Consider the following 55,521-nt stretch of genomic DNA (forward strand, 5'->3'; position numbering starts at 1 on the left):
GCTGCACAATCTGCGCCACCCACACCCTACCACGGTGCAGCTTCATCTGTGAGAACACGGCCAAACACATTTTCACGGTGCCATTTCAGATTTCGCGGGTGCGGAGAATTCAATGGGTTTTCTGGTCGAAGCAATTTGCCACCGGGCGCAATCAAACGCCCTACAACATCAGACGGAACCTTGTTGTGAGAAATGAGAATAGTTTCGCAATCATCCGCCACCGAAATGAGACCTCGATCAAACATCCAGTGTAGCGTTCCAGACAAAGCAAGACCATTGCGAACGTCGTCGTTTCCACCACCTTCGACTGAATGGATATGAGCGGCCTGCACCTCGGGGCGCCCCCCACCATTACGCAACATCAAACCCGACATCGCACAGCGGTAACCATAGGCTTCACGTACGCGACGGCGGAACACCACATCCCGATAGGGCCGCTTAGTCAGCCGTTCCATAACTGGCCGCTCAAAAAATACAGCATCGTCGTCCAACTCCGACCGGTTGGGATCATACCTGCGCGCCTCAATATCTTCGAGATTTTGCGGCAGACCAGCCGCAACGATGTTTGCAAATTCGGCCTCGGTCAGTCGTCGGACAGCCCCAACCAGATTGCCACCCCGCCGGATGGTGCCGTTTGCAGCCAGTAGGGCTGCTTCCCACGGTATGCCATTGTTCAGTCGTCCAACGTGACAATCAAATGGCAAGAAACTACCCTTCTCGATGAGAGCAAGATACCGCCCCTCAGAATTTGGCTTAGGTATCACATCACTAATCTTGGCTACGGCGAAATACCCACGCGGCCCCGCCTTCACTGGCTCGAAATAGACAATCCAATCGTCAATTGCCGCCCTCAGGTCGTCAAGATACCTTTGCGGAAAGTCATAAACGACGTCCGGTTCATCATCGTAGATCGAGTCAGCCTTGTGCAGAAGAACCAGTTTAACCATAGCGTTAGGAAAAAATGCCAATGGTTGGAAATGCAACTGGAAAATTTATCTAACCTCGTTTCTGAACTCTCGCTGCTCATCGCCCATATTTCTTAAGCGCTGGGCCAAGCCCCCTGCCCCGTCATTTCGCACTTGACCTTGGCGTGTCGTTTCGTATCGTCGCGGCCATGACACGGGATATGATCATCGCAGACATGCAGGGCGCCTTGGGGGCGTCGGTGCCGTTTGGGCAGATGCTTCCCCGTGGTCTGCTGCTTCTTAGCCGCCTCTGAGCGTGCCCTTGGGCGCGACCGCTCAGAGGTGAACAGCGCCCGGCACGCGAACCACGGCAAGAAGCAAGGAATTTCACGATGACCGCCACGACCAAACAGAACCGCGTTCTGATTTTTGACACGACGCTGCGCGATGGCGAGCAATCGCCCGGGGCGACGATGACGCATGAGGAAAAGCTGGAGATTGCCGGCCTGCTGGATGAAATGGGCGTCGATATCATCGAAGCCGGATTTCCGATTGCCAGCGAGGGCGATTTTCTGGCGGTCAGCGAGATTGCCAAGCGGGCGAAAACCAGCACGATCTGTGGGCTGGCGCGGGCGAATTTCAAGGATATCGACCGCTGCTGGGAGGCTGTGAAACACGCGAAAAGCCCGCGGATTCACACGTTTATCGGCACATCGCCGCTGCACCGCGCCATTCCCAATCTGGATATGGACCAGATGGCCGAGCGGATTCATGAAACCGTGACCCATGCGCGCAACCTGTGTGACAATGTGCAGTGGTCGCCGATGGATGCGACGCGGACCGAGCATGATTACCTGTGCCGGGTGGTTGAGATTGCCATCAAGGCCGGGGCCACCACGATCAACATTCCCGATACGGTGGGCTATACCTATCCGCGCGAAAGTGCCGATCTGATCGCCATGCTGCTGGAGCGGGTGCCGGGCGCGGATGAGATTGTCTTTGCCACCCATTGCCACAACGATCTGGGCATGGCGACGGCCAACTCTCTGGCTGCGGTCGAGGCCGGGGCGCGGCAGATTGAATGCACGATCAACGGTCTGGGGGAACGCGCGGGCAATACCGCGCTGGAGGAAGTGGTGATGGCAATGAAGGTGCGCCATGACATTCTGCCCTATGACACGCGGATCGACACGACCAAGATCATGAACCTGTCGCGCCGGGTGGCCAGTGTTTCGGGGTTCAACGTGCAGTTCAACAAGGCGATCGTGGGCAAGAACGCCTTTCTGCATGAAAGCGGCATCCATCAGGACGGGGTGCTGAAGAATGTCGAGACCTTTGAGATCATGCGGCCCGAGGATATTGGTCTGGTTCAGAAGAACATCGCCATGGGCAAGCATTCGGGCCGGGCGGCGCTGCGGGCCAAGCTGAAGGATCTGGGCTATGATCTGGCCGACAATCAGCTGAACGATGTCTTCGTGCGGTTCAAGGCCCTGGCCGACCGCAAGAAAGAGGTTTACGACGACGATCTCGTGGCGCTGGTGGCGGATCAGGCCACGAATGACGAGCATGATTTCATGCAGGTCAAGAAGCTGCGGGTGATCTGTGGCACCGAAGGCCCGCAAGAGGCCGAGCTGACGCTGACCATTGACGGGGTGGATCACAGCATCGATGCCACGGGCGATGGCCCGGTGGATGCGGCCTTCAACTGCGTCAAGATGCTGTTCCCGCATGAGGCGCGGCTGGAGCTGTATCAGGTGCATGCCGTGACCGAAGGCACCGATGCGCAGGCCACGGTGTCGGTGCGTCTGCAAGAGGACGGGCGGATCGTGACCGGGTCTTCGGCGGATACGGATACGATTGTTGCCAGCACCAAGGCCTATGTGAATGCGCTGAACAAGCTGATCGTGCGGCGGCAGAAATCGGCGCCGGGCGATGATGTGAAGACGGTCAGCTATCACGGCGAATAGGCCGGGCGCTGCGGCGGACGCAAAGGAAAGGGGGCGCTGCCCCCTTTTCGCGTCTTGGCGGGGCCAAGACGCTGACCCCCGGGATATTTAGGAACAGATGAAGGGGAAAGCGGTGAACAGCATGTGGGCGGTGGTGACGACCGGGACCGGCGGCTATGACCGCCTGAGTTGGCGCGAGGTGCCGCGCCCCGTTCCGGGGCCGGGAGAGGTGCTGGTGCAGGTGCTGGCCGCCGGGGTGAACAACACCGATATCAACACGCGGCTGGGCTGGTATGCGCCCGAGGTGACGGACGGCACTGCCGAGACAAGCGACACGGCCGCGGATGCCGCCGGGGGCTGGGATGGGGCCACGCCGTTTCCGCTGATTCAGGGCACTGATTGTTGCGGGCGGGTGGTCGGGGCTGGGGCGGGCGTTGACGCGGGCCTGATCGGGCAGCGGGTGTTGGTGCGGCCCTGTATGGATGACCCGGTGACGGGCGCATCCGGCGGGCGCTGGTTGGGGTCGAACCTGGACGGGGCCTTTGCGCAATTCGTGAAGGTGCCCGCGGGCGAGGTGTTTGCCCTGCGCTCGGGCTGGAGCGATGCCGAGCTTGCCTCGGTTCCTTGTGCTTATGGCACGGCGGAGAACATGCTGCATCGGGCCGGGGTTGCGGCGGGGATGCGGGTTCTGGTGCCCGGCGCCTCGGGCGGGGTTGGGTCTGCCGTGGTGCAACTGGCCAAGCGGCGCGGGGCCGAGGTGGTGGCGGTGACGACGGCGGCCAAGGCCGCGGCGCTGCGCGATCTGGGCGCGGACCGGGTGCTGGAGCGCGCGGACGATCCGGTGCAGGCCCTGGGCGCGCAGAGTGTGGATGTGGTGGTGGACACTGTTGGCGGGCCGGGCTTTGGCGGCCTGCTGACGGTGTTGCGCCGGGGGGGATGCTATGTCACCTCGGGTGCGATTGCCGGGCCGGTGGTGCGGCTGGATCTGCGGGTGATGTATCTGAATGACCTGCGGCTGATCGGCTGCACGGCCTGGGCGCCGCAGGTGTTTGCCGATCTGATCGGCTATGTCGAGCGGCAGGAGATCCGGCCTTTGGTGGCGGCAACCCTGGCCTTGCCGCAGATCGCCGAGGCGCAGCGGTTGTTTCAGGAAAAGCGCCATCTGGGCAAGATCGTGCTGCTGCCCCCGCCCTGAGCGCCGCGCCAGGGGTCAGAGCCGGCCGAACTGGGCGGTGATTGCCGCAGCATGGGGGGCAAGGGCCGGGGTCTTGGCCCATTGCGCCACCAGATCAGACCAGCGCAGGGCGCAGAAGGTGACATCGGCGCCGTGGATGGCCTTGGCAAAGCGGGCCACCTCGGCCCGGTGCAGGGTGATGCGGGCCGGATCGACCGGTTTGCCCGAGGCCCATGTGGCGGGTTCGGCATAAAGATAGACCAGCACCGCCCCGCGCCCGCGTTTGACGGCCTGATGGCGCAGGCCGTAGGCATGTTTCACCAGTTGCGCGGCGTTCAGCGCTTGAAAGCTGGCCTGCCCTGCCACCAATGCGCGGCGCAGGCGGGTAAAGGGCTGCATGCCGGTGCCCCAGTCGCGGCTGTCGAATGCCTCGGAAAAGGTGACGGATTTTTGCGGGCGAAAGGGCTCGTAACGCTTGCTTTCCACCCCGACCAATGTGGTGGGCGTGGTGATCGCGGCATCAAGCCAGGGGTGGCGGCCGCCGCGCCAGGGAAAGTGCATTTCGGCCTCGACCTCGAGCTGTTCGGGCTGGCCCATCGGGACATCCGGCAGGGGGGGCAACTGGCCGGGGCGGTCAAGGAACCAGCCAAAGGCATTGGCGGCCAAGGCGGCCGACGACTCGGGGCTGGCGAACTTGCCGCTGGCCAGTTCATTGCCGGGGCTGCGCCGCAGGGCGGAAAGAACGGCCTGCGCCGGAACACCGGGGAGGAACTGGGGATCGTCGGTCATTCTGGGCCTTTCTGGGCACGGTGCGCCCGGGGCAAAGCAAGGATGGGCGCGCTGCCCCCGCGCGGGTGGCGGGGAAACGGCGTGGCCCGGAATCTGTGGATGCAGAGCACGGGCAGGTCAGGCGCCTTTGTGTTCTTGCAAGGTATTGCCGCCGTCTACCACCAACATCGCGCCGGTAACATAGCTGGCAGCGGGCGAGGCAAGAAACAGGGCGGCGGCGGCCACTTCGTCGGGGGTGCCGGGGCGGCCTGCCGGGGTGGCTTGCCCTGCCCGCAGTTCATCCGCGCTGCTGCTGGCGGTTTCGATCCAGCCGGGCAGCACCGCGTTGCAGGTGATGCCGTGGCGGCCATATTCCAGCGCGACCGAACGGGTCAGGCCGGTGATGGCGGCCTTGGCCGTGGCATAGGCCGAAGAGCCGTCGATGGTGACGACGGGGCCGGTGACGGAAGAGATGTTGACGATGCGGCCATAGCCGCGCGCCATCATGCCCGGCAAGGCGGCGCGGCAGCAGTGGAAGGTGGTGTTGATGTTCAGCGCCATGTGATGCGCCCAATCGGCATCAGACCAGCCGTGCAGCTGCTGGCGGGGAATGTCGGTGCCGGTTTGGACCATGCCGGCATTGTTGATCAGGGTTGTCACCGGGCCAAGCTGGGCGGTGACTTTGGCGAAAAGCGCGGCAGTCTGGTCGGGGTCGGTCAGGTCGGCGATGTGGGACAGGCAGCCCAGTTCGGCCCCACGGTCATGGATGCGCGGCGAGGTGGCGGTCAGGCAGACGCGCGCCCCGGCCTGCACCAGTGCGCGGGCGATGGCAAAGCCGATGCCGCCTGCGCTGCCCGCGCCGGTGACGATGGCCACCTGATCGGTGAAACGGGATGCTGGCATGGTTTTTCCCCTGTTTGGTGATGCGCCTTAACCCGACGATAACCCAGGCGCGCTAGGCCGAAAGCCAGAAACTGGCCGGAGGATCAAATGGCGCTGACGTTTAATGCCCTTTACCTTGGCAATCCGGGTGTGATGATCGACCCGACCGAGAATGACACTGACGGGGCCATCAACCAGACGGCGGAAAATGCCGCCCTTTTGGTCGGGCGCAGTTTTGGCGGGCCAGGTGCCGCGCTGGCCGATGACTGGGTTTCCGTCACATCGCGCGACATGGGGGGCACGGCAGGGGTGTTGGACATGAACAACAGTCTGGCCGACGATCAGATCATCGTGAACAGCGGGCCGCAGGCGGGCACCTATACCTTTGACGGAGTCGCCGTTTATGACGCGACGATCACCTATCTGGATGGCACGGTGGTCACCACGCAGCTGGTGGTGGCGCAGATGACGAATGGGGATTTGTATGTCTTGCCCTCGCCCGTTGCGGGCACGGCGGGCAATGCGGCCCTGGCGGGCGGGCCGATTGCGTCGATCGATCTGACCAGGCTGGTGAACAATGTCTATGCCGGGGCAACGGCGGATCGGTCGGTGATTTCCTTTATCACCTGCTTTGCCCTTGGCGCGCGGATCATGACGCCACGCGGGCCGCGACGGGTGGAAGATCTGGCCGCGGGCGATCTGGTGATCACGGCAGACCATGGGCCGCAGCCGATTTTGCTGATCACCCGGCATCGGGTCAGTGCCGCCGAGATGGACGAGCGCCCCGATGTGCAGCCCTTGCGATTGGCCCCTATGTGTCTGGCGCCTTTGGGGATTCCGGGGCCGACGCGGGCGCTGATCCTGTCGCAGCAGCACCGGGTGGCTGTGCCGGATGCCGGCAGGCCGGGCGCGGCGGGCGAGGTGTTGGTGCCCGCGCGGGCGTTGCGGGCCTTGGCGGGGGTCAGTCTGGTGCGGCCCGTCGGGGGGGTGGCGTATTTTCATCTTTTGCTGCCCCGGCATGAGGTGATTTTTGCCGAGGGCATTGCGGTTGAATCGCTGTTCACCGGCGATCAGGTCTTGCGCTCGATGTCGCCGGGCCTGCGGGCGGGGGTGATGGCACGGCATGGCGTGCAGGTGCTGCATGCCACCCCGGCACGGCCCCTGATGGCGATGAGGCCAGCCCAGCAGATGGTGCAAGAGCGACAGGCGCAGCTGGCCTGCCCCCTGCCCTGACCCATCGGCGCAGAACGGCCCGCCGGTCCGAATGCCCTTTCCCCCTGTGATCAGCGGCCTTATATGAACACGCCGCCTCAGGACGCTGAGTCGCGGGACGCGTGGTGCATCAAAAGGACTTTCCCGCTATGATCTTTTCTGGCCTCTTCTCGTCGGACATGGCGATCGACCTTGGGACTGCGAACACGCTGGTCTATATCCGGGGCAAGGGCATCGTTCTGAACGAGCCTTCGGTCGTGGCCTATCACGTCAAGGACGGCAAGAAACAGGTGCTGGCCGTGGGCGAGGATGCCAAGCTGATGCTGGGCCGCACCCCCGGCACGATCGAGGCGATTCGCCCGATGCGCGACGGCGTGATTGCCGATTTCGACAGCGCCGAAGAGATGATCAAGCATTTCATCCGCAAGGTGCACAAGCGCACGACCTTTTCCAAGCCGAAGATCATCGTTTGCGTGCCGCATGGTGCGACACCGGTGGAAAAGCGGGCGATCCGGCAGTCGGTTCTGTCGGCAGGCGCTCGGCGCGCGGGCCTGATTGCCGAGCCGATTGCCGCGGCTATCGGTGCCGGGATGCCGATCACCGACCCCACGGGGAACATGGTTGTGGATATTGGCGGCGGCACCACCGAGGTGGCGGTGCTGTCGCTTGGCGATATCGTTTACGCCCGCTCGGTTCGGGTGGGGGGCGACCGGATGGATGAGGCGATCATCAGCTATCTGCGCCGCCACCAGAACCTGCTGATCGGGGAATCGACGGCCGAGCGGATCAAAACCAGCATCGGCACGGCGCGGATGCCCGATGACGGGCGCGGCGCCAGCATGACGATCCGGGGGCGCGACCTGCTGAACGGGGTGCCCAAGGAAACCGAGATCAATCAGGCGCAGGTGGCCGAGGCTTTGGCCGAACCGGTGCAGCAGATCTGCGATGCGGTGATGCAGGCGCTGGAGGCCACGCCGCCCGATCTGGCCGCCGACATCGTGGACCGTGGCGTGATGCTGACGGGGGGCGGGGCGCTGCTGGGCGATCTGGATCTGAGCCTGCGCGAACAGACCGGGCTGTCGATCAGCGTGGCCAATGAATCGCTGAATTGTGTGGCGCTGGGCACCGGCAAGGCGCTGGAATATGAAAAGCAGCTGCGGCATGTGATCGACTACGACAGCTGATCCGGCCTTTACGGCCAAGGGCAGCGTCGGGCAGATTTGGACAGCCATGGCAAAGACACGCACTGATCCCGAAGAATTTTCGCGCCCGCTGCGCCGGGTGCTGGTGGGCATTCTGGTGCTGGCCTTGCTGGGGTTGTTCCTGCTGTGGCGCATCGACAGCCCAAGGGTGGAACGGTTTCGCGCGGCGCTGATCGACCGGGTGGTGCCGTCGTTTGACTGGGCGCTGGTGCCGCTGTCAAAGGCCAGCGGGATGCTGGACCAGTTTCAAAGCTATGCCAGCCTGTATGAGCAAAATCAGGATCTGCGGCGCGAATTGCAGCAGATGAAGGCCTGGAAAGAGGCCGCCTTGCAGTTGGAGCAACAAAACGCCCGGCTGCTGGACCTGAACCAAGTGCGCCTTGACCCCAAGTTGACCCATGTGACCGGGCAGGTGCTGGCCGACAGTGGCAGCCCGTTCCGGCAATCGGTGCTGATCAACGTGGGCGAGCGCGACGGGATTCTGGATGGCTGGGCCACGATGGACGGGATCGGCGTGGTGGGGCGGATCTCGGGCGTGGGGCAGCGCACCAGCCGGGTGATCTTGCTGACCGATACCAACAGCCGGGTGCCGGTGACGGTGCAGCCCTCGGGGCAGAAGGCGATTCTGTCGGGTGACAATTCGGCCTTGCCGCCGTTGGATTTTCTGGAAGATGCCGATGAGGTTCGGCCCGGTGATCGGGTGGTCAGTTCCGGCGATGGCGGCATGTTCCCGGCCAATCTGCTGGTGGGTCAGGTGGTCATGGGCACCGACCGGCGCTTGCGCGTGTCGCTGAGTGCCGATTATCAGCGGCTGGAGTTCTTGCGGGTGTTGCGCAGCCATGAGTTGACGCCGATCACCGATGCCGGGGCGCTGATCGCGCCGCCGGTGCTGCCTGCGGGGCCAGACACCAGCGAGGCGCTGAACACCGATGCGATGCCCGCGCGGGGCACCCAGCCCGAGGCGGCCCCGGCGGGCGATGCCACCACCGAGACGGATGGCGGCGATGGTTGAATTGGCGCCATCCGGGGTGTGGCTTTATCGCGGGCTGTTCGTGCTGATCGCCGCTGTGCTGATGTTCACCCGGCTGCTGCCGATGGGATCAGAGGCGGGTGACTGGCCGGGGCCTGATCTATTGCTGTGCGTGATCTTTGCCTGGGCCACGCGGCGGCCGGATTACCTGCCCGTCTGGTTGCTGGGGGCTGTGCTGCTGATGGAAGACATGTTGCTGATGCGGCCCCCCGGTCTGTGGACGGCGCTTGTGATTGTGGCGGTCGAGTTCATCCGCAACCGGGTGACGCTGACGCGCGAGTTGACCTTTATGGTGGAATGGGCGCTGGTGGCCGCGCTGATGGTGGCCTGCCTGCTGGCCTATCGGCTGGTGTTCACGCTATCGTTCCTGCCGCAAGCCGGATTTGGCTTTGCCATGATGCAGACTCTGTGGTCGATCTTGTGCTACCCCTTGGTGGTTGGGGCAAGCCGGATCACCTTTGATCTGCGCAAGCCTGCGACTGGGGAAGTCGACAGCTATGGACGCCGCCTGTGAGACGCAGCCCGAAGGAAACTGATGACGCCGCGCGCGTGACGCATCGCCGGGCCCTGTTGATGGGCGGGGCGATGACGGCGATGTTTGCGGTGCTGGGCGCACGGATGCGCTATCTGTCGGTCGAGCAGGCCGACCAGTTCAAGCTGCTGGCCGAGGAGAACCGGATCTCGATCCGGCTGATCCCGCCGGCGCGGGGGTTGATTCAGGATCGCAACGGCAAGCTGATTGCCGGGAATGAGCAGAATTACCGGGTGGTGATTACCCGTGAGGATGCGGGCGATGTGGATGCGGTGCTGGCCAAGCTGGCGCATGTGATCCCGCTGACGGCGGATGATCTGGACCGCACCTCGAAAGAGATGAAGCGCACCTCGCCTTTCGCGCCGGTGACGGTGGCCGACCGGCTGACCTGGGAAGACATGTCAAAGGTGGCGCTGAATGCGCCGTCTTTGCCGGGGGTGTCGCCCGAGGTGGGGTTAAGCCGCCGCTATCCGCGCGATACCGATTTTGCGCATGTGGTGGGCTATGTCGGGCCGGTGTCAGAACGCGATCTGGAGGCGCTGGAAACGCCAGACCCGCTGCTGACCATTCCGAAATTCCAGATCGGCAAGATCGGGGTCGAGCGCTGGCTGGAAGACTATCTGCGCGGCACGGCTGGCACGCGGCGGATCGAGGTGAATGCCGTGGGCCGCGTGATGCGCGAGTTGGAGCGCAAGGAAGGCGATCCTGGCGCTGACATTCGGCTGACGATTGATGCCGATGTGCAGAATTTCGTGCAGGCGCGGCTGGGCGAGGAATCGGCGGCGGCGGTGGTGATGGATGTGAACAATGGCGATATCATTGCCATTGCCTCCTCGCCGTCTTTCGACCCCAATCTGTTTGTGCGCGGCATCAGCCATACCGATTACAACGGGCTGGTCGAGGATGACCATCGCCCCCTGGCCAACAAGACGGTGCAGGGGGTTTATCCGCCCGGCTCGACCTTCAAGATGGTGACGGCCCTGGCCGCGCTGAAGGCGGGCGTGATCAATGTGGACACCACGGTGCGCTGCCCCGGCCATCTGGAGGTGGGGGGGCGCCGCTTTCACTGCTGGAAGCGGGCAGGCCACGGGGCGGTGAATCTGGAAAAGTCGCTGGAGCAAAGCTGCGACGTCTATTTCTATGACATCGCGCAAAAGGTGGGGATCGACAAGATCGCCGAGATGGGCCGCGAATTGGGTCTGGGGGTGCGCCATGACATTCCGATGTCGGCCATTGCCGAAGGGATCATGCCCAACAAGCAGTGGAAGGCCGAACAGCACAAGCAGGACTGGCGCATTGGCGATACGATCAACGCCAGCATCGGACAGGGCTATGTGCTGACCTCGCCTTTGCAACTGGCGGTGATGACGGCGCGGCTGGCCACCGGGCGGGCGGTGGTGCCACGGCTGGTGCGCGCGATTGACGGGCGCGAGACAGAGGTGCCCCCGGCGGCCGAGCTGGATATTGGCGAAGCGGCGCTGCGCAAGATCAGGTCGGGCATGTTCGCGGTGATCAACAGCGAACGCGGCACGGCGAAATCGTCGCGCATTGTCGATGAGGCGCTGGTCTGGGCGGGCAAGACCGGCACCAGTCAGGTGCGCAACATCACCGCCGCCGAACGTGCGCGGGGGGTGATTTCCAACGATCAATTGCCGTGGAACCGGCGCGATCATGCGCTGTTCGTGGGCTTTGCGCCCTATACCAACCCGCGCTATGCCGTTTCGGTGGTGGTCGAGCATGGGGGCGGCGGATCGACCGCCGCCGCGCCGATTGCGCGGGATGCGATCTTGCGGGCGCTGAGCGATGGCTTGCCGCCGCTGTCGGCCTATCCGGCATCGCAGCGCAACCGGATTGAATCGATGCTGTCCAAGCTGCCTTTGCGCGATGCCTCGGGGCAGGCCCCCGAAGCGTCAAAAGCCTGAAGGGGCGGGCCATGAGTTTTCTGGAATACCGCGTTAAATTCGTGCCCTCGGGGCTGAAGAAGGTTCTGTATCTGAACTGGCCGCTGATCGTGCTGGTCACCGCTGTGTCGGCGGTGGGCTGGCTGGCGCTGTATTCCATCGCCGGCGGGCGGATGGATGTTTGGGCCGGGCGGCAGATGCAGGTCTTTGCGCTGGGTGCGGTGGCGATGTTCTTTATCGCCTTTGTGCCGATCTGGTTCTGGCGCAACATGTCTTTACTGGCCTATCTGGTCAGCATGATGTTGCTGCTGGTGGTCGAGTTTTTCGGCACCGTCGGCATGGGCGCGCAACGCTGGATCGAGATTGGCGGGCTGCGGCTGCAACCGTCGGAATTGATGAAGGTGACGCTGGTGATGATGCTGGCGGCCTATTATGACTGGCTGGATGTCAAAAAGGTTTCGCGCCCGTTCTGGGTGCTGGTGCCCGTGGCGCTGACGGTGCTGCCCACGGTTTTGGTGCTAATGCAGCCCAATCTGGGCACGGCGTTGATCTTGCTGATGATCGGCGGCGCGGTGATGCTGCTGGCCGGGGTCAGCTGGTGGTATTTTGCGGCGGTGATTTCGGGCGTGGTGGCCACGATCTGGGCGGTTTTTGCCAGCCGGGGCACCGATTGGCAGTTGTTGCACGATTATCAGTTCCGCCGGATCGACACCTTTCTTGACCCGACCGCCGACCCGCTGGGCGCAGGCTATAACATCATTCAGGCACAGATCGCTTTGGGATCGGGCGGATGGGGCGGCAAGGGGTTCATGCAGGGCACCCAAAGCCGGCTGAACTTTTTGCCCGAAAAGCATACCGATTTCATCTTTACCACCCTGGGCGAGGAATTCGGCTTTGTCGGGGTGTTCTCGATCCTGATCCTTTATGCGTTGATCTTGGTGTTTTGCTATGTGTCGGCCTTGCAGAACAAGGACAGGTTTTCGACGCTGCTGATCATGGGGATTGCGGTCAACTTTTTCCTGTATCTGGCGATCAATCTGTCGATGGTGATGGGGCTGGCGCCGGTGGTGGGGGTGCCTTTGCCCTTTCTTTCCTATGGCGGTTCGGCCATGCTGGTCTTGCTGGTGGCCTTTGGCCTGATCCAGAGTGCGCATATTCACCGACCCCGCTGACCTGCCCGAGGCCCGATGACAACCATCCTTTTCGCCGCCCCCAAGCTGTGGGACGACTATGCAAAGACGTTGCCCAAGGCGCTAGCCGATCTGGGGGTGACGGGCGAGGTGGTGTTGGAGGCGGCGCCCGAGACGGTGGATTATATCGTCTATGCGCCCTCGGCCCCGTTGCAGGATTTCAGCCCCTTTACCCGCTGCAAGGCGGTGTTGTCGCTGTGGGCCGGGGTCGAGCGGATTGTGGGCAACCCGACGCTGACCCAGCCCCTGTGCCGGATGGTGGACCCGGGCCTGACCGAAGGGATGGTGGAGTGGGTGGTGGGCCATGTGCTGCGCCATCATCTGGGGATGGATCGGCATATCGTGAACCCCGGCCATGTCTGGGATGCGACCTGCCCGCCGCTTGCGCGCGAACGACCGGTGACCATGCTGGGCCTTGGCGCCCTGGGCACGGCCTGTGCGCAGGCGCTGGTGGCGCTGAATTTCCCGGTGACAGGCTGGAGCCGGCGGCCCAAGGATGTGGCCGGGGTGCGCTGCCTGTCGGGGGGCGATGGATTGCGCACGGCCCTGAGCGGGGCGCAGATCGTGGTGACGTTGCTGCCCAAAACGCCCGAGACGGAAAACACGCTGAACGAAGAAACCTTGGCGCTGATGGCGCGGGGGGCGGTCGTGCTGAACCCCGGTCGTGGCCCGCTGATCGACGATGCCGCGCTGCTGGCGGCGCTGGACAGCGGCCAGATCGGCCATGCCACGCTGGATGTCTTTCGCACCGAGCCTTTGCCCCAAAATCACCCATTCTGGGCACATCCGCGGGTGACGGTGACACCGCATATTGCCGCCGATACCCGCGCCAGCTCTGCCGCGCGGGTGATTGCAGAAAACATCCGGCGCGGCCAGGCCAAAGAGCCGCTGCTGCATCTGGTGGATCGCCGCGCCGGCTATTAGGCCCCTGCCCCGTTTGCGACGCAGGCGGTCGCGCGGGGAACAGACGCTGCCCGCCCTGCCGCCTTTGATGCCCCAAACGGGGGGCAATCATGCGATATGGAACGGGCGTCATCCTGGTGATCGGGGCGGGGATCTTGTGGTCGTTGATGGGCCTGATGATCCGCCAGATCGAAGGTGCAGGCACCTGGGCGGTGCTGTTCTGGCGGTCGGTCGGGGTGATTCCGGTTTTGATGGCGGTGATCTGGTGGCGGTCTGGCGGGCAGCTTTGGGCGCGGCTGCGCGGGGTTGGCATTCCGGGGGTGATCGGGGGGCTGGGTCTGGTGCTGGCCTTTGGGGGCGCAATCTTTGCCATTCAGGCCACCACGGTTGCCAATGCCGTGTTCCTGTTCTCGGCCTCGCCCTTTCTGACGGCGGTTCTGGGCTGGTTGATCCTGCGCGAACCGGTGCGGCGGGCCACATGGATGGCGATTGTGATGGCCGCTGTCGGCATGTTCATCATGGTGCGCGAAGGGCTGGCCGCCGGGGCCTTGGCGGGCAATGTGGCGGCGCTGCTGTCGGCGCTTGGGTTTTCTGTGTTCACGCTGGCACTGCGCTGGGGCAAGTTGTCAGACATGATGCCCGCCGTTGTGCTGGGGGCGATCTTTTCAATGCTGGCCGCCGGGGTTGTTTCCACGGCGATCGGCACCGGAATTGTGGTGCCCCTGCGCGATGTGGTGATTGCGATGGCCATGGGGGCCGTGATTCTGGCCATCGGCATGGCACTTTATACCACCGGCAGCCGGGTTATTCCGGCGGCGGAACTGACCTTGCTGTCGATGGTCGAGGTGCTGCTGGCGCCAATCTGGGTGTGGCTGTTTCTGGGGGAAACGGCCAGCGCGGGCACCTTTGTCGGCGGTGCGGTGCTGATGGGGGCGGTGGGGTTCAACGCGCTGTCGGGCGCGCGGCGCAAGCCGCTGGCACCGCCCGTGACGTGACGGGGCTGGCCTAACGATAGCGCCGGAAAAAGCGCGACCTGTCATACAGCGTTTCCAGCCGTTTCATGCGCTGTTCGGTGCTGGACCATGTCAGCGCCTGAACTGACGCCAGCAGGGTTTCGACCAGCACCAGAATAGACACGGTTGAATCCCAGGCGCTGGGGGCCTCGATATGGCACGACAGGGTGTGGCGGGCATGGCTGGCCGCGGGGCTGACCCAGCGGTCGGTGATCAGAATCACCTCGGCCCCCTGTTCGACCGCCAGTTCCACCAGTTGCAGGACCGAGTTTTCATAGCGGCGGATGTCGAAGACCAGCAGGATATCGCCCTTGGCCATATCCAGCAGCGCAGGGGGCCAGGTGTTCGACATATCCGACATCAGCGTGACATCAGGGCGCACGACCTTCATCAGCGTGACGAAATAATCGGCCATTGCATGGGTGATCCGCCCCCCCATCGCAAAGATCTTGCGCCGGTTATCGGCCAAAAGCTGGGCGGCGGCATCGAATTCGGCGTGGTCGATCTGGCCAAGCGTGGCTTGCAGATTGGCAACCACCGCATCGGCAAAGCGGTTCAGCACATGGGCATCCGGCGCCCCGCCGGCCCAACGGTCATGTTTGGCGATGGGCGACACCAGCATCGCTTCGACCTCGCCGCGCAGGGCACCCTGATAATCGGGATAGCCCTTGTAACCCAGTTTCTGACACAGGCGCACTACGGTGGGGGTCGAGACCTCGGCCGATTTGGCCAGCGCCGTGATCGAGCCCAGCGCCGCCACCGGGTAATGCCGCAGGATATGGGTGGCCAGTTGCCGTTCGGCACGGGTCAGATCCGGCAGGGCGGCGCGCATCCGGTCTTCGACAGTCATGGCCATATCCATTTCGTTCCTGCCCTTCTGGCCCCAGATCCCTGTCAGCCATACACCCTGAAACAGAGTTGGTCTGCACAGAAAATTGGCAGCGACTCTGGCAGGGCGAAGGCCCGGTTTAGAAAACTTTGTAACAGAATTTTTCGCAAAGAAAAATTCTTGACAGAATGCGGGCTGGCAAGGGACGCTGTGAAAAAAGAGGGGGATGACTCGCGTGATGTCTGCGCCAGATCAGGGCACGTTGCCTGCCAGAACCATGGCACCCTTTCGTGCGATTTTCGAGAACCGCGACTCGCGCGGGCGTATTCTTTTGGTGTGCGAACACGCCTCGCATCACATCCCGCCCGAATGGGATGGGCTGGGGCTGACGGCGGCCGAGCAACTGGCCCATATCGCCTGGGATCCGGGCGCGCTGGATCTGGCGCGGGGTTTGGCGCGGCGGCTGGATGCCTGCCTTGTGCATGCGCCGGTCAGTCGGTTGGTCTATGATCTGAACCGCGCCCCCGATCAGGCCGGGGCGATGCCCGCGCAATCCGAGGTGTTCACGGTGCCCGGCAATGCCGCGATCAGCGCCGAGGAACGGGCGCGGCGCACGCAGGCGGTTTATGTGCCGTTCCATGACGATCTGCATATCGAAGTGGCGCGGCGCATGGCGCTGGGGCTGGCCCCGGTGATCGTGACCATTCACAGCTTTACGCCAGTGTATTTCGGCGCGCCGCGGGCGGTGGAGTTTGGGATCATCCATGATGCCGATGACCGGATGGCGCGCGCCATTCTGGCCCATGCGCCTGTGGGCCTGAAGGCCGAGTTGAACGCGCCCTATTCGGCCGCCGATGGCGTGACGCATACGCTGCGGTTGCAGGCCAACCCGTATCGGCTGGCCAATGCGATGCTGGAAATTCGCAATGATCTGATCGTCACCCCCGCCGCCGCCGAGGCGATGGCCGACCAGTTGGCCCCCTGCCTGAGCGCCGCCCTGGCCACCATCACCGAGGGGGCCGTTTGATGCCGCGCGCAGCGATTGCCTTTGTCCGCATCGTGGACAAGATGAATTACGGCGTTGGCCGGTTTGCCATGTATCTTTTGTTCGTGCTGATGGCCATTCTGATGTGGTCCACCATCAGCAAGGCCTTCTTCAACCCGTCGCTGTGGACGCTGGAATTGGCCCAGTTCGTGATGGTGGCCTATTACATTCTGGGCGGGCCCTATGCGATGCAGATGGAGGGCCATGTGCGGATGGACCTGTTCTATGCCAAGCAAAGCCCCGTGCGCCGCGCCTGGTGGGATGGGTTCACCGTTTTTGCGCTGATCTTTTATCTGGGCGTCATGCTGTATGGGGCCATCGACAGCACGCTTTACGCCTTTACCTATAACGAGCGCAGCCCAACCGCGTGGCGGCCCTATATGTGGCCGATCAAGGTCACGCTTTGCGTGGGCTTTGCGCTGATGCTGTTGCAGGCCCTGTCGGCGCTGATCAAGGACATCGCCACGATCCGTGGAGAGAAAATCTGATGTCCTATGAGATGATCGCGCTGCTGATGTTTTCGACCATGCTGCTGCTGATGATGACGGGGCAGCGGGTCTTTGCGGTGATCGGCTTTGTCGCCGTCTTTTCGGCCCTGATGCTGTGGGGCACGGGCGGCGAGAGGATGGGCTTTTCGGCCAGCATGAAGCTGATGAAATGGTATCCGCTGCTAAGCCTGCCGATGTTCGTCTTCATGGGCTATGTGATGAGCGAGGCCAAGCTGGCCGATGACCTCTACAAGATGTTTCACATCTGGTTTGGCCGGGTGCGGGGCGGATTGGCGATTGGCACCATTTTGTTGATGGTGCTGATTTCGGCCATGAACGGGCTGTCAGTGGCGGGCATGGCCATCGGGTCAACCATCGCCCTGCCCGAGTTGCTGCGCCGGGGCTATGACAAGCGGATGGTGACGGGGGTTATTCAGGCCGGGTCCAGCCTTGGCATCCTGATCCCGCCGTCGGTTGTGCTGGTCCTGTATGCGATGATCGCGCGGGCGCCGGTGTCGGAATTGTGGTTGGCGGGCATTGTGCCGGGGCTGATGATGGCCGCAATGTTCATTATGCTGATCCTGATCCGCTGCCGGGTGCAGCCCGAACTGGGCCCGGCGCTAAGCGAGGATGAGCGCGCCAGCATCACCACGGCGGAAAAGCTGGCGTCCCTGCGGGCCGGGCTTTTGCCCTTTGCCATCTTTGGCGGCATGATGGTGCCCTTTATCTATGGCTATACCTCGCTGGTCGAAAGCAGTGTGATCGGCGTCTTGATGACGGTGCTGGGGGCGGTGATCAAGGGCCGGATGAATGCCACGGTGTTCGAAGTGGCCACCCGCAACACGCTGGCGATTTCGGCGATGTTCATGTGGGTGATCCTTGCGGCGCTGTCGTTTGGCGCGGTGTTTGATGGCCTGGGCGCCGTCAAGGCGGTGGAAAACCTGTTCATCGACCAGTTGCACATGGGGCCTTGGACGATCCTGATCCTGATGCAGCTTTCGTTTCTGCTGATGGGCATGTTCCTAGATGATACCGCCATGCTGGTGATCGTGGCGCCCCTGTATGTGCCGCTGGTCGCGGGCCTTGATTTCGGCATGCCGCGTGGCGATGTGCTGATCTGGTATGGGGTGCTTTACACCATCACCTGCCAGATCGCCTATCTGACGCCGCCCTTTGGCTATAACCTGTTTTTGATGCGGGCCTTTGCCCCGCCCGAGATTTCGATGGGCGATATCTATGCCTCGGTCTGGCCCTTTGTTCTGGTCATGGTGGTGGCCCTGGCCCTGATCATGATCTTCCCCGGTTTGGCCCTGTGGCTGCCCAACATGATTTATCCCTGAGGCCCGGCTGAACCGGACCCATTCCCTGCAACAGAGAGGTTTACCCATGACGTCCAGACGTTCTTTCCTGACCAAAGGCGCCCTTGCCGGTGCCGCTACCCTTGCCGCGCCTTCAGTGTTGCGCGCGCAAGAGGTGATCAAATGGCGGATGCAGACCTATGCCGGGGCTGCCTTGGCCGAAGAGGTGGTGAAGCCCGCCGTCGATATGTTCAACCGCATCGCGGCCGGGCAGATGGAGATCGAGCTGTTCACCGCAGATCAGCTGGTGCCCACGGGCGAGCTGTTTCAGGCGATGCAGGCGGGCACGATTGATTGCGTGCAATCGGATGATGACAGCATGGCCTCGCCCACCGAAGTGACGGTGTTTGGCGGCTATTTCCCGCTGGCGCTGCGCTATAGCCTTGATGTGCCGGTTCTGTTCAACAAATACGGGTTGAAGCAGATCTGGGAAGAAGAATACGCCAAGGTGGGCGTCAAGCATATCTCGGCCGGGTCTTGGGATCCGTGCCATTTCTCGACCAAAGACCCGATCAACAGCCTTGCCGATCTGCAAGGAAAGCGGGTGTTCACCTTCCCCACCGCTGGCCGTTTTCTAAGCCAGTTCGGCGTGGTGCCGGTGACGCTGCCATGGGAAGACATCGAAGTGGCCGTGCAGACGGGCGAGCTGGATGGCATCGCTTGGTCGGGCATCACCGAGGTGTATACGGTGGGCTGGTCGAATGTGACCAACTACTTCCTGACCAACAACATCTCGGGCGCGTGGATTGGCCATTTCTTTGCCAATATGGATCGTTGGAACGCCCTGCCCCCGCATTTGCAGGAACTGCTGGCCGTGTGCTTTGAACAGTCGCATTACTATCGCCAGCACTGGTATTGGGGCGGCGAGGCCGATCTGCGCCTGAACGGCGGCAAGATGCAACTGACCACCATTCCCGATGAGGAATGGGCCACGGTCGAGGCGGCTGCCGTGACCTTCTGGGATGAGATCGCGGCGGAATCCGAGACCAAGGCCAAGGTCGTGGCGATCTTCAAGCAGTATAACGACACCATGCAAAAGGCAGGTCGGCCCTATCGCTGACCGGACAAGACCCTGGGGGCGCGCCAGAGATTGCGCGCCCCTGACCACAAGAATATGATCAAATTCAGACTCACCGACGGGGAACAGAGATGCCGGGCAATCTGACGCTGGAAGAACTTCGGGGCCTTGTGGACAAGGGCGAGATCGACACCGTTCTGGTCGCCGGTATCGACATGCAAGGCCGCCTGATGGGCAAGCGGTTTCACGCGCGGTTCTTTGTCGATGGCGGCCATACAGAAACCCATTGCTGCAACTATCTGCTGACCGTGGACATGGAGATGACCACGGTGCAGGGCTATAAATCCAGCAGTTGGGAAACCGGCTATGGCGATTATGTGCTAAAGCCCGATATGGCCACCCTGCGCCGCATTCCATGGCTAGAGGGCACGGCGCTGGTGCTGGGCGATACGCTGGACCATCACGGCCACGAAGTGCCGATGAGCCCGCGTGCCATTCTGAAGCGTCAGGTGGCGCGGGCGCGGGCGCTGGGGTTCGAGCCGATGATGGCGACGGAACTGGAATTCTACCTGTTCGAGAATTCCTATGAAAACCTGCGCGACCATGGCTTTGCCGATCTGAAAACCGTCAGCGGCTATAACGAGGATTACCACATCTTCCAGACCACCAAGGAAGAGGATGTGATGCGCGCCATCCGCAACGGGCTGTATGGCGCGGGGATTCCGATCGAGAATTCCAAGGGCGAGGCCGAAGCCGGTCAGGAAGAGATCAACTATCGCTATTCCGACGCTTTGGACACGGCCGACAACCATGTGATCGTCAAGAATGGCGTCAAGGAAATCGCCTGGGCCAAGGGCAAGTCGGTGACTTTCATGGCCAAATACGATCACCGCCGCGCCGGATCGTCCAGCCATGTGCATCAAAGCCTGTGGACCAAGGATGGCAGACCCGCGTTCCATGACCCGGCAGACCCCTATGGCATGTCAGATCTGATGAAGCAGTTTGTGGCGGGGCAGTTGGCCCATGCCACGGAAATCACGGCCTTTCTGGCGCCCTATGTGAACAGCTACAAGCGCTTTACCATTGGCATGTTCGCCCCCACCAAGGCGGTGTGGAGTGCGGACAACCGCACGGCGGGCTTTCGCGTCTGCGGCGTGCAATCCAAGGCGGTGCGGGTGGAGTGCCGGATTCCGGGCAGTGACGCCAACCCCTATCTGGCCTGTGCGGCGCTGCTGGCGGCAGGTCTGGCCGGGATCGAGGCCAAGATGGAGCTGGAGCCCGAGATGAAGGGCGACATGTATAACACCGAAGGCATCCGCAACGTGCCCCACAATCTGCGCGATGCGGCAGCGGCGCTGAAGGGCAGCGCCATGCTGCGGGCGGCCTTTGGCGATGATGTGGTCGATCACTATCACCATGCCGCGCAGTGGGAGATTTCCGAGACTGACCGCGTGGTGACCGACTTTGAACGCCAGCGGTTGCTGGAACGGGCCTAGGCTGGGGCTTTCCCCGCCCCTGCCGTGGATTTTTGCAAGCGTCGGGCTGAAGCCCGACCTACGAGGACGAAGATGAAACCGATTCAACTGATTTCGCCGGTCGATGGCAGCGTCTATGCGGAACGGATGCCCCTGACGATAGAGGCCGCGCAGGCCGCCTGTGCCCGTGCCCGCGCCGCGCAAAAGCCTTGGGCCGCCCGACCGCTGGAAGAACGGATCGCGCTGGTCAAGGCCGGTGTGGCACGCCTGAACGAGATGCAGGATGTGGTGGTTGAGGAACTGGCCTGGCAGATGGGCCGCCCCACCCGCTTTGGGGGCGAATTCGGGGGGGTGAATGCCCGCACCGACTACATGGCGGAAATCGCCGCCGAAACGCTGGCCCCGACGATGGTTGAGGACAGCGACAAGTTCCGCCGCTATCTGACGCGCGAACCTGTGGGCGTGGTGTTCATCATCGCGCCGTGGAACTATCCCTATCTGACCACGATCAACACGCTGGTTCCGGCCCTGATCGCGGGCAATACCGTGGTGCTGAAACATGCCAGCCAGACCCTGCTGGTGGGCGAACGGATGGCCGAAGCCTTCCATGCCGCGGGCGTGCCCGAGGATGTGTTCCAGAACGTGGTGCTGGACCATGCCACGACCGAGACGCTGATCGGGGCGCGGGCCTTCAACTTTGTCAATTTCACCGGATCGGTGGCCGGGGGTGCCGCGATCGAGCGCGCCGCGGCGGGCACCTTTACCGGGCTGGGGCTGGAATTGGGCGGCAAAGACCCCGGCTATGTGCGGGCCGACGCCAATCTGGAGGCGGCGGTGGATACGCTGATGGACGGGGCCTTGTTCAATGCGGGCCAGTGCTGCTGCGGGATCGAGCGGATCTATGTGCATGAAAGCCTGTATGATGCCTTTGTCGAAAAGGCCGTGGCCTGGACCAAGGAGCTGAAACTGGGCAACCCGTTTGATGCGGCCAGCACGCTGGGGCCGATGGCGCACACGCGGTTTGCATCGGTGGTGCGCGACCAGATTGCCGAGGCGATTGCCGCCGGGGCCAAGCCGCTGATCGACCCAAAGGAGTTTCCGGCCGATGATGGCGGTGCCTATCTTGCGCCGCAGGTCTTGGTGAATGTCGATCATTCCATGCGGGTGATGATGGAAGAAAGCTTTGGCCCGGTTGTCGGCATCATGAAGGTTTCGTCGGATGATGAGGCGATTGCCCTGATGAACGACAGCCCCTATGGCCTGACGGCCAGCATCTGGACCCAAGATTACGACACCGCTGCCGCCATCGGCGCGCAGATCGAAACCGGCACGATTTTCATGAACCGGGCCGATTACCTTGACCCCGCCCTGTGCTGGACAGGGTGCAAAGACACCGGGCGCGGCAATTCGCTAAGCTATCTTGGGTTCCATTCGGTGACCCGTCCGAAATCCTATCACCTTAAGAAAGTCTGACGCCATGACCCATCATGTTCCCAATCGGAACTGGTCTTACCCCACTGCGATCAAATTCGGTGTGGGGCGTATTGCCGAACTGGCCGAACATTGCGCGGCCAGCGGCATCACAAAGCCCCTGCTGGTGACCGACAAGGCCTTGGCCAGCCTGCCGATCACCTCTGCCGCGCTGGATGTGCTGGCGGCAGCGGGGCTGGGCCGGGCAGTCTTTTCCGAGGTGGACCCGAACCCGAACGAAGGCAACATGGCGGCGGGCATCGCGGTTTACACCGCGGGTGGCCATGACGGCGTGATCTGCTTTGGCGGCGGCTCTGCCCTTGATCTGGGCAAGATGATTGCCCTGATGGCGGGCCAGCGCGCCGATCTGAGTGTGTGGGATCTGGAAGATATCGACGACTGGTATACCCGCGCCGATGCCAGCAAGATTGCCCCGATCATTGCTGTGCCGACGACGGCAGGCACGGGCAGCGAAGTGGGCCGCGCGGGCGTGCTGACCAACAGCGTGACCCACAAGAAGAAGATCATCTTCCACCCCAAGCTGATGCCCGTGGTCACCATCTGCGACCCGGCGCTGACGGTGGGGATGCCGAAATTCATCACCGCTGGCACCGGGATGGATGCGCTGGCCCATTGTCTTGAGGCCTATTGCAGCCCGTTCTACCACCCGATGAGCCAAGGCATCGCGCTGGAAGGCATGCGGCTGGTGTTTGAAAACCTGCCCAAGGTCTATGCCAACCCGAACGATCTGGACGCCCGCGCCCATATGATGAGTGCCGCGGCCATGGGCGCGGTGGCGTTCCAAAAGGGCTTGGGCGCGATCCACAGCCTGAGCCACCCGATTGGCGCGGTTTACAACACCCATCACGGCACCACCAATGCGGTGGTCATGCCGATGGTGCTGGATATGAACCGCCCGGCGATTGAAGACCGGATCAACGCGGCCGCGGCCTATCTGGGCATTGCGGGCGGGTTTGACGGGTTCCGCGCGGCGATCATGGGCCTGCGTGAAACGCTGGCCATTCCTGCCAATCTGACGGCCATGGGCGTCAAGCCCGAGGATCTGGACCAATTGACCGAAATGGCCCTGGAAGACCCGTCTTGCGGCGGGAACCCGATTGAAATGACGCGCGAAAACACCCGCGCGCTGTTCGACGCCTGCATGTAAGCGATGGCGGCCCATCAGACCGATATTGCCATCATCGGCGCCGGTGTGGTGGGCCTTGCCATCGCCGAGCGCCTGCTGGCCGAGGGGCGCGAGGTGACGCTGATTGATCCGAACCCACCCGGTTCGGGGGCGTCATACGGCAATGCGGGCACGATTGCCGATTATGCGGTGCTGCCGGTGGGCACGCCCGATGTGTTGCGCAATCTGCCGTCGCTGCTGTTTGACCGCAATTCGCCGCTGTCGATCCGTCGGGCGGCGCTGCCCAGCCTTGCGCCGTGGTTGCTGCGCTTTGCGCTGCAATCATTGCCGGGGCCTGCCAAGCGCAATGCGGCGGCAATTGCGGGCCTGCTGGCCGATGCGGCCCCGCTGTGGCAGGCGGTGGCGGCGCGGATTGATGCAGAAGACATCCTGCAAAGGCGCGGCTGCCTTTACATGTATGAAAGTGCCGGGGCCTTTCGCGCAGCCAAGGCGGACATGGCCTATCGCCGCAGTCTGGGCATTACCGTTGATCTGATCGGCCCCGATGATCTGCGCCAACTGGAACCCGGCCTGCCCGAGGTAGAGGGCGGGGCCGCGTTTTTCCCCAACGCGGTGTTCATGTCTGATCCGTCTGCCATGGTGGCGCGGTTGGCGGCGGCTGTTCAGGCCCCGGTTCTGCCGCATCGGATTGACCGGCTGGAGCGGCGCAATGGCGGCGTGCATCTGGCGGGTGACGGCATCGAGGTGCAGGCACGGCGCGTGGTGCTGGCGGCGGGAGCGCATTCGCGGGCCTTGGCGCGCATGGCGGGCGACCGCATCCCGCTGGATACCGAGCGCGGCTATCATGTCGAATGGGATATGCCCCAGCCCCGGATCACCCGCCCCACCTGCCCCAGCACGCGCGGGTTTTACCTGTGCCCGATGTCGGGCCGGTTGCGGGTGGCGGGCACGGTGGAGCTGGGCGGGCTGACCGCCCCGCCCTCGCCGCATCGGGTGGACAAGTTGGTGCAGGGCGCACGGGCGATCTTTCCGGATCTGGGCGAACCCAGCCGTGACTGGATGGGGTTTCGCCCCAGCCTGCCCGACAGCCTGCCAGTCATCGGCCCGTCGCGCGGCGGGGATGAGGTGATCCATGCCTATGGTCACGGCCACATCGGCCTGACCCTGGCCCCGATCACCGCGCGGCTTGTGGCCGATCTGGTAGCAGGCCGCTCGCCCGAGCGGGACATCACCGCAACGCGGGCCACGCGTTTCGGGCTTTGATCCCCGCGCCGTTCGCGGGTAATCAGGGCCAAACAAAGGGGTAAGTCATGAGTGACAAGGTTCTGATCACCGGGGCAGCCGGGTTCATCGGCTTTCATCTGGCGCGGCGCATGTTGGCCGAGGGCTGGCAGGTGACCGGATTTGACGGCATGACGCCCTATTACGACCCAAAACTAAAAGAGGCACGGCTGGCCATCTTGCAGGCGCAGCCCGGATTTCGGTTTGAGCAAGGGATGATCGAGGAAGAAGGCCGCCTGACCGCATTGGCGGGCGAGGTCAGGCCCGATGTTATCGTGCATCTGGCCGCGCAGGCGGGGGTGCGCTATTCGATTGATGCCCCGCGCAGCTATGTGCAATCAAACCTGATCGGCACGCATGAGGTGCTGGAGGCCGCGCGCGCCCATCCGGTGCGGCATCTGATGATGGCCTCGACCAGTTCGGCCTATGGTGCGAACAGCCAGATGCCCTATGCAGAAACACATCAGGCCACCCATCCAATGAGCTTTTACGCCGCGACCAAGATCGCGAACGAGGCGATGGGGCACAGCTATGCGCATCTGTTTGGCCTGCCGATCACGATGTTTCGGTTCTTTACCGTCTATGGCCCTTGGGGGCGGCCGGATATGGCACTGTTCAAATTCACCAAGGCAATTTTGAACGGCCAGCCGATTGATGTGTATAATCACGGCGATATGAAGCGCGATTTCACCTATGTTGCCGATCTGGTCGAGGGGATCGTGCGGCTGGTCGCCACGCCCCCCGGCACGGCGCCGGTGGGGCCGATGGACAGCCTGTCGCCCGTGGCACCGTTTCGCGTGGTGAACATCGGCAATGGCAACCCGGTGCAACTGACCGATTTCATTGCGGCGATCGAGGCCGCGACGGGCCGCAAGGCCACGCGCAACCTGATGCCGATGCAGCCCGGCGATGTGCCCGCCACCTGGGCCGATGCCAGCCTGATCGAGGCGCTGGTGGGCCGCCTGCCCCGCACTGACATCGGCGAAGGTGTGGAGCAGTTCGTCGAATGGTATCGCGGCTGGAACGGCTGAAAGGTCAGAGCGTCATTTCATAGGTGACCCAAGTCGCCGGGGTGGCAAGCCGATCATAAAGGCTGCGTGCGCGATGGTTGTCTGCTGCTGTCAGCCACGCCAACAGGGGCCAACCCTGCGCGCGGCCCTTGGCTGCCACGGCGTCGATCAGCGCCTTGGCCGTGCCGCTGCCCCGGGCCGATGGGTCAACGAACAGGTCATCCAGAAAGCCTGTCGTCTTGGCCCAAAGCGGATCATCCACGGTGCGGAAATGGGCAAGGCCAATCAGGCGGCCTTGCGCTTGGGCCACAAGCCCCGAGGTGGATTTGGCCGGATCGTGCAGCCACGACCAGACGCGGTCGCGCATGGCCTCTGATTGTGCGACACCGTAAAATTCTGCGTAACCCGCGAACAGCCTGCCCCAGTCGGCGCGGTCTGCGGGTGTGGGCGGGCGGATCGTCAGGGTCATGATGCCATCCTGTGGGCCACATCTAGCATGCGGTTGGAAAAGCCCCATTCGTTGTCATACCAGCCAAAGACCCGAACCATTCCAGCGGCCGTGATGCGCGTTTCAGGCAGGGCCATCACAATGCTTTCGGGCCGCGCCCGCAGATCAGAGCTGACAAGGGGGCGGTCGGTCCAGCCGATCACGCCGCCGGCCTGTTGGAACAGGCTGTTCAGCGGATCGACCTCTGGGGTTTGTCTCAGCATCACCGCCAGATCGACGCAAGACACGCTGGCCACCGGCACCCGCACCGCCGAGCCTTCGATGCGGCCCGCGATCTGCGGCAGCACCGTATCCAGCAGCCGCGAGGCGCTGGTGGTGGTTGGCACCATCGACAGCGCCGCCGCGCGCGAGCGGGCAAAATCGGCGGCGGGGGCGTCAATCGTGGGCTGACTGCCGGTATAGCAATGGATGGTGGTCATCGACCCGGTCACAATGCCATAGGCATCGTCCAACAGATGCGCCAAAGGGGCCAGCGCATTGGTGGTGCAAGAGGCGTTCGAGACGATCTTTTGCCCTGCCAGCAGTTGATCATTGGCCCCCAGCACCACCGTCAGATCCGCCGATTTGGAGGGGCCGGAAATCAACACCCGCGCGGCACCGGCGCGCAGGCCGCGTTCGGCCACTTCGCGCGCCTCGGCCCGGCCGGTGCATTCCAGCACCACATCAACCCCCGACAGATCAAGGGCCGAGATATCGGGCTGGCGATGCAGCGGGATGGCTTTCCCGTTTACAACCAAGGCCCCGTCAGACAGGGCCACAGACCCGCCCCAAGGGCCAAAGGTGCTGTCATATTCGAACAGATAGGCACACATTTCGGGGGTGGCGATATCATTGATGCCAACCACCTGCAGACCCGGCCAATGGCCCGGCGCACGCGCCCAGGCCCGCAGGATGGATCGCCCGATCCGACCAAAGCCATTGATGAAGACCCGCATGGCGCCCCCCTTGTTGGCCTTCAGGTTCACCATGCAGTGCCCCCAAGGGCAAGTCCTGCTTTGTCACGGATACAAGACCCGCGCGGTGGCAAGTGGGGGCCAGTCAGGTAAGGCGTCAGGTAAAGCGGTTGTCGCGGGGAAAGCCGCGCGGGGCCATCTTGCCCGCCGTGGCCCGATCACCCAGCCATTCGGTCAGGTCGGGTTCGGTGCGCGTGCGCCCTGCCGGATCTTTCCATGTCAGGCCATCGGCAAGGACAAAGGTCATGGCATCGCTCAGCCCGCCATCCTTATACTTTTGCAACCGCACGCCTTTGCCCTTGGCCATTTCCGGCAGATCATCCAGCGGGAAAACCAGCAGTTTGCGGTTCTCGCCCACCACGGCAACATGATCGCCTTGCACATATCGCGCCAAGGCCGCGGTCACGCCCTCTTTCACCGTCAGCACCTGTTTGCCGGATTTGGTCTGGGCCAGCACCTCTTCCGAGGGCACCACAAAGCCATCGCCCGCCGTTGAGGCGACCAGCAGTTTGGCCCCCGGACGGAACAGCAGGAAATCGACGATCTCGGTATCATTCGGCAGATCAACCATCAGGCGCACAGGTTCGCCCATGCCGCGCCCGCCGGGCAAGTTCGCCCCCACAAGGGTGTAAAACCGCCCATTGGCCGCCACCAGAACGATCTTGTCCGTGGTTTCGGCATGGAAGGCAAAGCGCGGGCCATCGCCATCCTTGAACTTCTGTTCGGCGGTCAGATCGACATGGCCCTTCAGCGCGCGGATCCAGCCCATCCGTGAGCAGATCACAGTGATCGGTTCGCGCTCGATCATCGCTTCGAATGGCACATCCTCGATCGTGCCAGCCTCGCCAAAGGCGGTGCGGCGGTCGCCCAGACGGGTGCCTTTGCCAAATTGCTTGCGGATCGCTTCCAGCTCTTTGCCGATCTGCTTCCATTGCAGGCTTTCACTGGCCAGAAGATCGGCCAGGCCGGCGCGTTCGGCCATCAGGGCGTCACGCTCGCGGATCAACTCCATCTCTTCCAGACGGCGCAAGGACCGCAGGCGCATGTTCAGGATGGCTTCGGCCTGAACCTCGGTCAACTCGCCTTGTTGGCCCGCAGGCGGCGGCACATAGTCTTTTTCGCTGGTCGCGCGCTTGTGCGACTTGCCCCAGATTTCGGCCATCAACGCGCGCTTGGGGTCATCATCATAGCGGATGATGTCGATCACGCGATCAAGGTTCAGGAAGGTGATGATGAAACCTTCCAGAATCTCCAGCCGATGATCGATCTTTTCGACGCGATGTTCCGACCGACGCCGCAACACGTCGCGGCGGTGATCCAGAAAGGCGCGCAACACCTCTTTCAGCGAACAGACGCGCGGCACCTTGCCGTCGATCAGCACGTTCATGTTCATGCTGAAACGGCTTTCCAGATCGCTGTTCTTGAACAGCATCCCCATCAGCATGTCGGGTTCGACATTGCGCGCGCGCGGTTCCAGCACGATGCGGATGTCATCGGCAGATTCGTCACGCACATCGGCCAAAAGCGGGATCTTCTTGGTCTGGATCAGTTCGGCCAGCTTTTCGATCAGCTTGGACTTCTGAACCTGATAGGGGATCTCGGTCACGACAATCTGCCATGTGCCGCGGCCCAGATCCTCGATGTGCCATTTGGCACGGGTGCGAAACGCGCCGCGACCGGTTTCATAGGCTTCGATGATCGCGCGCTTTTCTTCGACGATCACGCCGCCGGTCGGGAAATCGGGGCCGGGGATCAGATCGACCAAGGCCGCTGTGGTGATATCGGGGTCGCGCAGCATGGCGTGGCAGCCCTGAATCAATTCATCCAGATTATGCGGCGGAATGTTGGTGGCCATCCCCACGGCAATCCCGCTGGACCCATTGGCCAGAAGGTTCGGAAAGGCCGCAGGCATGACGACGGGCTCTTCCAGCGTGCCATCATAATTGGGCCGGAAATCAACGGCGTTTTCGGCCAGACCTTCCATCAGCGTTTCGGCAATCGCGGTCAGCCGGGCCTCGGTATAGCGGCTGGCGGCGGGGTTGTCGCCGTCGATATTGCCAAAGTTGCCCTGCCCATCCACCAGCGGATAGCGCACGTTGAAATCCTGCGCCAGACGCGCCATGGCATCATAGATCGCCGCATCGCCATGCGGGTGATAGTTGCCCATCACATCGCCGGAAATCTTGGCCGATTTGCGGAAACCACCCGTGGCCGACAGCCGCAATTCGCGCATCGCAAACAGAATGCGGCGGTGAACCGGCTTTAGCCCGTCACGCGCATCGGGCAGGGCCCGGTGCATGATGGTGGACAGCGCATAGGTCAGATAACGCTCGCCAATGGCGCGCGACAGCGGTTCGGCCGTGGTCATGGCCCCGATCTTGGTGTCATCAGCTTCGTCGGACATGGATGGTGTGTAATCTGCGCGGGCGGAACGGTCCAGCCGGAAAATCTTTGCCCGCCAAGGGGGAAAAACCGGCGACTTTTGCCCTGTGCTTGGTTAAGATCGGGGGGTAATTAGCTGTCATCAAGAGTGAATCAGGTGTTTTTGTCATGATCCGTTGGACGATTGTTCTTTGCCTTGGGCTTTACCTTACCTTGCAGTTGGGCGGCGAAGATCGCGGTCAGAAACGCCTGGGGCTGATGGAAGCAGAGCAAGAGGCGATGGCCGCGGCGGCGAAACAGGCAAAGCCCGAGATGGTTGAGGCCAGCAAGGTTGCGGCGATTGCACCCGACGTTGCACCCGCCCCTGTCGTTGACGTGGCCTTTGCCCCGACAGCCGCCCTGATCAATGCCAGCGTTACGGATGCAGACCCCACGCCCGCCCCATCGCCCGCGGCTGACCTTGCCGCCAGTTCAGACAACGCCTTGGGCCAGATCATGTATGTGACGGGCCGGTCGGTGAATGTGCGGGGCGGGCCATCCACGCGCAATGCGGTGGTGGGCAAATTGGGCCGGGGCGATGCCGTATCGGTGGTCTGGGTGGAAGAAAACGGCTGGGCGCGCATTCGCGTCGAGGGTGACGGCGTGGATGGCTATATGTCTCTCAGCTTTCTGACCGAGACGGACCCGGCGAATTAAGCCAATCTGCTTTGACATCTGCCCGATTGCCCCTAATCAGGGAAAAAACAAACGGGCAGGACCATGGCGAAATCGATTCTGATCACCGGATGCTCTTCGGGCATTGGCCTTGATGCGGCGCGCGGGCTGAAGGCACGCGGATGGCGGGTGTTTGCCACCTGCCGCAACGAGGCCGACTGCGCCACATTGCGCGACGAAGGGCTGGAAAGCTTTGTGCTGGATTATGCAGATGAGGCCAGCATCGACGCGGCGGTGGCCGAATGCCTTGGCCGCACCGGGGGCACGCTGGATGCGCTGTATAACAACGGGGCCTTTGCCTGCCCCGGCGCGGTTGAGGATTTGCCACGCGGGGCCCTGCGTGAAATCTATGAAACCAATCTGTTTGGCTATCATGACCTGACCCGCCGCATCATTCCCGCGATGCGGGCACAGGGGCATGGGCGGATCATCAACTGCTCTTCTGTTCTGGGGCTGGTCGGGATGAAATGGCGTGGGGCCTATGTTTCAACCAAATTCGCGATGGAGGGGCTGACCGATGTGTTGCGCATCGAGATGCGGGGCACCGGCATCGAGGTGATCCTGATGGAGCCGGGCCCGATCACCAGCCGCATCCGCGCCAATGCGATTCCGCATTTTGAAAAGTGGATCGATTGGGAAAACTCGGCCCGCGCCGAAGAATACCGCCCCCTGATGTCGCGCCTGTATGAAGACCGCGGCCCCGACCGGTTTGAACTGCCCGCAGCCGCAGTGACGAAAAAGCTGATCCATGCGCTGGAAAGCAAACGGCCAAAGGCCCGCTATTATGTGACGACACCCACCTATCTGATGGGTTTTGCGCGGCGCATCTTGCCGACACGGGCGCTGGATTGGCTGATCGCCAAGGGCTGATCGCTGCGACATCAACGCCATCGCCCGCTTGGGGGGCCGAAAATTCCTTCGCTTTTCCGGCGAAAGCGCCTAGATCACGCTGCAATGTAAAGGAGCCGCCATGCTGAACGATCCGCTGTTCATTCTTGCAGCCATTGCCTGTCTGGGCGTTCTGGTCATCTTGATGATCGGCATCGGCGGGTTCGCCAAGGGCGGGGATTTCAACCGCAAACATGCCAACCGCCTGATGCGGTATCGCATCGCGGCGCAGGCCCTGGCCGTTGTCTTGATCGTGGCCTTTGCCTGGCTGCGCAGCCATGGGGGGAACTGATGGTCGTTCTGTCGAAAATCTACACGAAAACGGGCGATGCGGGGGAAACCGCCTTGGGCAACGGGGCCCGCGTGGCCAAGCATTCCACCCGCGTGAATGCCTATGGCACGGTGGATGAGGTGAATGCGACCGTGGGTCTTGCCCGGCAATTCGCCGAAGGCTGGATGGAAGACGCCTTGGCCCGTGTCTCGAACGACCTGTTCGATCTGGGCGCCGACCTTGCCACGCCCGACATGCACAAGGATGCCGAACTGCCCTATACGCCGCTGCGGATGATCGCAGCACAGGTCGCCCGGCTTGAGCGTGAAATTGACGCACAAAACGCCAAGTTGACACCGCTGCGCAGCTTTATTCTGCCCGGCGGATCGCGTCTGGCCGCACAATTGCACCTGTGCCGCACCGTCTGCCGCCGTGCAGAACGGCTGACGGTGGAACTGGCCACGATGGAAGAGGTGAACAGCGAAGCCGTCAAATATCTGAACCGTTTGTCCGACTGGTTCTTTGTGATGGGCCGGATCGCCAACAACGACGGCAAGGATGATGTGCTGTGGGTGCCGGGGCTGACGCACGAAAGCTGATCGATTTCATCGATCAGGAACGTGGCGTTCCAAGGACGTGCCGCGTCGATTTTACACTGTTGCGATGCAGAAAGACTCGGTAGGAACGTCAGAGAGCTTGGTTTAACGGGAGAATGACGCCGATGAAGGTCTTGGTGCCTGTCAAACGTGTGATTGACTATAACGTGAAGGTCCGTGTGAAGGCGGATGGTTCGGGTGTCGATCTTGCGAATGTGAAAATGTCGATGAACCCCTTTGACGAAATCGCCGTGGAAGAGGCGATCCGCTTGAAGGAAAAGGGCGTCGCGACCGAGGTTGTCGTGGTGTCGATTGGTGTCAAGCAAGCCCAGGAAACGCTGCGCACGGCTTTGGCCATGGGGGCTGACCGCGCGATCCTGATCGAAGCGACCGCCGATGTGCAGACCGATATCGAACCTTTGGCCGTTGCGAAACTGCTGGCCGCCGTCGTCAAGGAAGAGACCCCAGGTCTGGTTCTGTGCGGCAAACAGGCGATCGACAATGATATGAACGCCACCGGCCAGATGTTGTCGGCCCTTTTGGGCTGGAGCCAGGCCACCTTTGCCAGCGAACTGGCCATCGAAGGCGACAAGGCCATTGTCACGCGCGAAGTGGATGGCGGCTTGCAAACCATCAGCGTGACCATGCCCACCATCGTGACGGTTGATCTGCGCCTGAACGAGCCGCGCTATGCATCCTTGCCCAATATCATGAAAGCCAAGGCCAAGCCCCTGGCGATCAAGACCCCGGCCGATTACGGCGTGGATGTCGCGCCCCGGCTGTCGGTTGTGAAGACGGTGGAACCGGCAGGCCGCAAGGCCGGCGTCAAGGTTGGCTCGGTCGAAGAGTTGATTGCGAAACTGAAAGACGAAGCGGGGGTGATCTGAGATGGCTGTTCTTCTTCTGGGTGAAGTCACTGACGGTCAGCTTTCGGTCGATGCAACGGCCAAGGCCCTGACTGCTGCCAAGAAACTGGGTGATGTGACGGTGCTTTGCGCTGGCGCAAGTGCCGCCGCCGCCGCCGCCGAGGCCGCCAAACTGGACGGCGTCAAGAAAGTGATCTGCGCCGAAGACCCATCTCTGGGGCATCGTCTGGCAGAACCGACCGCCGCGCTGATCGTGTCTTTGGCGGGGGATTACACCCATATCGTGGCCCCGGCCACGACCGATGCCAAAAACGTGCTGCCGCGCGTTGCCGCCCTGCTGGATGTGATGGTGATCTCGGACGCTTCGGGTGTGATCGACGCCGACACGTTCGAACGCCCGATCTATGCGGGCAACGCGATCCAGACCGTCAAGTCTTCGGACAAGATCAAGGTCGTGTCGATCCGCACCTCGTCGTTCGAGCCTGCCGCGGGGGGTGGGTCTGCCGCAGTGGAAACGATTGCCGCAGCGGCCAATCCGGCACTGTCCTCGTGGATCGAAGACAAGGTTGCCGCCAGCGACCGGCCAGAGCTGACCAGCGCGGGCATCGTTGTTTCGGGCGGGCGTGGCGTCGGCTCGGAAGCGGACTTTGCCCTGATCGAAAAGCTGGCTGACAAGCTGGGCGCCGCTGTCGGTGCCAGCCGCGCCGCTGTCGACTCGGGCTATGCCCCGAACGACTGGCAGGTTGGTCAGACGGGCAAAGTTGTCGCCCCGACACTGTATGTGGCCGTTGGCATTTCAGGTGCGATCCAGCACTTGGCCGGCATGAAAGATTCCAAGGTGATCGTCGCGATCAACAAGGATGAAGAGGCGCCGATCTTCCAGGTTGCCGATTACGGCCTTGTGGCAGATCTGTTCACCGCCGTGCCGGAACTGACCGAAAAGCTGTGATCTGATCACAGACGTTGTCGAAAGGGCGCCCGCTTTGGCGCCCTTTTGCATTGCCGTCATGTTCCGTTAACGCCAAGGCAGCTATACATGCCGGGCGAGACACGCCGCAACCAGGCTGGCGATTTCCTGGTGAACCGCCGGGTTGGGCAATGCGGCGGCGACGGGCGCATCCATCGGCCCCAATACCATGCCTTGCGTGCCCAAGGCGCGCGCCTCGGCCGAGGGCAGCACCTGCACGAAATCGGCAGCAAGCGGGCGAATGGCGGCGATCATCTCGGCATCCACGATCAGCGGCTCACTCTCCAGATCGGCGCGACGACTGGGGGCTGGCGGGGCCTGCTGTGCCACCCACAGCAGAATGGCCCGCCCCTTGACGGCCCGCAGCAGCGCCCGCATTTGCCGAACCCAAGTGGCCCGCAACTCTTCGGCCACCACTTCAAACCGATCCGCCGAGCGCGTTTGCAGATGGCGCACCAAATGACGGGTAAAGTGGAAATCGGTGAAATCAACCTCACGAAACATCGACCGCAACAGCGGCGACGCGGTGACGAACCGATCATTCCTGCGCGGATGCACCGAATAGTAGCGATTCGTCAGATTCTGCGCCCCTGTGATCTGCATCACCGTCATCTGGGCATTGACCAGCAGATCCTGAACGGCATTGTCTTTCAGGAATGCATCGACGCCCGCATTCACCAGGCCAAGGTTCACCACCCTGACCCCGGCGATTGCCTCGATCAGGGCTGGATAAGGATTGGCCACGAATTTCCCATAGGTTTCGCTGCCCCCCAATACGGCCAAATAGGGGCGCGTGACATCGCGGCGCGGCCCCCTGAACAACAGTCGAGACGTGCCATATCGACACGGGTAATAGTCGAGCGACCCGTCGCCCGGATTTTGAAAGGCCATCACACCCACCACGTTTTATACACCCACAGGAAAGGCTGCCTGATTCCCGTTACCAAAGGTCTAAGCTTGGCCTTTTCGTAAAATCCCCAAGGCTTTAAGCGCCCTTGCCCCGCCCCACCCTGCCGCATAAGGTTGCGGCACACAGGTTTGGAGAGACAGTCATGGATATCCGCAGCATAGGTGTGGTCGGGGCGGGGCAAATGGGCAACGGCATCGCCCATGTCTTTGCCCTTGCGGGATATGACGTAAAGCTGACCGATATCAGCGCAGAGGCGCTGCACAAGGCCGTGGCCACCATCGACAAGAATCTGGAACGCCAAGTCAGCCGTGGCAAGATCTCGGCCGAAGACAAAGCCGCCGCCATGGCCCGGATCACCACCACCACGATACTGGCCGAGGTTGGCCCCAGCGATCTGATCATCGAGGCGGCGACCGAGCGTGAAACCGTCAAGCAGGCCATCTTCGAAGATCTGCTGCCCCATCTTAAACCTGAAACGATCCTGACCTCGAACACCTCGTCCATCTCGATCACCCGCTTGGCCAGCCGCACGGATCGGCCGGAAAAGTTCATGGGCTTTCACTTCATGAATCCGGTGCCGGTGATGCAACTGGTTGAACTGATCCGCGGCATTGCCACGGATCAGGAAACCTGGGACACACTGCATGCGGTTGTGCGCAAACTGGGCAAAACCGCCGCCAGTGCCGAGGATTTTCCAGCCTTCATCGTCAACCGCATTCTGATGCCGATGATCAACGAGGCGGTTTACACGCTGTATGAAGGTGTGGGTTCGGTCAAATCCATCGACGAGTCGTTGAAACTGGGCGCAAATCACCCGATGGGGCCGCTGGAACTGGCCGATTTCATCGGTCTGGATACCTGTCTTGCCATCATGAACGTGCTGCATGATGGGCTGGCCGACACCAAATATCGCCCCTGCCCCTTGCTGACGAAATATGTCGAGGCCGGATGGCTGGGACGCAAGACCCAACGCGGCTTCTACGACTATCGCGGCGAAACCCCGGTGCCGACACGCTGACCGGCTAGGGCGTCAGGCTCAGTGTGTGCTCGCGCAGCCAGGCCAGAAAGCCGCGCGGGTTGCCCTGCCACTGCTTCATATCTTCGGGCGCCAGGGGCGCACCGATGATCGGGCGTTGCGGTTTGAACAGCGCCTTCTTGATCTCATACAGCAAAAGACCCTGCCGCAGGGTGGCCGACACCTTGTTGGCAATCTGATAGGCGCGGGTGTTCTGGCCGGTAAAGCGCACGGGCACCACCGTCGCCCCCGACCGCATGATCATCTTGTGGGTAAAGGGGTTCCATTCCGCCTCGACCGCGGGGCCGAAAAAGCCCTCGGAACTGGCGACTTTCCCGGCCGGAAACAGGATGATCACCCCGCCCCGCTTCAGATGATCCATCGCCTGCTGGCGCATTTCCAACCCGGCTTCACGGGCATTTTCCTCATGCGGGAAAGGAACAGGAATCATGAATTCAGCGATTTCGGGAATGCCGGTCAGCAGCGATCGGGTGAGAATACGAAAATCAGATCGCACACGATTGACCATTTCGGCCAAGACCATGCCATCAACCAGACCATGCGGGTGATTGGCCACCACAACCACCGGTCCCTCGGCCGGGATATGGGCGATTTCAGCCTCGGGCGTCTGAATCGCGATGCCCATCTGACGCAGGGCTTTGGGCCAGAAGGGCGATCCGAACGGCGCCCCCGAGCGTTCAAAGTCGCGGATCATCCGCAGCAACGTCACCTTGGCCGTCATCCATTCGATGGTGCGGATCGTTCCGGCCTTGAACGGGTTGGTAAAGGTGCCGGCATAAGACAGACGCCGCATGTCATAGGGCTTTTCAACCCGCGTGATCGGTTGGCTGTCTTGCTTGATCGTTTCTGCCCGAGATTGGTCGCCCACGTCCTAGAGCCTTTCTGTCCCGATCCAAAGGGTCAGAAATCTTCCCCAAAACGATCGGCCACAAGCTGTTCCAGCGCCTTGGCCAGGTCATCGGCTTCGGCGCCTGTCGTCTGCACCTCAATAGAGGTTCCGCGAGAGGCTGCCAACATCAAAAGCCCCATGATCGAGTCGCCCGACACGGTCATGCCATCCTTGGTGACGCGGGCTTGGGCATCATGTCTTTCGACAACCTCGACAAATTTGGCGCTGGCCCGCGCATGCAGGCCCTTTTCGTTGATGATTTTCAGCGTCTTGTCGGCCAAACTCAGGTCCCTTCGCCCAGATCGAGGCTGTTTATGTATTTGCGCCCGGCGTCAAGCGCCGCCGCCACGGCCTCGGTCAGCGGCAGGTCGCGGGATTTGGTCAGCTTGATCAGCATCGGCAGATTTGCGCCATAGATGATGCGACGCTCGGGCCCGCAACAGGCCATCAGCGACAGGTTAGAGGGCGATCCGCCGAACATATCGGTCACCACAACCACGCCTGTTCCCGCGTCCACCGCCTCGGCGGCGGCACAAATCTCGGCCTGCTTGGCCGCGCGGTCGTGATCATCCTCAATGGCTATGGCGCGCATTTTGATCTGCGGTCCAACCACATGCTCGACCGCCGCGAGATATTCGCGTGCCAATCCGCCATGTGCCACGATCACGATGCCGATCACGCGTTGTTTACCCCGCTGGCAACCCCATCCCCCACTGATGAGGCCTGAGCGCGCCGTTCCAATTCCCGATGTCGTTTTGACACCGCCCAGCCTTTTTCTGCAAGTGCATTGGCGACCATTTCGGCCATAAGAACCGACCTGTGTTGCCCGCCGGTACACCCAAAGCCAATGGAAAGATGCGATTTCCCCTCTTCCTTATGCGCAGGAAGGAGAAACAGCAGAAGGTCATTCACGCGCTGGTAGAATTCGGCAAAGCGCTGGTCTTCGCAAATATAGGCTGCAACCGCAGAATCACGTCCATCGCGCGGGCGCAAGGTCGGCTCCCAATGCGGGTTGCGCAGAAACCGGCAGTCAAACACCATATCCAGCCCGCGCGGCAGGCCCCGTTTATAGCTGAAACTTTCAATCGAAAGGGCCAGACCGGGGCTGTCGCCCAAGGCATACCAGCGGGTGATCTGCTCTTTCAGGCCATGCACGGTCAAATCAGAGGTATCAATCAGATGGTCGGCCCGCGCGCGGATCGGCCCCAACAGATCAATCTCACGCTCTACCCCTTCTTCCGGGCTTTGGTCCGGCGCAAGCGGGTGGCGGCGGCGGGTTTCGTTAAATCGACGGATCAGAACCGAGGGTTGGCAATCCAGATACAGCACATCGGCGCTTGCCCTGGGGTTCCGGGTCAGCGCATCAATCAATTCGATCAAAGCCGAGGCGTTGAAATCGCGGTTGCGAACATCAATCCCCAAGGCAATCGGCCGCACCGAGGGCGGGCCGTCGATCAGACGTGTCACCAGACTGAAGGGCAGATTGTCGATCACCTCATAGCCGATGTCTTCAAAGGCCTTGATCGCCGTTGATCGCCCGGCCCCCGACGGCCCTGTGACCAAGACCAACCGAATGGCATCGCTGCGCCCGGTGTCGTCTTCGGATGTCATTGCCCCATCACTCACGCCGCCCATGCCTTGCCAGATGCATCAAACCCCAAGCAAAATGGTCTGTTCGCTGCGCCAGCACAAGGGGCAGAGTGACGCCTTCGACCATCGTGGTTCGCCAGGGGGGCAGGCGGTCTGGTTCGTGCAGATCCAGATCCACGACAAGGCCCAAGCGCGCTGTGTCGCAAAACGGGGCATTCAAAAGGCCAAGGCCGCGGGCCTCGATCAAGCCCCGCAAGGTTGGCGGGCAACTGGCGACCAGACTGTCGCCCTGTCGTTCAAGCCAGGTTTGATCATCCGCCACCAGCACCGCCCCCAGCCCGATCAGCCGCAGCGCCAACGAGGATTTCCCTGCCCCCGAAGCCCCCCGGATCAGCACCCCCTGCCCCGCAATCGCGACAGTAGTGGCGTGCAGAGCAGTGCCCATCAGGTCACGTCAGACCGGCAGGCCAACGACAAACCGCGCGCCCAAAGGCTCAGACGAGGCATCGGCATGGGTGGGGCGGATATTCTCGGCCCAGATCACACCGCCATGCGCCTCTACAATCTGCTTGGAGATCGACAGCCCAAGACCTGAGTTGTTGCCAAAGTCATTCTTCGGGCGTTCCGAATAAAACCGCTTGAAGATCTTGGTCAACGCCTGTTCGGGAATGCCCGGCCCCGTATCCTCGACCACCACCAGCACCCGGTTGTCGCGCTTGCGCGTCCAGACCCGCACGGCATCGCCATCTTCGCAGAATGACACCGCATTGGTGATCAGGTTCACAAATACCTGAGCCAAACGCGCCTCAAGCCCGTTGACGCGGATCGGCTCAGTCGGGAAGTCGGTGATCAGTTCCACCCCTTTTTCACCGGCCTGTTGCCCAAGGTATTCGCACAGGTTGCTCAGGGTCTTGGTCAGGTTGAACTCTTCTTCCTGCTCCTTGACCAGTTCACTGTCCAGCCGCGAGGCATTCGAGATGTCGCTGACCAGCCGATCAAGCCGGCGCACGTCATGCTCGATCACTTCCAGCAGGCGGTTGCGCTGATCATCGCGTTTGGCCACATGCATCGACGCCACAGCCGAGCGCAGGCTGGCCAGCGGATTCTTGATTTCATGGGCAACATCGGCGGCGAATTGTTCGTTGGCGTCAATGCGGTCATACAGTGCCGCCACCATACCGCGCAGCGCAACCGACAGCCGCCCGATTTCATCCGGGCGGGCCGTCAGATCAGGGATACGCACGCGCGACGGCTGCATCTTGCGCGTGTCGGGGTCTTGCCCCGCCTCGGCTGCGGCCGCCAGATCAGACAAGGGGTTCGCGATGGTCGAGGCCAGAACAAGGCTTAGGCCGATCGAGACGAGCAGCGCCAGAATGAACATCTGCAAGATCTGCTCACGTTCATTCCCGACCAGCTCATCAATTTCACCCTCGGCGCTGATCAGCGCGATCACCGCAACCGTTTGCCCCGCCTGAACAACGGGCGTCGCAACCGAAAAGATCGCCCCACCCGAAGGGCCGTTCTCAAGGTTCACGACCGTTTCCCCCGCCAAGGCCCGCTGCATCAGGCTGCGGGCCAGTGCTTCGGGTTCGACAGCGGAATTTCCGCTTTGCTGGCCAGACAACAGCCGCGCCGTCGCCGACCAGATGCTGTTCAGAATATCCGTGATCAAGGTCGATCCACCCGCCTCGGGCGCGGGCGTTACCCCGCCCAAGACCGTATCCAGAACGCGGCCCTGGGCATCAAAGATGATCGCCTGTGCCCCGGGGCTGATCTCTACGTTCGGCAACAGATCAACAGCGCGCAGATCAGCCGGGCCATCATCGGGCAACCGCGCCTCGACAATGCCCGCCAGCAAACGGGCTTCGGTCACAAAGCCCTGCTCGCGCTGCGTGACAAGGCTGTCGCGGAAGGGGTTCAGGAAAAGCACCCCAGCCACCAGAACCACCAGCGCCATAAGATTGAAGACAATAATTTTGCGCGCCAAAGGCGATTGCTTCAGCGCTACAATACCACGGCGTCGGCGGCTGTCGTTCAGCGCCTTGTCCGCCGCATCATCCGGCGTCACCCAATCTTCGCCAAGCAGCACCCTGCCACCGGCAGATGCGCGGCGATCATGCGAGCCAATCTGGGGCATGGTTGTCATGTTTCGTTGTAACGATAGCCGATGCCATACAGCGTCTCGATGGCCGAGAATTCTTCATCAGCCGAGCGCATCTTCTTGCGCAACCGTTTGATATGGCTGTCGATCGTGCGATCATCGACATAGACCTGATCATCATAGGCCACATCCATCAACTGATCGCGGCTTTTGACAAACCCGGGGCGTTGCGCAAGGGCCTGCAACAGCATGAACTCGGTAACGGTCAGGGACACATCCTGCCCCTTCCAGGTCACCGAATGGCGCAGCGGGTCCATCCGCAGGTGGCCGCGCTCCATGATCTTGGTTTCTTCGGTGACCGCCACTTCGCCGGTGGAAATCGCATCCTGGCGGCGCAGCAGTGCCCGGATCCGTTCCACCAGCAGCCTTTGGCTGAACGGCTTTTTCACATAATCATCGGCCCCCATGCGCAGGCCCAGAACCTCATCAATCTCATCATCTTTCGAGGTCAGGAAAATGACTGGCATCGAGGTTTTCTGACGGATCCGCTGCAACAGATCCATCCCATCCATGCGGGGCATCTTGATATCAAGCACGGCCATATCGGGCATACGGCGCGTAAACGCGTCATAGGCCGATTGCCCGTCGTTATAGGTCTCGACTTCAAAGCCTTCGGCCTCAAGAGTCATCGAAACAGACGTCAGAATATTCCTGTCGTCGTCTACAAGGGCGATCCTTGCCATGGTGAGTTTCCTTATGACTGCTCGTACTCACGATTTTTCCACAATTCTCTGGTTTCCCATCCGAAGAATCAACCAATAAGTGCGAATCACCGCCTCTCGGCTTGGATTGTCGCAAGAAAAATACGAATGAATGGCTAATATGCCTCACATTCGTGCCCTGACGAACTTTGGTTGCGCTAACCTGCACTTGGTTGCGCTAACTGTGCCAAACCGTCCTGTTCTGCTTTGTCATCCCTGTGTTATAGGGCGCATGAGGCATCCCCTTTGGCCAGGGGCTGGCTCCGGCATCTCTTTGAGGGGTATGCCGAATTCTGACCGACAACACCCGCGCATCAAGGCGTGGCATCGGGAGCTTGCAGGATGAACAACGGACGCGTGAACCCAAACCGCACCCTCGAAACTCAAGGCATTACCGGACTGGGCAACGTCTATTACAACTATATCGAGCCTGCACTGGTCGAAGCCGCCGTCGCGCGCGGGGAAGGCCGACTGGGCAAGGGCGGTGCCTTCCTGTGCACCACCGGCCAATTCACCGGCCGCTCGCCCAAAGACAAATTCGTGGTCCGCACCAAGGCGGTCGAAGATACGATCTGGTGGGAAAACAACGCCCCCATGGCGCCCGAGGCGTTCGCCCGGCTCAAGGCCGATATGCTGGCCCATATGAAGGGCCGTGATTACCATGTGCAGGATCTCTATGCCGGCGCCGATCCGGTGCATCGCGTCGATGTGCGCGTGGTGACGGAACTGGCATGGCACGGCCTGTTCATCCGGCACCTGTTGCGCCGCCCGTCGCGCGACGAACTGGATGGCTTTGTTCCCGAATGGACGATCATCAACTGCCCGTCGTTCAAGGCCGATCCGGCCAAGCACGGCTGCCGCACCGATACGGTGATTGCGCTGAACTTTGACGAAAAGACCGTCCTGATCGGCAACACTGCCTATGCCGGCGAAAACAAGAAATCGGTCTTCACCATTCTGAACTACCTTCTGCCCGGCAAGGGTGTGATGGCCATGCATTGCAGCGCCAACCACGCCATCGGCAATCCGGTCGATGCGGCCGTGTTCTTTGGCCTGTCGGGCACGGGCAAAACCACCCTGTCAGCCAGCCCCGACCGCACCCTGATCGGTGATGATGAACATGGCTGGTCTGATCGCGGCATCTTCAACTTTGAAGGCGGCTGCTATGCCAAGACCATCAACCTGAACCCCGAGGCCGAGCCGGAAATCTACGCCACGACCAGCCGTTTTGGCACAGTCGTCGAGAATATGGTCTTTGACCCGGAAACGCTTGAGCTTGACTTCACCGACAACAGCCTGACCGACAACACCCGCTGCGCCTATCCGCTGGAGGCAATTTCCAACGCCTCGGCCACCGCTTTGGGGGGGCATCCAAAGCATGTCGTCATGCTGACCTGTGATGCCTTTGGTGTGCTGCCGCCGATCGCGCGCCTGTCGCCGGCGCAGGCCATGTATCACTTCCTGTCGGGCTTCACCTCGAAAGTCGCCGGAACCGAGCGTGGGATCACCGAACCCACCCCGACCTTCAGCACCTGCTTTGGCGCGCCCTTCATGCCGCGCCGCCCCGAGGTTTACGGCAAGCTGTTGCAGGAAAAGATCCTGAAAACCGGGGCCACCTGCTGGTTGGTCAACACCGGCTGGACCGGCGGGGCCTATGGCACGGGCAAGCGGATGCCGATCAAGGCCACCCGCGCCCTGCTGACAGCGGCACTGGACGGGTCGCTGAACTCGGCCGAATTCCGCAAGGATCCGAACTTTGGCTTTGACGTTCCGGTTGCGGCGCATGGCGTTGACAGCCAGTTGCTTAACCCGCGCGACACCTGGGCCGACAAGGCCGCCTATGATGCGCAGGCCGCCAAGCTGGTGTCGATGTTTGCCGAAAACTTTGGCCAATACGTCCCGTTCATTGACGACGACATCAAGGCTGCCGCCCTCGGCTAAGGCTTGCCCCCTTTGATGAAAGGCCCCGGCGCAACTGCACCGGGGCCTTTTTTCATCGCGCCCGCCCTAGCCGAAAAAGGCTTGCCGCACCAAGTTCAGCCCCGACAGAACCAGCAAGGCTTGGGTCAGTTTACGAAACTGCTGTTGCGGCAGGCGGTCTTGCAACCGATACCCCGCCATCATGCCCAATTGCGCAGGCACGATCAGCAGTGCCGAAAAGGCCAGACGCCCCCCTGCCATCAACCCCGTGCCCAAATGCGCGGCCAGCAAGACGATGGCACCAATCAGAAAGACAACCCCCTGCGCCCGGATCATCTTTTGCTTTTCCACCCCGACAGACAAAAGATAGATCAAAAAGGGCGGCCCCCAGATGCCCGACACACCGCCGTAAATGCCCCCCATCACCCCCAAGGCCCATTCGGCGCGGCTGCGATGTTCCAGCTTTAGGGCCAGCGGCAGACCCGCCAGTTGCAGCGCAGCAAAGGCGGTCACCGGTACCCCAAGGATCAGCAGATAGGCCATGCGCGGGATGGAATGGAACAGTTGCGCCGAAATGGCGATAAAGATGATGGTTCCGATGATGAACCGCCGATACTCCAGCGCCGAGTCCAGGGCCAGCGCCGGGCCTTGGCGGAACGCTTGGCTGACATTGGTGATCAAGGTGGGCAAGATCAGCCCGGCAAGGGCGACATCCGGGGGCAAAAAGCTGGAAAAAGCCGAAATCATGATCAAAGGCATGGCAAAACCCACCGCGCCTTTGACAAAGCCCGCAAAAAGCGTGACCGCACAGGCCAACAGCAGCGGCCCGGTTTCAAGTTCGAAAAAGGTGGTTACGGCATCTATCATGGTGCCTTTTCGCGTAACTTGGCACGCAGGGAAAGCCGCAGCAGCCCGGAAAACCAATGATTTTTCGCTGCGACATTTTAAGTCCTTGTCGTGACGCAGATTGAAATTAAGTTGCGCTGCGACTGCAAAACGGTTAGCTACAATGCACTCGCAGAATCCAAGGACAGGAATCGCGCCATGGCCCATGATGGACAATCGCTTGCCACCCCGCTGCTGGCGGATCTGACCGCGCTGACCGCGCAAATCGTGCCCGAGGTTGAGGCCATCTTTGATCAGGCCCGCGAAAACCTGCGCGCCGCGGTCACCGTCGGTGGCAAGGTTTCGGCGGCCGCCATGGATGAACACCAGCATGCCGCCCATGCCCTTTCGTGGCTGGCCACCTATACCGAGGCCCTGCGCCAGATGCAGGCTTGGGCAGATCGCCTGACCAACGAAGGCAAGTTTGCCGAGACCGAGGCGCTGATCCTGCAAATCGCTTTTGGCGAATATCTGAACCAGATTCATGGGGGCATCTCCATGAGCCAGGGCGAGGTCGCGCGCTTGCAGGACCTTGGCCTTGCCTCTGGCACCTGCGGTGCGGCGGCGCAAACCCTGATGGCCCATGGGAACACCGCCGCCGCCCGCGCCCGCCTTGTGGCCCTGATGCGCGACAGCCGCGCCAATGCCACCTTTGGCGCATCGGGGTTGGAAGACGAACTGGAGATGATCCGCGACCAGTTCCGCCGCTTTGCCGATGAACAGGTCAAACCCTACGCGCATGAATGGCACCTGAAGGATGAGCTGATCCCGATGGAGATCATCGATCAGCTTGCCGAAATGGGCGTGTTCGGCCTGACCATTCCCGAAGAATTCGGCGGCTTTGGCCTGTCAAAGGCCAGCATGGTGGTGGTCAGCGAAGAGTTGTCGCGCGGCTATATCGGCGTGGGTTCGTTGGGCACGCGCACGGAAATCGCAGCCGAGCTGATCCTCTGCGGTGGCACGCCTGAACAAAAGGCGCAGTGGCTGCCCAAGCTGGCAAGTGGCGAGATCCTGCCAACCGCCGTGTTCACCGAGCCGAACACCGGGTCTGATCTGGGCAGCCTGCGGACGCGGGCGCGCAAAGAGGGGGATGAGTGGATCATCTCGGGCAACAAGACCTGGATCACCCACGCGGCCCGCACCCATGTGATGACGGTGCTGGCCCGCAGCCTGCCCGACACCACCGATTACCGGGGCCTGTCGATGTTTCTGGCCGAGAAGACCCCCGGCACCGATGAGACCCCCTTTGTCGATCCCGGCCTGTCGGGTGGCGAGATCGAAGTGCTGGGGTATCGCGGCATGAAGGAATACACGGTCAATTTCGACGACTTCAAGGTCAAGGCCGAGAACCTGCTGGGCGGGGTTGAAGGGCAGGGCTTCAAGCAGTTGATGCAGACCTTTGAATCCGCCCGCATCCAGACCGCAGCCCGCGCCATCGGGGTGGCCCAGTCGGCGCTGGAGTTGGGGATGGATTATGCGACGGATCGCAAACAGTTCGGCAAGTCACTGATCGAGTTTCCCCGAGTGGCGGGCAAGCTGGCGATGATGGCGGTTGAAATCATGGTGGCGCGGCAGCTGACCTATTTCAGTGCCTGGCAGAAAGATCATGACAAGCGCTGCGATCTGGAGGCCGGGATGGCCAAGCTGTTGGGCGCGCGGGTGGCTTGGGCTTGCGCGGACAATGCCTTGCAAATTCATGGCGGCAACGGGTTCGCGCTGGAATATCAGATCAGCCGGGTTCTGTGTGATGCCCGCATTCTGAATATCTTTGAAGGGGCGGCTGAAATTCAGGCGCAGGTGATCGCGCGGCGGTTGCTGGACTAAGGTCACAAAAGGGGTGTCTCTGCCAGAGACACCCTTGCCATGACGCAAAATCAACAGCTTGGCTGACGGGATTTACGATCCGTTAACCACTGCCCCTGCCCCTGCGCCGGACCCTGCCGCCGCAGCCGTCCCCAGAAACTGCAGAATCGTGTCTGCCAGTTCGGCATGAATATCCCCCCGTGACCGCCCGCCCGCATCGGTGCACAGCGGGTCGGCTTCGCCCTCGGCCACCAGGATGGCAGGCCCCTTTGGCGTGCATTCGGCCAGAAAGCTGAAATGGGTGGCATCGGCCACAAGGCGATACTGCGCGCCGGGCACCGTCTCGGACAGCGCGCGCGCATGGACAGGGGCCGGAACATGCGCCTCGGCCCCCAGATTGATCACCAGCATCGGCAGATCAATGCGGCCCAAGCTGTCAGAGGTCAGGGTTTCGACAATTCCCGGATCGACGACCACGGCAAAGCCGATGCGATCATCGCGCAAATCCTGCGCCGCAGGCGTCAGATCAATGGCATGCAGATCAACCCCGAACCGCGCGAAGAAATCGCAATCCGACATGCCACGCCCGCCCGCATCGCAAAAGGCGGCCAGCCGGGCCGGATCAACCCGCGCGCCCGACAGCGCCAAGGCCGTATAGCCCCCCGCCGAAAAGCCCAGAACCCCGATCCGCGCCGGAGCGACAAAGGGGTAATCCTGCGGGTGCGACGTGATTTCATCCAACACCGCCGTCACATCTTGCGGGCGCTGCCAGATGCGCGCGGCCTCGATCGCAGAGGCATTGCCCGAAGTGCTGCCGGGATGGTTGGGCAAGGCCACGACATAGCCCGCCGCTGCCAGTTTCGAGGCGATCCAGCCAAACTGGCCAGCATTGCCCCCTGCCCCGTGCGACATGACGATCAGCGGATGGCGACCGGGGGCAGGCGGCGCACCCCGCCCTGCCGGGGTGCCGTGAAAGACGCCATTGCCGCCCACCGTGACGGCCCGCCCCCCCGGTTCAGTCGGATACCAAAGGTGGACATCAAGGCTTTGCCCGCGCAGGGGGGCGGTGGCCTTGGCATAGGCAATGCCAGCCCGACCGTCATAGGGCGGGCGGGTGATGGCGCTGGTGGCCCAGATCAGACCAAGCGTAAGGGTGGCGGCACTGATGGCCTTGAAGAAGATATGCATGACTGGCCCTTTCTTTGGCGGCATGGGGGGCGGAATGGGGGGGCGGTATGGGGCCAAACGTGGCAAATCGGCAGCCATGCGGCGTCCTTGATCGCGTTCAAGGTCGTGCCGGATCACGATCTGGGATACACCAAGGCCAGCCCCGACTTGGTGTTCTGCGATGCTTTTGGTTCCTGTCAGCCTGTTTGCCACTGCCGCCCTTGGCCTGATCCTTGCCCATCTTTTGATGACGCGCGACATGCAGCTTGCCGCGAACCGGTTGTTCGTGGCCTTGGTGGCGCTGTATCTGGTGCAATCCTTTCTTGTCGCGCTGCGCTGGGGCTATGGGGTCGATGCGCTGCGCCTGCCTGTCGGGCTGATTGCGGCGTTGATCCCGGCCTGCGCCTGGCTGGCCTATCGCGCGCTGTCGGGCAAGGTGGGCCGGGCAGGACGGGCTGGCTGGGGGCAGATATGGGCGGCGCTGCCCGTGGCGTTGATCTGGGGGGCGCTGCTGGCCCTGCCCGATGCGGCCGATCTGATGATTCCGCTGGCCTATCTGGGGTTTGGGCTGCTGATCTTGCTGCCGGTGCTGCACGACCGCGAGGCCCCGGCGCTAAGCCCGATTGGCGATGGCCGTCAGACCCGCTTGGCGATGGGGTTGATCGGGGGCACGCTGATCGCCTCGGCCTTAACCGATGCCTTTATCTTTTACGATTTCCTGCGCAATGCGGGCCAGAGCAGTGGCCATGTCGTATCATTCGTGCAGACCGCCTTTGTGGTCGTGGTGGGGGTGGCGGCGGGCTTTGGCCGTTCTGCCCGCGATGATGGGGCCGAACCGGAAAAGGCCGTCGATCCGGCGGATCTGGCCGATCATGCGCGGGTTCTGGAACGGCTGGAGGCGCTGTTTCAGCAAGAGGGATTGCACCGCGCGGAAGACCTGAGCCTGCGCCGCCTGTCGCGGCGGCTGGGTCTGCCGGATCGCCGGGTTTCCGAGGCGGTCAACCGGTTGCGCGGGCTGAACCTGTCGCAGTTCGTGAACGAATACCGCGTGCGCGAAGCCTGTGGCCTGCTGCGTGAAACCGATCAGAGCATCTTGCAGATCGCGCTGGCGGTGGGCTTTGCGTCGAAATCGAATTTCAACCGCGAATTCCTGCGCGTGGTGGGGCAGACCCCCAGCGCCTGGCGCAGTGGCGGGTCTGGCCCCACAGGCTGACAGGGCGCGGGCGCCCTGCCCCGGTCAGCCTTCGATGGCGGTGATCATGGCCACACGGTCGGCGTGCCGCCCGCCTTCGAATTCGGCGCTGGTGAAGGCATCGACGATATCAAGCGCAAGGCCTTCGGCCACGACGCGGGCCCCCAGCGCCAGCATATTTGCATTGTTGTGCTGGCGGATCATCCGGGCCGAGAAGGTGTCAGAGCAGACACCGCAGCGGATGCCCTTGACCTTGTTGGCGGCCATCATGATGCCCTGGCCGGTGCCGCAGACGATGATGCCCAGGTCGGCCTGACCGGCCGCCACGATCTGGGCCGCGGCCTGCCCGTGTTTGGGGTAATGGGTGCTTTCGGTTGTGGTGGGGCCGATATCCTGCACCTGCCAGCCCTTGGCGGCCAGATGGGCGGCAATGGACTGGCGCAGGGGAATGGCGGCGTGATCGCTGGAAAGGACGATGCGGCGGGTGGTCATGGCGGACTCCGGTCTGGCAAGGGCTGCTGCCTTGGACCAGATCGCCGCGCGGCTGTCAATTTATTGGGCTGTCGGCCCGGCCCCGCGACGGGCGCATGATGCCAAGCCGGGGATGCAGACGCCCCGCGATGACCCAGCATCCCGCCAGTGCGGCCCCAGCGGCGACAAAGATGCCAGGCAAGGGCGCGATCAGCAGCACCAGCCATGCGGCACCGGGGGTCAGAATGCCCGAGACATCGCGGAAACTGGAATAGACGGCCGACATCTCGGTCCGCTCGCTGGGTTTGACGGCCATCAGGAAGGGCAGCCCGCCGACGACATCAAGGGTGACCAGAAAGACCGACGCCGCCATGCAGGCCAGCACGGCCAGCCACGGCAGCGGCGAGAGCAGGGCCGCCGAGAAGAACGCCACCGCACAAAGTGCAAAGGCCAGCCGCACGCCCGCCCGCACCGAGGCGCCGCGCACCAGTTTCAGGATGAAGGGCGAGGCAAAGAGCATGGTGTTCGACAGCGACAGCGCCATGCCGCCCACCTTGTCGCCCAGTCCCGCCTCGACGCAGAAGATGGGCAGGTAAACGACATAGACCCACCAGCCACAAGACCGCACCACGGCAAACAGCCAGCCCGCGATCAGCCGGGGTTGCGCGAAGAACCGGCCCAGATAGGCCAGCGGGTTGGCAGCCGGGCCTTTGGCGCGGGCAATCTGCTTGCCATTGCCCAGCCGCAGGATCCAGAACACGGTCAACAGCGCGACGGCAAAGCTGCCCGCGACGATAAAGGGCAAGGGCGCCCAGATCGAGCGCAGCCAGACCCCCAGCAGCGGGCCAATGGCCCAAGGCCCGGCGGCAAAGACCATTTGCAGCGACTGGCTGCGGCCAAGGCTCTGGCGGTCGATGTAATCGAGGATATAGGCATTGAGGCAGACAAAGGTGGTGGCCGTGGCCATGGCCAGCGTCATCAGGGCCAGCGCCAGCGACCAGCTTTGGCCCAGCATCGCCAGCGCCATGCCCAGCAGATACAGCCCGCAGCCCAGCGAATACATCCAGCGGCGCGGAATGAACCGCGTGCCCCAAGGCACGAACAGCCCCCAGATCAGCGACACAAGGCCCGCGGCGAAATAGGCGGCCGAAGTGGCCTCGGCGCTGCCAAGCGCGTCATAGACCGCCAGCGGCATGGCCGAGATCAGGGTGCCGCGCACCGTGGCCTCCATCCCCGAAAGCAGCGCGAAGTTCTGCACCTTGGGGGTGGGGGAATGCTTAAGGAAGATCGGGATGTAACGCGTCGCCATAGGTCTTTCTGCACCCGCCCCCCGCTGCGGGTCTGGGCTGACTGCGACAAAAGCGCGTCGCAAAGGGGCATTCAACCGCGCAACAGACGGGCCAGCAGGCGGGCGCGCGCTTCGGGCAATTGGCCGCCCGGCAGGCGGTCGGCCAGCGCACGGGTCAGGAAATGGCCCGTCAGATCCAGGGCCTGCGCGGCCTCGGGGCGGGTGACGGGGCCTTGGCCCATCAAAGCTGACGGCAGTGGCAGCAGCTTGGGTGCCCAATCGCCCGCCCCGGCGCGGCTGACCGCGCGGCCCGTGCGCGGGCTGACAAAGGCCAGATCGTCGCGCGCCCCCGTCACCGCGCAAGACCCAAGATCAAGGCCAAAGCCGATCTCTTCAAGCAAGGTCAGTTCCCAGCGCAGATAGGGCGCCAGCCAATCGCCGCCGCTGGCCTGATCATCCAGCAGGCGGATGGTCTTGGCGTAAAGGCCGGCATGGGGGTCACGTTCGGGCAGGGCCAGATGCAGCAGCGCGCAGGCCGAGGCCAGCCCCGCCAGCGCCAGCGGATCCTCTAGAACAGCGGCGCGGGATTTCACCGGCTCGATGGTAAAGCTGCCCAGTTGGTCTGACAGCCGCGCCCGCCAGGTGACTGCAAGCTGGGTGCCAGGTTGCAGATGCGCCGCCAGCTTGCGCGAGGCCCCGCCGCGCACCACGCCAAGATGGCGGCCATGCACGGCGGCATAGACCTCGACAATCGCCGAAGCCTCGCCATGCGGGCGAGAAGAAAGCACCACGGCGTCATCTGTCCAATCCATCGGCGGACGATGCAATTCCGGGGCCGGTGACGCAAGGGCGCACTTGCGCTGACAGTGGTGTTCATGCCTGATTGCCCCATGATGATGCGTCGCAGCCTTGCCCTTTTGCTGGCCCTTGCCGCCCTTGCCGGGGTGCTGGGCCAGTTTGCCCTGAATGGCAGCAAACCAGAGCTGATGGCCTGGGGGCCGCGGGCTTGGGATTTGCTGCGCTATTTCACCATTCTGACCAACGGTCTGGTGGCGGCGCTGATGCTGGCCGAGGCGGCAGAGCGCAGGCCGGGGGGCAACTGGCTGACCACGGCGGCGCTGAACATTGCCATGGTGGGGCTGATCTACCAAACCTTGCTGGCCCCCGAGGTGCCGTTTCAGGGGTGGAACTGGCTGACCGATTTCCTGATGCATGCGGCGGTGCCGGTGGGCATGGTGCTGTGGTGGGTGGCCTTCGGGCCGCGCCAGTTGCGGCTGGCCCAGGTGCCGCTGTGGCTGATCTGGCCGTTTGGCTATTGCCTTTACGCGCTGATGCGCGGCGCGGTTGAGGGGCGCTATCCCTATTTCTTTCTGGATGTCGCACGGTTTGGCGCGGGCCAGATTGCGCTGAACATTCTGGGACTGGTGGCGGTGTTCGGGGTGTTTGGGCTGCTGTTTCTGGCCCTGTCGCGCGGGCTGCGGCGGTCAGGCTGACAGCCCGTCTTGATCCAGCAGGCTGCGGCCCTGGCGATCTTCCACCTCGATCACCCAAAGATCTGGGTCAAAACCGCGCTGGCGCTGTATGGCGGCATCTACATCGCGCTCGCCCCCTTTGGTCAGCGTGACCCAGACCCGCGCGCCGCTGGTCAGATCAAAGCTGCGCTGAAAAAGCTGGGCCTGCCCGTCCAGCGTGGCCAGTTTCACCAGCACCGCGCCCGCCGTATCATCGCCATGGGCCACGACAAAGGCCGCAATATCGGCCAGCCGCAGCCGGGCCAGATAGGCATCGATCCAGAACCGGGTGGTCAGGCGCGGGGACATGCGCCCCCCCGATCAGGCATCGCCATCCTTGAAATCAAGCCCCATTTCCGAATAGCGCTCGGCCTCATCCAGCCAGTTTTCACGCACCTTGACGGTCAGGAACAGATGCACGGGGCGGTCAAGAAAAGTGGCAATCTCGGCGCGGGCCTGCTGGCCCACCTGCTTGATCGTCTCGCCCTTGTGGCCCAGCACGATGCCCTTGTGCCCATCCCGCGCGACATAGACGATCTGGTCGATCCGGGTCGAGCCATCGGGGCGGTCTTCCCATTTCTCGGTCTCGACGGTCAGCTGATAGGGAATTTCCTCATGCAGGCGCAGGGTCAGCTTTTCGCGCGTCATTTCGGCCGCGATCATCCGCATCGGCAGATCGGCGATCTGGTCTTCGGGGTAGAACCACGGGCCAGAGGGCACTTCGGCGGCCAGCCATTCGCGCAGATCTTGCACCCCATGGCCGCGTTCGGCGCTGATCAGAAAGGTTTTGGCAAAGGGAAAGGCGTCGTTCATCTTTTGCGTCAGCGCCAGCAGCACCTCGGCCTTGACGCGGTCGATCTTGTTGATGGCCAGCGCCACCGGCTTGCCCTTGGGCATTTCCTCGGCGATGCGGTTGATGATGGCCTGCACGCCTTCGGTCAGGCCGCGATGCGCCTCGATCAGCAGAACGACGATATCGGCATCGGCTGCCCCACCCCAGGCGGCCTTGACCATGGCGCGGTCCAGACGGCGGCGCGGGCGGAACAGGCCGGGTGTATCGACAAAGACGATCTGGCTTTGGCCTTCCATCGCCACACCGCGAATGCGGGCGCGGGTGGTTTGCACCTTATGGGTCACGATGCTGACCTTGGCCCCCACCATGCGGTTCAGCAGCGTCGATTTGCCGGCATTCGGTTCGCCGATCAGGGCGACAAAGCCCGCGCGGGTGGTCTCGGTCATTGGTCATTCTCCATCTGCGCCAACAGCGCCTCTGCGGCGGCGGCTTCGGCCACCCGTTTGCCGGCGGCCGTGGCGCGGGCCGACAGGCCATTGTCCAGCCGGACTTCGATTGTGAACATCGGTTGATGATCGGGGCCACTGCGGGCGGTTTCGGTATAGACCGGCAGGCCCAGCCCCTGCGCTTGCGAGCGTTCTTGCAGCGCCGATTTGGGGTTGTAGATCCGCGCCTCGGCCTCATGCACGCGGGCGCCCCACAGCCGCAGGACCAGTGCCTTGGCCGCGTCAAAGCCCCCGTCCAGATAGACGGCGGCAATCAGTGCCTCCATCGCGTCGCCCAGCAGGGTTTCCTTGCGGCGCCCCCCGGTCAGCATTTCCGACCGGCCCAGTTTCAGCACCTCGCCCAGACCGATGTCACGGGCAACCTCGGCGCAGGTTTCCTTGCGCACCAGGGCGTTGAAGCGCGGGGCCAACTGGCCCTCGCTGGCCGATTTGTCGGCAGCCAGCATTGCCTCGGCCATCACAAGGCCCAGAACGCGGTCGCCCAGAAATTCCAGCCGCTGGTTGTCGGGCCGTGTGGCCGAACCGATCGAGGAATGGGTGACCGCGCGGATCAGCAATTCGCTGCGCCGGAAGCTGTAACCGATGCGCGTTTCAAATGCCTTCAGATCCGCCGAGAGCCGCATGCCGAGTTCAATCCACCGCCTTGAAGAAACGATCCGAGCGCCATGTCCAGAAGAACAGCATCGACCGCCCCGCAGAGGAGAACATGATCCGGTCGGCGCGGCCGATCAGGTGGTCGGCGGGCACAAAGCCCACGCCCCCGGCGGCCTGCGCAAAGCGGCTGTCCATCGAATTATCGCGGTTGTCGCCCATGAAGAAGTAATGCCCCTCGGGCACGGTGAAGACATCGGTATTGTCGCCCGACCCATTGGTGTCGATGTTCAGGATATCATGGGTGCGGCCACCGGGAAGGGTTTCGGTGTAACGGCTTTTCTTGCAGATCTCGCCTTGGCCGATGGGGCCGTTTTCACAGCGCGGCAGGTTGCGCATCGGGCCTTGCTGGTCATAGACCTCTTCAAACACCCCAGCAGGCTGCGGCGTCACCTCTTGGCCGTTCAGGAACAGCACACCGTTTTTCATCTGCACGGTATCGCCCGGCAGGCCGATCAGGCGCTTGATGAAATCCGACCCGTTGACCGGATGGCGGAACACCACCACATCGCCGCGCTCGGGCTCGGAAAACAGGATGCGGCCCGAAAAGGGGCAGATGCCGAAGGGGCAGGAATATTGCGAATAGCCGTAAGCCATCTTGTTGACGAACAGGAAATCGCCGATCAGCAGCGTGTCTTTCATGCTGCCCGACGGAATCCAGAAGGGCTGGAAGAACAAGGTGCGAAAAGCGCCCGCAATCAGCAGCGCATAGACAACTGTCTTGATCGTTTCGACAATACCGCCATCGGTCTTTGCCTTGCTTGCCATGGTCTGCCCTTATACTCGTCTTTTGGGATCGCGCCGCTACATGCGCCCCCTTGCCTTGTGAGTCAAGCGAAGCGGCCTCACCCTTTCGGGATTGGCCGGGCTTCGATCACCACAAAGGCCTGTGCCCAAGGGTGATCATCGGTCAGGGTGACATGGATCACCGCCTCATGGCCCTCGGGCGTCATCTCGCGCAAGCGCAGCGCGGCCCAGCCGCTGACGGCCATCACGGGCTGGCCGGTGGGCAGGTTTGACACGGCCATGTCCTTCCACGAAATGCCCATGCGCAGCCCCGTGCCCAGCGCCTTGGAGCAGGCCTCTTTGGCGGCCCAGCGTTTGGCATAGGTGGCGGCGATGGCGCGCGGGCGGCTTTCGGCCTTGGCCTGTTCGCGGTCGGTGAACACCCGATCCTTGAAGCGCTGGCCGTGGCGGGCAAGAACCGCCTCGATCCGGTCGATATTGGCAAGATCGCTGCCGATGCCCAGAATCATTGGCGCTGGTCCAGATTGGCGGTGATCTGGCCCGTGGCCTGATTGATGGTGACGCGCACTGTGCCCGCAACCGGTTGGCCGCGATCATCATAGGTGCCGCCAGACAGCGTGACCGTCAGACCGCGCGCCGGATCATAGGCGGCGGTGGCCCCCTGCAACGTCAGAAAGCCAAAGCCGGTGGGGCCGGGCATCGCAACCACCCGGCACTGGCGCAGGCCCAACATATCAACCGGCGGCGACAGCACCAACAGATGAAACGCTGCGGCGGCAGGTTCGGCGGTATCAAGCACGGCAAGCCGGATCGCGCCATTGGCAAAGGTGCGGGTGTTGTCTTCCCACGGTTCGGCCAGATTTTCAGCCGAAACCTGCCAATCACAGGGCGTGACAACCTGGGCCACGGCCCCCATGGGCCACCACAGCGCCAGCAGCGCCGCCGTCCCCCGCGCCACGACACGCAGCCCGGCCCCCAAAGGCAACAAAGCGGCGGGCGGGGCGGCCCTTGCGGGGGCAGGTTTCAGCACGCGTCACCCACGGGCGGCGTCCATCCGGTGGCGCATCTCCTCGATGGCGCGGCCAAGGCCGATATAGACGGATTCTCCGATCAGGAAATGGCCGATGTTCAGCTCCATCACCTCGGGCATGGCAGCGATGGGGGCGACATTGGCAAAGGTCAGGCCGTGGCCGGCATGCACCTCAAGGCCCAGCCCATGGGCCATGGCCGCCGCTTTGCGCAGCGCCTCCAGTTCGGCCTCGGCCTCGTCCTCGCGGCCCTCGGCGTGCAGGTCACTGTAATGGCCGGTATGCAGTTCCACCACGGCGGCACCGATGCGCGCGCTGGCCTCGATCTGGCGGGGATCGTGGCCGATG

At 62.6% G+C, this 55,521-nt stretch carries 57 protein-coding genes (1 of these 57 only partly in view); 30 read left to right on the top strand and 27 right to left on the bottom strand.

Annotation, left to right across the window (positions count from 1 at the left end; all coding sequences use genetic code 11):
* Nucleotides 1-26: 26 nt before the first annotated feature.
* Entirely contained in the window at nt 27-947 is a 921-nt protein-coding gene (locus V3C85_RS13700) for an HNH endonuclease (RefSeq protein WP_331795704.1), read from the bottom strand.
* A 350-nt stretch (nt 948-1,297) separates the two neighbouring features.
* On the opposite strand from V3C85_RS13700, the gene V3C85_RS13705 reads away from it, so the two are divergent.
* Together V3C85_RS13705 and V3C85_RS13710 are read left to right on the top strand one after the other, a co-directional pair.
* Entirely contained in the window at nt 1,298-2,872 is a 1,575-nt protein-coding gene (locus V3C85_RS13705; RefSeq protein WP_331795706.1) for a 2-isopropylmalate synthase, read from the top strand.
* 121 nt (nt 2,873-2,993) lie between these two features.
* Complete coding sequence (locus tag V3C85_RS13710) at nt 2,994-4,046, top strand: zinc-binding dehydrogenase (RefSeq protein ID WP_331796034.1); 1,053 nt, start codon at nt 2,994-2,996, stop codon at nt 4,044-4,046.
* Between the two features lie 15 nt (nt 4,047-4,061).
* On the opposite strand, the gene V3C85_RS13715 is transcribed toward V3C85_RS13710, so the two are convergent.
* Both V3C85_RS13715 and V3C85_RS13720 read right to left on the bottom strand, forming a co-directional pair.
* On the bottom strand, nt 4,062-4,814 hold the full coding sequence (locus tag V3C85_RS13715; protein WP_331795707.1) for a PGN_0703 family putative restriction endonuclease: 753 nt from the start codon (nt 4,812-4,814) through the stop codon (nt 4,062-4,064).
* A 117-nt stretch (nt 4,815-4,931) separates the two neighbouring features.
* Nucleotides 4,932-5,696, bottom strand: coding sequence for an SDR family NAD(P)-dependent oxidoreductase (locus V3C85_RS13720; protein WP_331795708.1), 765 nt, complete (start codon nt 5,694-5,696; stop codon nt 4,932-4,934).
* Between the two features lie 87 nt (nt 5,697-5,783).
* On the opposite strand from V3C85_RS13720, the gene V3C85_RS13725 reads away from it, so the two are divergent.
* From V3C85_RS13725 to V3C85_RS13760, 8 genes are all read left to right on the top strand, one after another.
* On the top strand, nt 5,784-6,908 hold the full coding sequence (locus V3C85_RS13725) for a Hint domain-containing protein (protein ID WP_331795710.1): 1,125 nt from the start codon (nt 5,784-5,786) through the stop codon (nt 6,906-6,908).
* Between the two features lie 128 nt (nt 6,909-7,036).
* The gene (locus V3C85_RS13730) at nt 7,037-8,071 is read left to right on the top strand and encodes a rod shape-determining protein (RefSeq protein WP_331795712.1); all 1,035 of its coding nucleotides are present in this window, start codon (nt 7,037-7,039) and stop codon (nt 8,069-8,071) included.
* 46 nt (nt 8,072-8,117) lie between these two features.
* Nucleotides 8,118-9,101 (top strand): rod shape-determining protein MreC, encoded by a 984-nt coding sequence (gene mreC, locus V3C85_RS13735; RefSeq protein WP_331795713.1) that lies wholly within the window; start codon nt 8,118-8,120, stop codon nt 9,099-9,101.
* A complete protein-coding gene (locus V3C85_RS13740) occupies nt 9,094-9,633 on the top strand; it encodes a rod shape-determining protein MreD (protein WP_331795714.1) in 540 nt (179 codons plus the stop codon). Before mreC ends, V3C85_RS13740 begins: the two co-directional genes overlap by 8 nt.
* Nucleotides 9,630-11,573 carry a penicillin-binding protein 2 gene (mrdA, locus tag V3C85_RS13745; RefSeq protein ID WP_331795716.1) on the top strand — a complete coding sequence of 648 codons (1,944 nt, stop codon included), beginning with the start codon at nt 9,630-9,632 and terminating at the stop codon, nt 11,571-11,573. The genes V3C85_RS13740 and mrdA overlap by 4 nt, the downstream gene beginning before the upstream one ends.
* 11 nt (nt 11,574-11,584) lie before the next feature.
* Nucleotides 11,585-12,724, top strand: coding sequence for a rod shape-determining protein RodA (gene rodA, locus V3C85_RS13750; protein ID WP_331795717.1), 1,140 nt, complete (start codon nt 11,585-11,587; stop codon nt 12,722-12,724).
* Nucleotides 12,725-12,739: 15 nt separating this feature from the next.
* A complete protein-coding gene (locus tag V3C85_RS13755; protein WP_331795718.1) occupies nt 12,740-13,666 on the top strand; it encodes a 2-hydroxyacid dehydrogenase in 927 nt (308 codons plus the stop codon).
* 89 nt (nt 13,667-13,755) lie between these two features.
* Nucleotides 13,756-14,640: a DMT family transporter gene (locus V3C85_RS13760; protein ID WP_331795720.1), complete on the top strand. Its 885-nt coding sequence runs from the start codon at nt 13,756-13,758 to the stop codon at nt 14,638-14,640.
* Between the two features lie 10 nt (nt 14,641-14,650).
* Here V3C85_RS13760 and V3C85_RS13765 read toward each other — a convergent pair whose 3' ends face one another.
* Entirely contained in the window at nt 14,651-15,508 is an 858-nt protein-coding gene (locus tag V3C85_RS13765) for a MurR/RpiR family transcriptional regulator (RefSeq protein ID WP_445942021.1), read from the bottom strand.
* A 256-nt stretch (nt 15,509-15,764) separates the two neighbouring features.
* Between V3C85_RS13765 and V3C85_RS13770 the strand changes: the two genes are divergently transcribed.
* From V3C85_RS13770 to V3C85_RS13810, 9 genes are all read left to right on the top strand, one after another.
* Nucleotides 15,765-16,514: an N-formylglutamate amidohydrolase gene (locus V3C85_RS13770; RefSeq protein WP_331795722.1), complete on the top strand. Its 750-nt coding sequence runs from the start codon at nt 15,765-15,767 to the stop codon at nt 16,512-16,514.
* Nucleotides 16,514-17,020, top strand: a complete 507-nt coding sequence (locus V3C85_RS13775; RefSeq protein ID WP_331795723.1) for a TRAP transporter small permease subunit — start codon at nt 16,514-16,516, stop codon at nt 17,018-17,020. Before V3C85_RS13770 ends, V3C85_RS13775 begins: the two co-directional genes overlap by 1 nt.
* Nucleotides 17,020-18,360, top strand: coding sequence for a TRAP transporter large permease (locus V3C85_RS13780; RefSeq protein WP_331795724.1), 1,341 nt, complete (start codon nt 17,020-17,022; stop codon nt 18,358-18,360). The genes V3C85_RS13775 and V3C85_RS13780 overlap by 1 nt, the downstream gene beginning before the upstream one ends.
* A 46-nt stretch (nt 18,361-18,406) precedes the next feature.
* Nucleotides 18,407-19,438 (top strand): TRAP transporter substrate-binding protein, encoded by a 1,032-nt coding sequence (locus V3C85_RS13785; protein ID WP_331795725.1) that lies wholly within the window; start codon nt 18,407-18,409, stop codon nt 19,436-19,438.
* An 89-nt stretch (nt 19,439-19,527) separates the two neighbouring features.
* Entirely contained in the window at nt 19,528-20,892 is a 1,365-nt protein-coding gene (locus V3C85_RS13790) for a glutamine synthetase family protein (protein WP_331795726.1), read from the top strand.
* Nucleotides 20,893-20,964: 72 nt separating this feature from the next.
* Entirely contained in the window at nt 20,965-22,344 is a 1,380-nt protein-coding gene (locus V3C85_RS13795) for an aldehyde dehydrogenase family protein (RefSeq protein ID WP_331795727.1), read from the top strand.
* Between the two features lie 4 nt (nt 22,345-22,348).
* Nucleotides 22,349-23,509 (top strand): iron-containing alcohol dehydrogenase, encoded by a 1,161-nt coding sequence (locus tag V3C85_RS13800; RefSeq protein ID WP_331795729.1) that lies wholly within the window; start codon nt 22,349-22,351, stop codon nt 23,507-23,509.
* Between the two features lie 3 nt (nt 23,510-23,512).
* Nucleotides 23,513-24,751, top strand: coding sequence for an NAD(P)/FAD-dependent oxidoreductase (locus V3C85_RS13805; RefSeq protein WP_331795731.1), 1,239 nt, complete (start codon nt 23,513-23,515; stop codon nt 24,749-24,751).
* A 47-nt stretch (nt 24,752-24,798) separates the two neighbouring features.
* Nucleotides 24,799-25,800 (top strand): NAD-dependent epimerase/dehydratase family protein, encoded by a 1,002-nt coding sequence (locus V3C85_RS13810; RefSeq protein WP_331795732.1) that lies wholly within the window; start codon nt 24,799-24,801, stop codon nt 25,798-25,800.
* Between the two features lie 4 nt (nt 25,801-25,804).
* Here the strand turns inward: V3C85_RS13810 and V3C85_RS13815 are convergent, their stop codons facing one another.
* From V3C85_RS13815 to V3C85_RS13825, 3 genes are all read right to left on the bottom strand, one after another.
* On the bottom strand, nt 25,805-26,248 hold the full coding sequence (locus V3C85_RS13815) for a GNAT family N-acetyltransferase (protein WP_331795733.1): 444 nt from the start codon (nt 26,246-26,248) through the stop codon (nt 25,805-25,807).
* A complete protein-coding gene (locus tag V3C85_RS13820) occupies nt 26,245-27,255 on the bottom strand; it encodes a type I glyceraldehyde-3-phosphate dehydrogenase (RefSeq protein ID WP_331795734.1) in 1,011 nt (336 codons plus the stop codon). The genes V3C85_RS13815 and V3C85_RS13820 overlap by 4 nt, the downstream gene beginning before the upstream one ends.
* 82 nt (nt 27,256-27,337) lie before the next feature.
* Nucleotides 27,338-29,644: a DNA topoisomerase IV subunit A gene (locus tag V3C85_RS13825; protein ID WP_331795735.1), complete on the bottom strand. Its 2,307-nt coding sequence runs from the start codon at nt 29,642-29,644 to the stop codon at nt 27,338-27,340.
* 146 nt (nt 29,645-29,790) lie between these two features.
* Between V3C85_RS13825 and V3C85_RS13830 the strand changes: the two genes are divergently transcribed.
* From V3C85_RS13830 to V3C85_RS13855, 6 genes are all read left to right on the top strand, one after another.
* Entirely contained in the window at nt 29,791-30,318 is a 528-nt protein-coding gene (locus V3C85_RS13830; protein WP_331795736.1) for an SH3 domain-containing protein, read from the top strand.
* Between the two features lie 63 nt (nt 30,319-30,381).
* The gene (locus tag V3C85_RS13835) at nt 30,382-31,206 is read left to right on the top strand and encodes an SDR family oxidoreductase (RefSeq protein ID WP_331795737.1); all 825 of its coding nucleotides are present in this window, start codon (nt 30,382-30,384) and stop codon (nt 31,204-31,206) included.
* Between the two features lie 100 nt (nt 31,207-31,306).
* Nucleotides 31,307-31,516: a twin transmembrane helix small protein gene (locus V3C85_RS13840; protein WP_331795738.1), complete on the top strand. Its 210-nt coding sequence runs from the start codon at nt 31,307-31,309 to the stop codon at nt 31,514-31,516.
* Nucleotides 31,516-32,094 (top strand): cob(I)yrinic acid a,c-diamide adenosyltransferase, encoded by a 579-nt coding sequence (locus V3C85_RS13845; RefSeq protein WP_331795739.1) that lies wholly within the window; start codon nt 31,516-31,518, stop codon nt 32,092-32,094. Before V3C85_RS13840 ends, V3C85_RS13845 begins: the two co-directional genes overlap by 1 nt.
* A 122-nt stretch (nt 32,095-32,216) precedes the next feature.
* Nucleotides 32,217-32,978 (top strand): electron transfer flavoprotein subunit beta/FixA family protein, encoded by a 762-nt coding sequence (locus tag V3C85_RS13850; RefSeq protein WP_331796035.1) that lies wholly within the window; start codon nt 32,217-32,219, stop codon nt 32,976-32,978.
* Nucleotide 32,979: 1 nt separating this feature from the next.
* Entirely contained in the window at nt 32,980-33,906 is a 927-nt protein-coding gene (locus V3C85_RS13855; protein WP_331795740.1) for an electron transfer flavoprotein subunit alpha/FixB family protein, read from the top strand.
* Between the two features lie 81 nt (nt 33,907-33,987).
* Here the strand turns inward: V3C85_RS13855 and V3C85_RS13860 are convergent, their stop codons facing one another.
* Nucleotides 33,988-34,815, bottom strand: a complete 828-nt coding sequence (locus V3C85_RS13860) for a DUF6473 family protein (protein WP_331795741.1) — start codon at nt 34,813-34,815, stop codon at nt 33,988-33,990.
* Nucleotides 34,816-34,976: 161 nt separating this feature from the next.
* Between V3C85_RS13860 and V3C85_RS13865 the strand changes: the two genes are divergently transcribed.
* Nucleotides 34,977-35,852, top strand: coding sequence for a 3-hydroxybutyryl-CoA dehydrogenase (locus V3C85_RS13865; protein WP_331795742.1), 876 nt, complete (start codon nt 34,977-34,979; stop codon nt 35,850-35,852).
* Between the two features lie 4 nt (nt 35,853-35,856).
* Here the strand turns inward: V3C85_RS13865 and V3C85_RS13870 are convergent, their stop codons facing one another.
* From V3C85_RS13870 to V3C85_RS13900, 7 genes are all read right to left on the bottom strand, one after another.
* Nucleotides 35,857-36,663 carry a lysophospholipid acyltransferase family protein gene (locus V3C85_RS13870; protein WP_331796036.1) on the bottom strand — a complete coding sequence of 269 codons (807 nt, stop codon included), beginning with the start codon at nt 36,661-36,663 and terminating at the stop codon, nt 35,857-35,859.
* Nucleotides 36,664-36,770: 107 nt separating this feature from the next.
* Nucleotides 36,771-37,040 (bottom strand): HPr family phosphocarrier protein, encoded by a 270-nt coding sequence (locus tag V3C85_RS13875; RefSeq protein WP_331795744.1) that lies wholly within the window; start codon nt 37,038-37,040, stop codon nt 36,771-36,773.
* A 2-nt stretch (nt 37,041-37,042) separates the two neighbouring features.
* Nucleotides 37,043-37,438 carry a PTS sugar transporter subunit IIA gene (locus V3C85_RS13880; RefSeq protein ID WP_331795746.1) on the bottom strand — a complete coding sequence of 132 codons (396 nt, stop codon included), beginning with the start codon at nt 37,436-37,438 and terminating at the stop codon, nt 37,043-37,045.
* Nucleotides 37,435-38,370, bottom strand: coding sequence for an RNase adapter RapZ (rapZ, locus tag V3C85_RS13885; protein WP_331796037.1), 936 nt, complete (start codon nt 38,368-38,370; stop codon nt 37,435-37,437). The genes V3C85_RS13880 and rapZ overlap by 4 nt, the downstream gene beginning before the upstream one ends.
* Before the next feature lie 7 nt (nt 38,371-38,377).
* Nucleotides 38,378-38,794: an HPr kinase/phosphorylase gene (locus V3C85_RS13890; protein ID WP_331795748.1), complete on the bottom strand. Its 417-nt coding sequence runs from the start codon at nt 38,792-38,794 to the stop codon at nt 38,378-38,380.
* 9 nt (nt 38,795-38,803) lie between these two features.
* Nucleotides 38,804-40,495: a sensor histidine kinase gene (locus V3C85_RS13895; RefSeq protein ID WP_331795750.1), complete on the bottom strand. Its 1,692-nt coding sequence runs from the start codon at nt 40,493-40,495 to the stop codon at nt 38,804-38,806.
* Complete coding sequence (locus V3C85_RS13900) at nt 40,492-41,193, bottom strand: response regulator transcription factor (RefSeq protein ID WP_331795752.1); 702 nt, start codon at nt 41,191-41,193, stop codon at nt 40,492-40,494. The genes V3C85_RS13895 and V3C85_RS13900 overlap by 4 nt, the downstream gene beginning before the upstream one ends.
* A gap of 360 nt (nt 41,194-41,553) precedes the next feature.
* Between V3C85_RS13900 and V3C85_RS13905 the strand changes: the two genes are divergently transcribed.
* Nucleotides 41,554-43,152 carry a phosphoenolpyruvate carboxykinase gene (locus tag V3C85_RS13905; RefSeq protein ID WP_331795753.1) on the top strand — a complete coding sequence of 533 codons (1,599 nt, stop codon included), beginning with the start codon at nt 41,554-41,556 and terminating at the stop codon, nt 43,150-43,152.
* 66 nt (nt 43,153-43,218) lie between these two features.
* Here the strand turns inward: V3C85_RS13905 and V3C85_RS13910 are convergent, their stop codons facing one another.
* Nucleotides 43,219-43,998, bottom strand: coding sequence for a sulfite exporter TauE/SafE family protein (locus V3C85_RS13910; RefSeq protein ID WP_331795754.1), 780 nt, complete (start codon nt 43,996-43,998; stop codon nt 43,219-43,221).
* A 177-nt stretch (nt 43,999-44,175) separates the two neighbouring features.
* Here V3C85_RS13910 and V3C85_RS13915 point away from each other — a divergent pair, with 177 nt between their 5' ends.
* Nucleotides 44,176-45,840 carry an acyl-CoA dehydrogenase family protein gene (locus tag V3C85_RS13915; RefSeq protein WP_331795755.1) on the top strand — a complete coding sequence of 555 codons (1,665 nt, stop codon included), beginning with the start codon at nt 44,176-44,178 and terminating at the stop codon, nt 45,838-45,840.
* 72 nt (nt 45,841-45,912) lie between these two features.
* Here V3C85_RS13915 and V3C85_RS13920 read toward each other — a convergent pair whose 3' ends face one another.
* Nucleotides 45,913-47,007, bottom strand: coding sequence for an alpha/beta hydrolase family protein (locus V3C85_RS13920; RefSeq protein ID WP_331795757.1), 1,095 nt, complete (start codon nt 47,005-47,007; stop codon nt 45,913-45,915).
* A gap of 160 nt (nt 47,008-47,167) precedes the next feature.
* On the opposite strand from V3C85_RS13920, the gene V3C85_RS13925 reads away from it, so the two are divergent.
* A complete protein-coding gene (locus tag V3C85_RS13925) occupies nt 47,168-48,199 on the top strand; it encodes a helix-turn-helix domain-containing protein (RefSeq protein ID WP_331795758.1) in 1,032 nt (343 codons plus the stop codon).
* A 24-nt stretch (nt 48,200-48,223) separates the two neighbouring features.
* On the opposite strand, the gene rpiB is transcribed toward V3C85_RS13925, so the two are convergent.
* The 3 genes from rpiB to recO all read right to left on the bottom strand — a co-directional run bounded on the left by rpiB (nt 48,224) and on the right by recO (nt 50,749).
* Nucleotides 48,224-48,670: a ribose 5-phosphate isomerase B gene (gene rpiB / locus V3C85_RS13930; protein WP_331795759.1), complete on the bottom strand. Its 447-nt coding sequence runs from the start codon at nt 48,668-48,670 to the stop codon at nt 48,224-48,226.
* A 55-nt stretch (nt 48,671-48,725) separates the two neighbouring features.
* Complete coding sequence (locus tag V3C85_RS13935; RefSeq protein WP_331795760.1) at nt 48,726-49,958, bottom strand: MFS transporter; 1,233 nt, start codon at nt 49,956-49,958, stop codon at nt 48,726-48,728.
* A gap of 71 nt (nt 49,959-50,029) precedes the next feature.
* Nucleotides 50,030-50,749: a DNA repair protein RecO gene (gene recO / locus V3C85_RS13940; protein WP_331795761.1), complete on the bottom strand. Its 720-nt coding sequence runs from the start codon at nt 50,747-50,749 to the stop codon at nt 50,030-50,032.
* Nucleotides 50,750-50,827: 78 nt separating this feature from the next.
* On the opposite strand from recO, the gene V3C85_RS13945 reads away from it, so the two are divergent.
* On the top strand, nt 50,828-51,430 hold the full coding sequence (locus V3C85_RS13945; protein WP_331795762.1) for a Pr6Pr family membrane protein: 603 nt from the start codon (nt 50,828-50,830) through the stop codon (nt 51,428-51,430).
* Here V3C85_RS13945 and V3C85_RS13950 read toward each other — a convergent pair.
* The 7 genes from V3C85_RS13950 to V3C85_RS13980 all read right to left on the bottom strand — a co-directional run.
* Nucleotides 51,422-51,757: a DUF1491 family protein gene (locus V3C85_RS13950; protein WP_331795763.1), complete on the bottom strand. Its 336-nt coding sequence runs from the start codon at nt 51,755-51,757 to the stop codon at nt 51,422-51,424. The genes V3C85_RS13945 and V3C85_RS13950 overlap by 9 nt on opposite strands.
* A 12-nt stretch (nt 51,758-51,769) precedes the next feature.
* Entirely contained in the window at nt 51,770-52,687 is a 918-nt protein-coding gene (era, locus tag V3C85_RS13955; RefSeq protein WP_331795764.1) for a GTPase Era, read from the bottom strand.
* Nucleotides 52,684-53,370 carry a ribonuclease III gene (gene rnc, locus V3C85_RS13960; protein ID WP_331795766.1) on the bottom strand — a complete coding sequence of 229 codons (687 nt, stop codon included), beginning with the start codon at nt 53,368-53,370 and terminating at the stop codon, nt 52,684-52,686. The genes era and rnc overlap by 4 nt, the downstream gene beginning before the upstream one ends.
* A gap of 7 nt (nt 53,371-53,377) precedes the next feature.
* Nucleotides 53,378-54,166, bottom strand: coding sequence for a signal peptidase I (gene lepB / locus V3C85_RS13965; RefSeq protein WP_331795767.1), 789 nt, complete (start codon nt 54,164-54,166; stop codon nt 53,378-53,380).
* A gap of 77 nt (nt 54,167-54,243) precedes the next feature.
* On the bottom strand, nt 54,244-54,654 hold the full coding sequence (acpS, locus tag V3C85_RS13970) for a holo-ACP synthase (protein ID WP_331795768.1): 411 nt from the start codon (nt 54,652-54,654) through the stop codon (nt 54,244-54,246).
* A complete protein-coding gene (locus tag V3C85_RS13975; RefSeq protein WP_331795769.1) occupies nt 54,651-55,175 on the bottom strand; it encodes a hypothetical protein in 525 nt (174 codons plus the stop codon). Before V3C85_RS13975 ends, acpS begins: the two co-directional genes overlap by 4 nt.
* 3 nt (nt 55,176-55,178) lie before the next feature.
* A protein-coding gene (locus V3C85_RS13980; protein WP_331796038.1) for a pyridoxine 5'-phosphate synthase crosses the window boundary here: on the bottom strand, nt 55,179-55,521 show its 3' portion. Its footprint extends 398 nt past the window's final position; the window shows 343 of its 741 coding nt (coding positions 399-741); the start codon falls outside the window, past its right edge; its stop codon occupies nt 55,179-55,181.

This window comes from Pseudotabrizicola sp. L79 (assembly GCF_036553525.1).
In the GTDB taxonomy this organism is placed as follows: domain Bacteria; phylum Pseudomonadota; class Alphaproteobacteria; order Rhodobacterales; family Rhodobacteraceae; genus Pseudotabrizicola.

Coding starts and splice junctions, on each gene's coding strand:
- V3C85_RS13835 (WP_331795737.1), top strand. CDS start 30,382: ATGGCGAAATCGATTCTGATCACCGGATGCTCTTCGGGCATTGGCCTT.
- rnc (WP_331795766.1), bottom strand. CDS start 53,370: ATGCGGCTCTCGGCGGATCTGAAGGCATTTGAAACGCGCATCGGTTAC.
- V3C85_RS13855 (WP_331795740.1), top strand. CDS start 32,980: ATGGCTGTTCTTCTTCTGGGTGAAGTCACTGACGGTCAGCTTTCGGTC.
- V3C85_RS13845 (WP_331795739.1), top strand. CDS start 31,516: ATGGTCGTTCTGTCGAAAATCTACACGAAAACGGGCGATGCGGGGGAA.
- V3C85_RS13790 (WP_331795726.1), top strand. CDS start 19,528: ATGCCGGGCAATCTGACGCTGGAAGAACTTCGGGGCCTTGTGGACAAG.
- V3C85_RS13715 (WP_331795707.1), bottom strand. CDS start 4,814: ATGACCGACGATCCCCAGTTCCTCCCCGGTGTTCCGGCGCAGGCCGTT.
- V3C85_RS13825 (WP_331795735.1), bottom strand. CDS start 29,644: ATGTCCGACGAAGCTGATGACACCAAGATCGGGGCCATGACCACGGCC.
- V3C85_RS13905 (WP_331795753.1), top strand. CDS start 41,554: ATGAACAACGGACGCGTGAACCCAAACCGCACCCTCGAAACTCAAGGC.
- V3C85_RS13775 (WP_331795723.1), top strand. CDS start 16,514: ATGCCGCGCGCAGCGATTGCCTTTGTCCGCATCGTGGACAAGATGAAT.
- V3C85_RS13785 (WP_331795725.1), top strand. CDS start 18,407: ATGACGTCCAGACGTTCTTTCCTGACCAAAGGCGCCCTTGCCGGTGCC.
- acpS (WP_331795768.1), bottom strand. CDS start 54,654: ATGATTCTGGGCATCGGCAGCGATCTTGCCAATATCGACCGGATCGAG.
- V3C85_RS13730 (WP_331795712.1), top strand. CDS start 7,037: ATGATCTTTTCTGGCCTCTTCTCGTCGGACATGGCGATCGACCTTGGG.
- V3C85_RS13865 (WP_331795742.1), top strand. CDS start 34,977: ATGGATATCCGCAGCATAGGTGTGGTCGGGGCGGGGCAAATGGGCAAC.
- era (WP_331795764.1), bottom strand. CDS start 52,687: ATGACCGAGACCACCCGCGCGGGCTTTGTCGCCCTGATCGGCGAACCG.
- V3C85_RS13890 (WP_331795748.1), bottom strand. CDS start 38,794: ATGGGCACTGCTCTGCACGCCACTACTGTCGCGATTGCGGGGCAGGGG.
- recO (WP_331795761.1), bottom strand. CDS start 50,749: ATGGATTGGACAGATGACGCCGTGGTGCTTTCTTCTCGCCCGCATGGC.
- V3C85_RS13810 (WP_331795732.1), top strand. CDS start 24,799: ATGAGTGACAAGGTTCTGATCACCGGGGCAGCCGGGTTCATCGGCTTT.
- V3C85_RS13765 (WP_445942021.1), bottom strand. CDS start 15,508: ATGACTGTCGAAGACCGGATGCGCGCCGCCCTGCCGGATCTGACCCGT.
- V3C85_RS13850 (WP_331796035.1), top strand. CDS start 32,217: ATGAAGGTCTTGGTGCCTGTCAAACGTGTGATTGACTATAACGTGAAG.
- V3C85_RS13910 (WP_331795754.1), bottom strand. CDS start 43,998: ATGATAGATGCCGTAACCACCTTTTTCGAACTTGAAACCGGGCCGCTG.
- V3C85_RS13840 (WP_331795738.1), top strand. CDS start 31,307: ATGCTGAACGATCCGCTGTTCATTCTTGCAGCCATTGCCTGTCTGGGC.
- V3C85_RS13720 (WP_331795708.1), bottom strand. CDS start 5,696: ATGCCAGCATCCCGTTTCACCGATCAGGTGGCCATCGTCACCGGCGCG.
- V3C85_RS13800 (WP_331795729.1), top strand. CDS start 22,349: ATGACCCATCATGTTCCCAATCGGAACTGGTCTTACCCCACTGCGATC.
- V3C85_RS13770 (WP_331795722.1), top strand. CDS start 15,765: ATGGCACCCTTTCGTGCGATTTTCGAGAACCGCGACTCGCGCGGGCGT.
- V3C85_RS13755 (WP_331795718.1), top strand. CDS start 12,740: ATGACAACCATCCTTTTCGCCGCCCCCAAGCTGTGGGACGACTATGCA.
- V3C85_RS13920 (WP_331795757.1), bottom strand. CDS start 47,007: ATGCATATCTTCTTCAAGGCCATCAGTGCCGCCACCCTTACGCTTGGT.
- V3C85_RS13895 (WP_331795750.1), bottom strand. CDS start 40,495: ATGACAACCATGCCCCAGATTGGCTCGCATGATCGCCGCGCATCTGCC.
- V3C85_RS13700 (WP_331795704.1), bottom strand. CDS start 947: ATGGTTAAACTGGTTCTTCTGCACAAGGCTGACTCGATCTACGATGAT.
- V3C85_RS13815 (WP_331795733.1), bottom strand. CDS start 26,248: ATGACCCTGACGATCCGCCCGCCCACACCCGCAGACCGCGCCGACTGG.
- V3C85_RS13945 (WP_331795762.1), top strand. CDS start 50,828: ATGATGATGCGTCGCAGCCTTGCCCTTTTGCTGGCCCTTGCCGCCCTT.
- V3C85_RS13900 (WP_331795752.1), bottom strand. CDS start 41,193: ATGGCAAGGATCGCCCTTGTAGACGACGACAGGAATATTCTGACGTCT.
- V3C85_RS13915 (WP_331795755.1), top strand. CDS start 44,176: ATGGCCCATGATGGACAATCGCTTGCCACCCCGCTGCTGGCGGATCTG.
- mreC (WP_331795713.1), top strand. CDS start 8,118: ATGGCAAAGACACGCACTGATCCCGAAGAATTTTCGCGCCCGCTGCGC.
- V3C85_RS13740 (WP_331795714.1), top strand. CDS start 9,094: ATGGTTGAATTGGCGCCATCCGGGGTGTGGCTTTATCGCGGGCTGTTC.
- V3C85_RS13860 (WP_331795741.1), bottom strand. CDS start 34,815: ATGGCCTTTCAAAATCCGGGCGACGGGTCGCTCGACTATTACCCGTGT.
- V3C85_RS13925 (WP_331795758.1), top strand. CDS start 47,168: ATGCTTTTGGTTCCTGTCAGCCTGTTTGCCACTGCCGCCCTTGGCCTG.
- V3C85_RS13725 (WP_331795710.1), top strand. CDS start 5,784: ATGGCGCTGACGTTTAATGCCCTTTACCTTGGCAATCCGGGTGTGATG.
- V3C85_RS13935 (WP_331795760.1), bottom strand. CDS start 49,958: ATGGCGACGCGTTACATCCCGATCTTCCTTAAGCATTCCCCCACCCCC.
- V3C85_RS13705 (WP_331795706.1), top strand. CDS start 1,298: ATGACCGCCACGACCAAACAGAACCGCGTTCTGATTTTTGACACGACG.
- V3C85_RS13780 (WP_331795724.1), top strand. CDS start 17,020: ATGTCCTATGAGATGATCGCGCTGCTGATGTTTTCGACCATGCTGCTG.
- V3C85_RS13830 (WP_331795736.1), top strand. CDS start 29,791: ATGATCCGTTGGACGATTGTTCTTTGCCTTGGGCTTTACCTTACCTTG.
- rodA (WP_331795717.1), top strand. CDS start 11,585: ATGAGTTTTCTGGAATACCGCGTTAAATTCGTGCCCTCGGGGCTGAAG.
- V3C85_RS13710 (WP_331796034.1), top strand. CDS start 2,994: ATGTGGGCGGTGGTGACGACCGGGACCGGCGGCTATGACCGCCTGAGT.
- rapZ (WP_331796037.1), bottom strand. CDS start 38,370: ATGACATCCGAAGACGACACCGGGCGCAGCGATGCCATTCGGTTGGTC.
- V3C85_RS13805 (WP_331795731.1), top strand. CDS start 23,513: ATGGCGGCCCATCAGACCGATATTGCCATCATCGGCGCCGGTGTGGTG.
- V3C85_RS13760 (WP_331795720.1), top strand. CDS start 13,756: ATGCGATATGGAACGGGCGTCATCCTGGTGATCGGGGCGGGGATCTTG.
- V3C85_RS13795 (WP_331795727.1), top strand. CDS start 20,965: ATGAAACCGATTCAACTGATTTCGCCGGTCGATGGCAGCGTCTATGCG.
- V3C85_RS13870 (WP_331796036.1), bottom strand. CDS start 36,663: ATGCGGCGTCTGTCTTATGCCGGCACCTTTACCAACCCGTTCAAGGCC.
- V3C85_RS13820 (WP_331795734.1), bottom strand. CDS start 27,255: ATGGTGAACCTGAAGGCCAACAAGGGGGGCGCCATGCGGGTCTTCATC.
- V3C85_RS13950 (WP_331795763.1), bottom strand. CDS start 51,757: ATGTCCCCGCGCCTGACCACCCGGTTCTGGATCGATGCCTATCTGGCC.
- rpiB (WP_331795759.1), bottom strand. CDS start 48,670: ATGACCACCCGCCGCATCGTCCTTTCCAGCGATCACGCCGCCATTCCC.
- lepB (WP_331795767.1), bottom strand. CDS start 54,166: ATGGCAAGCAAGGCAAAGACCGATGGCGGTATTGTCGAAACGATCAAG.